Genomic DNA, 44,197 nt, shown 5'->3' with positions numbered 1-44,197 from the left:
CTGGCCTGCCGGCCTTCGCGCGTGGGTTCGAATCCCACCCTCTCCTGCGCTCCTTGTTTTGGGGCCTCGCATAAGCTCGGGCGGCCGTTCGGCCTTGCGCGCCCTGCGGGCTCGAACGGCTTCTCAGGGCTCCGTCACCGCTTCTGGGGGTTGGCTCGCAAAGCCCGGTCTTGCCCGACTCGATGATTCGCGAGCGCTGACTCGAACGATTCTTCGCCGCAATAACGTACCTATTTGCCTAGATTGTCCGCGTTGTCATGTAGTCACTTACCTACAATGTGGCGCTTCGGACACGATTTCGGCCCGGTTCGCGAAATTCGATGGTAGCGCTCACATTTTCCCGTTGCGGTAACCCCTCGATCCACCTTTGCTGAGGATGGCGCGAAGGCAAATGCCCGCGCCACGCAAGAGCGAATGGGGAGGGGATTGTGGTTGCAGGACTGGCAAGTGAGGCGTGGCGGGCGCTGGGAGACATACTCTCGCCCCATGGGCCGGCGGTGAATTCCGTCAACAGCTATGCGCCGGGCGATTACAGCATTCACTTCTTCCTTCAGCTTGCGGTGATTATCCTTGCCTGCCGCGTGGTCGGCTGGCTGGGGCAGAAGCTGCTGGGGCAGCCGCAGGTGGTGGGCGAGATGATCGCGGGCGTGATCCTGGGGCCGTCGCTGTTCGGGCTGTTCTTCCCCGACATCCAGCTCGCCATCTTCCCCAAGGAGACGCGCAACGTGCTCTATGTCGGCGCGCAGCTTGGCGTGGGGCTGTACATGTTCATGGTCGGGCTGACGCTGCGGCTCGATCATTTCCAGTCCAAGGCGAAGAGCGCTGCGGCGGTATCGGCGGCGGGGATCACCGCGCCCTTTATCCTGGCGGCGCTGATCACGCCCTTTCTGCTCACCGTGCCGGGGCTGTTCACGCCTGGGATCAGCCAGGGCAATGCGACGCTCTTCATGGGCGCGTGCATCGCGCTGACCGCTTTCCCGATGCTGGCGCGGATCATCAACGAGCGGGGGCTGGCCAATTCGTCGCTCGGCACGCTTTCGCTGACGGCGGGGGCTTTCGACGACGCGACCTCGTGGTGCGTGCTGGCGATCGTGCTGGCGACGTTCGGCGCAGGGGCCGGCGTGGCGATCATCGCGATCGGCGGAGCGCTGCTCTACGTCGCCTTCATGCTGCTGGTCGGGCGCAAATTGCTCGCGCCGCTGGGCCGTATGGTCGAGGAACGCGGCGAGATGAGCACGACGATGCTCGCGGTCGTCATGATGCTGTTCTGCACATCGGCCTTCATCATGGACGCGATCGGCGTCCATGCGATCTTCGGCGGCTTCCTGATGGGCGCGTGCATGCCGCGCGGGCTGTTCGTCGAGGAGCTGAAGCGGAAGGTGGAGCCGCTCGCGGTGGTGCTGCTGCTGCCGATGTTCTTCACCTATTCGGGGCTGAACACGCGGATGGACATGGTCAATTCGCTGCCGCTGCTGATGATCGCGCTGGGCATCCTTGCGGTCTCGGTGCTCGCAAAGTTCGGCGCATGCTGGGCGGCGGCGCGGCTCTCCGGCGAGGATAACCGCACCGCGCTGGGCATCGGCGCGCTGATGAACTCGCGCGGGCTGATGGAGCTGATCATCATCAATATCGGCCTGCAAAAGGGGATTATCGGACCGACGCTCTTCTCGATGCTGGTGCTTATGGCGATCGTCACCACGGTGATGGCGACCCCGGTGTTCGAGATCGTCTATGGCCGAAAGGCGCGCGAGAGCGGCGAACTGGGCGCGGTGCCGGATTCGGATGGGCGCGTGATGGCGCAGCCGGCCTGAGGCTTCCTCCTGGCGCCCCGCCTGCGCATCGGGCGGGGCGCTTCTTTCTAGAGAGGTTCTAGCAATGCGATACGCGCCGACTTTGCTGGCGGGGCTGCTGGCTGGCGGCGCCGCGCAGGCACAGGAAGTGACCGTGAAGCCCAGCGCCGATGTGCGGCTACGCTACGAGCATGTCGATCAGGATGGACTGGCGGAGCGGGCCGATGCGCTGACGCTGCGGGTGCGGCCGGGCGTGACCCTAACCAGCGGGGAATGGTCCGCGCTGGTGGAGGGCGAGGCGGTGCTCGCGCTGATCGAGGATTATAATAGCGGGACCAACGGGCGCATCGCCTATCCGCTGGTGGTGGACCCGGCCAATCTGGAACTCAACCGCGCGCAGATCCGCTATGCGGGCAAGGGCTTTGGCGTCACTGCAGGGCGGCAGCGGATCGAGCTGGCGGAGCAGCGCTTCGTCGGCTCGGCGGGCTGGCGGCAGAGCGAGCAGACGTTCGACGCGGTGCGCGTGCAGATCGGCAAGCCGATGGGGCTGAGCGCCGATATCAGCTATGCGTGGAGCGACCGTACGGTGAACGGACGCAACGGCACGGGGGGCCGCCCGCAGGCGATCGGCGGGGACAATGTGTTTGCCCTGCTCAGCTATGGCACGAAAGCGGGCACGCTGACCGGCTTCGCCTATCTGGTCGATCAGGACGCGGCGGTGGTGCAGGGCTTCCGTTTGTCCAGCCAGACCTGGGGTGTGCGATTTTCCGGGAGCGCCCCGATCGGCAAGGATGCGAAGCTGGGCTATACCGCGAGCTGGGCGCGGCAGAGCGATTATCACCGCAATCCCAACGATTACTCCGCCGATTACTGGCTCGGCGAACTGAGCCTGAGCGCGCGCGGGTTCACCGCTGCCGCGGGATATGAGGTGCTGGGCGCGGAAAAGGGCGTGGCGCTGACCAGCGTGCAGACGCCACTCGCTTCCTATTTCCGGTTCAACGGCTGGGCGGGCAAGTTTGGCGCCACGCCGCCGAACGGCCTGCGCGACCTGTACACATCCGGGGGCTATGGCTGGAAGAAGGTGCTGGGCGTGGACGCGATCACGCTGACGGCGGTCTATCACCGCTTCGACAGCGACCGATTGGACCAGCATTATGGCGACGAACTGGACCTGCTGGCGGCGGTCAAGCTGGGACGGGCGACGCTTTCGGCCCGCTATGCGCACTACGATGCGGATCGCTTCGCGACCGATACGGACAAGGCCTGGTTACAGCTCGACTGGGCGCTTTAAGCGAGGCGGCTGCCTGCGCGTATCCTAAGCGTCCAGCCAATCGGCGGTGATTTCGCCCCTGTGCCCATCCGGCGCCAGTGCCGAACGCAGGGCTTCCAGCAGCGGCGGCAGCGCCTGCGTGAAGGCATAGGGCGGATTGATGATGAAGAGGCCCGCGCCGTTATAGATGCCGGGCTGATCCTGATCGTACAGCCAATGCTCCACCACCAGGAATTTGGGGATGCCGAGCCTGCCTAGCTGCTGCTTCCACCGCCAATGCGTCTCGCGGTCTTTCAACGGAAACCAGATCACCGTCACGCCATGCGCCCATTTTCGGTGCGCGGTGGCGAGGGTGGCGGTGATGCGGGCGCGTTCGTCCGTCTGCTCATACGGCGGATCGACTACCACCACGCCGCGCGGGGTGCGGGTCGGCACCATGGCCAGCCAGAGTTCGTATGCGTCGCGCTGGTGCACGGCGGCAGGCGTGTCGCGCATCGCGCCGCGCAGGGCATAGACGTCTTCGGGATGCTTTTCGTTGAGGATCAGGAGATCCTGCGGACGCAGAAGCTGCGCGAGGATCCGGGGAGAGCCCGGGTAGAGGTGCGCTTCCGCATCGTCATTCACCGCCTGCACGGCGGCACGATATTCGTCGAGCAAGGGATCCCGATCGACAAGGGCCCGAGCCACGCCCTGCACGGATTCGCCGGTGCGCTGCGCCGCTTCACCGCCCAGATCGTACAGCCCGCAGCCCGCATGGGTGTCGATCAGGGTCAGCGCTCCGTCCTTAAGCTGCAACGCCCGCACAAGCGCGATCAGCAGGCTGTGCTTCACGACATCGGCGCTGTTGCCCGCATGGAAGGAATGGCGATAGTTCATTGCGACTTGAAATCCTCGCGATCCGCCCTTGGACGCGCTGCTGGGACGCCGGGCGCGCGGCGACTGAGGCGATCGATCGGGTGCCCGTACAGAGTCGGGCGGCAAGGTTCAAAATATTCTGCGCGCGAGCTCTAGGGCGAACGTTCACTCTGGCCGGGTTGCGACCGGCTCAAGCGCTGCCAGGGTGCTCCAACTACCTACGCGCCCGCGTTCTCCTCAATCCCCTGCGGGGCCCAGATAGGCATCGCCATAGATCGCGCGCCGAATGTCGCGGTGGAGGGTGGCCTGGAAGGGCTTGGTCTGGACGTAGAACACTGCGGCGAGCTTGTTCGCGGGATCGACCCAGAACAAGGTGGAAGCTGCGCCGTCCCAGAAGAACTCGCCGACCGCGCCGCGATTTTCCTCGGCAGAGAGGGGGCGGCCGATGCGCACGGCGAAATCCATGCCGAAGCCGACATTGCCTTTGCTGGGCAGCCATTGCTTCTCGGTCACGCGCGCGTCGAGCTGATTGGTGGACATCAGCCTGACCGTCGAGGGCTTGAGGATGCGCACATTATCCAACGTGCCGCCGCCGACGAGCATCCGGGCGAAGCGCATATAATCGTCGATCGGCGCGACAAGGCCCGCGCCGCCCATCGTCATCGCGGGCTTGGGGAAATTGAAGGCGCGCATCGTCTTCTCATCTTCACGGATGAGCTTGCCATCCGCACCGAGAATATAGGTGGCAGCGAAGCGCTGGAGATATTCGGCAGGCGGGCTCCAGCCGGTTTGCGCCATGCCGAGCGGCTTCAGCACGTGCGCCTGGACATAATCCTCGAACTTCTCGCCCGAAAGGCGCTCGACCAGCAAAGCCTGGACATCGACGGCGGCGCTGTAGCGCCACTGCGTGCCCGGATCATAGACGAGCGGAACATGCGCGATCCGGCGGCCGAATTCGGTGAGCGTATTGGTGAGCGCCAGCGGCTGGGCGGCGCCAAAGGCCTTCTCCGCTGCCGTTTCGCCCGGCCCATAGGCAAAGCCGGCGGTGTGGCGGAGGATGTCGCGCACGGTGATCGGGCGTGCGGCGGGACGCCAGAGCGGCTGGCCACCAGCATCCACGCCATCCTGTACGAGCATCGCCGCGAATTCAGGCAGATAGCGCGACAACGGATCATCGAGCCCAAACTTGCCCTGCTCCCAAAGCTGCATCAGCGCGACGCCGGTGACGGGCTTGGTCATCGAATAGATCTGGACGAGGGTGTCGCGCGCCATTGCACGCCCGGCTTCGCGATCGGCAAGGCCCGTCGCGCCGAAATAGACTTCGCGGCCATCCTTCCAGATCAGCGCCGAAACGCCGGTGGCGCGCCCGCGGGCGACCATTTCGGCAAGCGCGCGATCGATCCGGGCCTTGTCGATGCGGAGGCTGGTGGCGGCGTCCGTGGTGCGAGTCTGCGCGACCACGGGGGCGGGCGCGCCCGCCAGGATCAGCGCGAGCGCAGCGGCTCCAAGCAGCATTTCTCGCATCCCGCTCTCCCACGATTATCGTGCAGTTGGTAGCGGTATCAGGCGCGCGGGGCCAGTCCCGCGCTTGCAGGGGGCGGGATGGTGCGCCAAAGAAGCGGTAATTGGGGAGCGCCTTCACTTGAATATCAGCCCGACCGACTTCGCCAGCCTGCTTTGCTCACGGCTTTGCCATGATCTGCTCAGCCCGGTTGGGGCGCTGAACAACGGGCTGGAGCTGCTCGCAGACGAGCATGACCCCGAGATGCGCGCACGCTGCCTGGAACTGCTGAGCGAAAGCGCCAAGGCATCGGCGAACAAGCTGAAATTCTTCCGCCTGGCGTTCGGCGCGGCGGGTGGTTTTGGAGAGACCGTCGATACGCGCGAGGCGCAAGCCGCGATCGAGGGGCTGTTTGGCGAGAACCACCGCGTTCGTGTCGCCTGGATGGTCGAAGACCCGGTGCTGCCGAAGCAGGCGATCAAGGTGCTGCTCAACCTGGCGCTGATCGGCGGTGACGCATTGGTGCGCGGCGGCGATCTGGCGATCGGCGCCGAGATCGTGGACGGGCATATCGAAATTGTGGTGCGCGCCGATGGCCCGCGCATCGTGCTGGACCCCGAATTGCGCAGCGCGCTGGCGGGCGGCAAGGACGATCTGCCGATCACGCCGCGCGCGGCGGCCGCCTATCTGGCGCACGCGCTGGTGACGCAAGGCGGCGGCGTGCTGCAGGTGAGCCCGCCGGATGCGGAAGTGCTGCTGTTCGGAGCCAGCTTCCGCGTTTGAAGACGAGCCCCCTCCCGCAAAAGCGGGAAGGGGACGATGTCCTAGCCCTTGATGTTGATGACCTGACGCAGCCGGTGGCGGATCGCCACCAGATCCTGCTGCGCCGCCATCACCGCGCCGATATCCTTATAGGCGGCGGGGCTTTCATCGAGCACCGCTTCGTCCACGCGCGCCTCGATGCCTTGCATCGCCTTGGCGTGGTCCTCCAGCGAGATCAGCTTCTTGGCTGCCGCCCGCGACATCACGCGGCCGGCGCCATGCGAGCAGCTGCAGAAGGACTGTTCGTTGCCCAGTCCCTCGACGATGAAGCTGCCCGTGCCCATCGATCCGGGAATGATCCCGAGATCGCCGGCGCGCGCACGCACGGCACCCTTGCGGGTTACCCAGACATTCTCGCCGAAATGGTTCTCACGCGTTGCATAATTGTGATGGCAGTTGATCGCCCGCTTGTCGGTCTTGAACGCCGGCAGATGCTTGCGCAGGGCTTCGAGCGTACGGTGCATCATGATCTCGCGGTTTGCCATCGCGTAATCCTGCGCAAAGGTCATCGCCTCGATGTAATCGTCGAACAATGCGGTGCCCTCGGCCAGGTAAGCGAGATCCTTGTCCGCGAGGAAGAAGTCCACACGGTTCCGCTCCATCAGCTCCTTGGCGGAATCGATGAAATAGGTCCCGATCCGGTTTCCGGTCCCGCGCGATCCCGAATGCAGCATCACCCAGACGCGGTCCTCCTCGTCGAGGCAGACCTCGATAAAGTGGTTTCCGCCGCCCATCGATCCCAATTGATCACTGGTCTTGCCATCGATCTTCGGGTGCTTGCCCGCGATGATGCGCCAGCGTGCATCGAACTTGTCGTACCAGGCGCGCGCAACCGCATTGGGCGTGATCGCCCATCCGCCCTTGGCGTGGTTGGCGCTCTGGCTCGATTCCATCCCCTTGGGCACGGCGCGTTCGATCTCGGCGCGGATCGCCCCGAGGCTGTCCGGAAGCTGCGAGCCGGTGAGGGAGGTGCGCACCGCCATCATGCCACAGCCGATATCGACGCCCACGGCAGCGGGGACGATCGCCTGCTTGGTTGCGATGACCGAGCCGATCGTGGCACCCTTGCCGAAATGGACATCGGGCATGCCGGCGACGTGCTTGAACACGAAGGGCAGGCTGGCGACATTGCGCAGCTGCTGCATCGCGCCCGCTTCGAACGGGCCGGCGCTGTCCCAGAGCTTGAGCTGCGCTCCGCAGGTTGCGTGGGTGCTGTATTGATCCATTGTTCACTCCCTTGGCATTGCTGCGATTTTTCGGGAGTGCCCGCGGTGGTTCCGCGGTTGGCTTGTGCCGGTTCCAAGCTGCACCCCGAACGGGGCGCAGCACCCGTTCGTCACCCGCGCAGGGCGATCGTACCGTATTCCGGACGTGGGCAGAGGCTGGTCATAGTGGGTGCGCCTTTATCCGAAGATTGCGCACAAGGGAAGATGCACAAATGCGTTGCGGCGAGCGGCGTGCTTCAGTTGAGCCCGCCGGACGCGGAAGTGCTGCTGTTCGGGTCCGGTTTCCGGGACTGACGCCTAGATTCGCGCCACCAGCACATATTTGTTGGTGAAGGTCGTGTATTTCTTCACGGGTGATTTCACGCCGTTCGCCACGGTATAGCCCACCGCGTCGCCCGTATCGGGTTCCCCATCGGGCGTCTGGTAGAGGATCGAGCCATCCGGAACATCGCCGATGGCGAAATCGAGGTCGGCCTTCTTGTCGCAGACATAGATCTTGATGCGCATGCTTATGCTCCCAGACCGCAAGGGACGTTGAGCGCGCCGATCACCTCGGTCTCCGCGTCGGAACCCAGATCGTCGAGCGCAGTGGCGGCAGCATTCGCGGACGCTTTGGCTGCCGTGATGAAAGCATCGGCAGTGGCCTTGATCGACGTGCCGGCCAGGGCCGTCTTGACCTTGCCGGCCAGAGTGGCGTCGTTGTTGGCGAGGCACTGGGCAAGCCGCGGCGCGACGCTGTTCCGTCGGTTGAGCAGGGCGCGGCCGACCTTGAAATCAGCCCCCAGCTTTTCGGCGTCCGACTTCACCTTGGCTTTCAGATATTCGACGCACATGGGGCGAACCTGTTCGAAGTTGGCCCCGGTATTGCTCGCGTCCAGCGCCTGAAGGCAGAACAGCAACGTCTCGTCCTGCGCGAAGGTGAGGGCGACGATATCCTTCACCTTTTCAGCGACTTGCGTCACCTCTTCCTTGCGGGCGATCGCCTCGCCGACATGGTAGCCTGCGGTCGTACCAGCCGCGGAAACGCCCTGTCCACGGCCCGCAGAGATTAGGCCGCCCTTGTAGATCGCGTCCGCCGCCTTGGCCTCTTCCTTGGCCAGATCAAGCTCGTCGCTGGCCTTTATGCACGCGGCTTTCTTGTCCTTCTTGGCCTTCTTGTCGTTGGCGTCCGCTATGGCGTCGATCGCTTCGTCGGTGAGCGCGGTCGCCGCGGCGCACAGATTGGCGGAGGTGTTGACCGTGTCGTACGCGGTTTTCTTGTCCGTGACCTTCTTTGCGGCCTCGACCGTCTTGGTGTGCAGCCCGGTCAGCGTCTCGGAAATCTCGGAGGGATCGAAACCGGTGTTCGCATTCCCGCTCGAATTGATGATGACTGGGGGTGGGGCGATCGATCCGGTGAGCTGCTCGATCGCGAGGATCGAGACCATGACGCGCTGGTCACGCGCGGCGATCGTCTGGAACTGGGCCTTGCTGATCGCGCCGCTGAGATAGCGCTCGCAGGTGCGAAACATCATTTCGCGCAGCATGTTGATCGTCTGTGTCCGGGAAATGGTGCTGCCGCTCTCGTTGCTGGAGAAGGCGGCCTGAAGCGCGGCGTTCAGCGTCTTCGCGTCCGAATCGAGCCCCAGCGTTCCGCTGCCGCTCGCGGCGACGCCCAAGACGGTGAACGCGTCGGGGCTGGGTTCGGCGCAATAGCGGCGGAAGGCGGGCTTCGCCGTTCCGGGCGCGGCCGAAGTCTCGGAGGGATCCCACTGGCTGAGGATCACCCGCTGGCGGGCATCGACAGTGATCGCGACGGGATCATTGCCCTGAAGCCGCGATTGCTTGTGTATCACACCCGAACAGGCGGAAAGCGCGAGCATGCCCGCGACGAGGCCGGTACGCCGGATCATAATCGATTCCCCCGAAAAGCCCGTTATCTTTGCCGCGGCCCGCTAATGCCTTAGTGACGGGAGCAAGATGCCTTCCGCTGCGAATGGAGGGCTGCATAGTTTTGCAGGCGTATGCAACGACGATTAACACCGCTTTGGACGGTGTTCTGCGGGCCATCACTAACCCCGCTTTAACCCTCTATCCTCCACAACGGCCGCGTAAATTTGTTTCGGGGCACCATGGACGACCTGCTTCAGGAATTTATTGCCGAGACGCGCGAGACGCTGGAGGCGCTTTCGGGCGAGATCGTCGCATGGGAAGCGAATCCGGACGACAAGAGCCGGCTCGATGCGATTTTCCGGTTCGTGCACACCGTGAAGGGGAGCTGCGGCTTCCTGGATCTGCCGCGCTTGGCACGGCTGAGCCATGCTGCGGAGGATGCGCTGGCGCAGGTGCGGTGCGGCGAGCGGACGCCCGATACCGGACTGGTCAACGCCGTTCTCGCCGTGGTCGACCGGATCGGCGAGATCGTGGAAGCGATCGATTCGGGCGAGAGCCTGGACGATACCGGCGAGGATCTGCTGATCGCGGCGCTGGCTGAGGGCACCGATATGATCGCGGCGGCGCCGGCGGGCGTTGGCGGACAGCGCGCGCCCGCGCGCAGCGTGCGGCTGAACGTGGACCTGCTCGACCGGATGATGTCCGGCATGTCGGACATGGTGCTGGCGCGCAACGAGCTGGCGCGGCGGATGCGCGAGGGGAATATTGATCCCGCGCTGGAAGCGGCGCTCGAGCGGCTTTCGCTGACCGTGGGCGAGATGCGTGACACGGTGACGCGCACGCGCATGCAGAAGATCGACGCCTTGTTCTCCGCGCTTCCGCGCATGGTGCGCGATACTGCGGCGGGGCTGGGCAAATCGGTGACGCTGCACGTCGAGGGATCGGATGTGGAGCTCGACCGCGAGATGATCGAGATGATGCGCGATCCGCTCGTCCATATCGTGCGCAATTCGATCGATCACGGCATCGAGCTTCCGGCTGCCCGCCGCAATTCGGGCAAGCGCGAGAATGGCCGGCTGAATGTCTCGGCGCGCCAGTCCGGCAACCAGATCATCATCGAAATCTCCGACGACGGGCGCGGCATCGATACCGAAAAGCTGATCGCCAAGATGGTGCAGAATGGCGGCGATGAACGCCAGCTTCGGGCACTGAGCGATCGCGGCAAGCTCGAGCTGGTGTTTGAACCAGGCCTTTCGAGCAAGGACGAAGTCAGCGAGATTTCGGGCCGCGGCGTGGGCATGGACGTGGTTCGCGCCGCGATCGAGCAGATTGGCGGGCGCGTCGAGCTGGACAACAATCCCGGCAAGGGGCTGCGCATCGCAATCCATGTGCCGCTGACGCTGTCGATCATTTCGGCCATCGTGGTGGGGGCGGGAGGACAGCGCTTCGCGATCCCGCGCCAGGCGATCGAGGAAATCGTAACGGACGGCAGCGACGCCATCCGGATCGATACGATCGGCGGCGTGGAAGTGCTGACCGTGAGGGAACGGCGGATGCCGATGCTCAACCTTTGCGATGTGCTGGGCATCGAGCCGGCGCGCTCTGAAAGCCGCCGGATGATCGCGATCGTGAGCGTGCCCGAAGGCAGCTATGCGTTGGGCGCCGATACCGTGCTGGATACCGAAGAACTGGTGATCAAACCCGCGTCGCCCGCCGTGATGTCATGCGGCGTCTATGCCGGGCAGACGCTTCCGGACAGCGGCATGCCGATGCTGCTGCTCGATTGCGCGGGACTGGCCAGCGTGGCCGGGCTCGATTTCAGCAGCGACGGCAGCCGGGAGATGGAAGAGGAAGCGGCGGAAGCGGCGAGCCCGGGCATTCCGGCATTGCTGTTCCAGGATCTGGACGGCGTGCGCCGCGCGGTGCCGCTGGCTGCGGTCGATCGGGTGGAACAGGTCGATGCGGTCAATGTGCGCTTCGCCGCGGGACGCTTCCGCGTGACGATCGACGGACGCATCCTGCCGCTTGCCGCGCAGGGCGAGATCCAGGGGCGCGACCGGCTGAACGTGCTGCGCCTGAAGGACGACGCGAACGAAATCAGCTATGCGATCAACGAGGCGATCGACATCATCGTGCTGCCCGAAGACGTGACCCCCGCGCGCGAGGCGGGCCCGGTTTCGGGCGTGGCGCTGCTCGACGGGGAACAGGTGGAGCTGCTCGACGTGCTTTGGGTGTTCGACACCCATGCCGATCGGGACGGGATGGGTGATGAAGAGCGTCCAGTCTGCCTGATCCAAGGTGATGAAGGGGGCTGGATGGCCTCGTTCGTGCGCCCGCTGCTTGAAACATCCGGTTATCGCGTCGCTTTCGAGCTTGCACCGGGCGAAACCGCATCCGTCGTACTCTCATCCGACGATGCGCCGCCTGCGCTTGCCGAGGCCGCGCCGGTGGTGCGCCTGCGCCGCCGGCGCGTTGCCGCCGGAGCAGGGGACGACAGCGTCTATCGCTACGACCGCGCCGGATTGCTTCGGGCGCTCCAGGCCAAGACGGGGAAACGCTGATGGCGCATCTATATCTTGTCGCGCAGATCGCCGGCCGCGCGGTCGCGATCGATTCCAATCAGGTTGAATCGGTGGTGGATATTGGCGGGGTAACCGCCGTGCCGCTTGCCAGCGCGCATGTTCGCGGGCTCGCCGCGCTGCGCAGCCGCGTGGTGACCGTGGTCGATACCCAATCCGCGCTCGGCATGCCGGGCGTGAGCGACGCACGCCGCGCGGTCATCACCCGCGTCGACGGGCACCATTATGCGATGCTGGTCGATGCGCTGGACGATGTCGCGCCGTTCGAGCTGCTGCCTTTGGCGGGCGGCGTCGCGCTGGGGCCGGCATGGCGTGCGGCGGGACGGGGCGTGGTGGAGCGGGACGGGGAACCGATCCTGGCGATCGATCTGGCCAGCCTCGTGCCCGGCCAGGCCGCACTCAACTAATTTGTACGATTAACGCGAAACTCACGCTTGCGCGGCAGAATGGCGTTTCAAGCACCTGGGTACGGGGAACAGGGAAAAATGAAGACTTGTCTCGTTGTCGACGATTCGAAGGTGATCCGGAAGGTCGCCCGGCACATTCTGGAAACGCTCGACTTCGAAGTGCGTGAAGCAGGCGACGGGCGCGAAGCGCTCGATTCCTGCCTGGATACGCCCCCTGACGTGATCCTGCTCGACTGGAACATGCCGGTAATGAGCGGCATGGATTTCCTCCGTGCGCTCAAGGATTCGGGGCTGCCGACGCGGCCGAAGGTGGTGTTCTGCACCACCGAGAACGGCATGGCCTATATCCGTGCCGCGATCGAAGCGGGGGCGGACGAATATGTGATGAAACCTTTCGATCGCGAGACGCTTGAGAGCAAGCTGCAGATCGTCGGCGTAGCCTGAGCCCAGATCGGGGAGTAGCGGGGATGCCGCATTCCGGTCTGGCGACAAATACCCTGGCAGGTGCTGCGCCATTGCGTGTGCTGATCATCGACGATTCGGTCGTTGCGCGATCGGTGCTGGGACGCATGGTGGAAAGCACGCGGCGCTTTGTGGTGGCAGGTGCCTTCAGCGATGTGAGCGCCGCGCTGCGCTGGCTCGAAACCAATCGCGTCGACGCCATCCTGCTCGACATCGAAATGCCTGGGATCGACGGGCTGACCGCGCTTCCCGACATCATGCTCGCGAGCCACGGCGCGAAGGTGATGGTGGTTTCGTCCGCAGCGGATGAGGGTGCCGCGGTGAGCGTACAGGCGCTGGCGCTTGGCGCGGCGGACACGCTGGTGAAGCCCGGCATCGGCGCATTCGGCGGACGTTTTGCCGAAGTGCTGGAAGAGCGGCTTTCCAAGCTGTTCGATGCGCCAACCGATACCCGGCCCAGAATCCCCGCCTCCAACGCGGTGACCCCACCGCGCGATTTCGACCTGGTCGCGGTCGGCGCATCGACGGGCGGCATCCACGCGCTCAGCCAGTTCCTGCGCGCGATCCCGGCGAGCTTCCAGGTGCCGATCCTCGTCACCCAGCATTTGCCGTCCTCGTTCATGGGATATTTCGCGGCGCAGCTCGCGGTGCTGGGCGGACGCCCTTGCGAGGTTGCCGTCGACCATATGCGCATCCGGCCTGGCCGCATCATCGTCGCCCCCGGCGAGGCGCATATGCGTGTGGCGCGCACCTCTGACGGCGCAGCGATCCGGCTGACTCGCGAGAAGGCGCTGAGCGGTTGCATGCCCTCGGTCGATCCCATGTTTGAAAGTGTGGCCGAAGTATTTGGCCGCCGCGCGCTGGGCGTCGTGCTCAGCGGGATGGGACGCGATGGATGCGAAGGGGCGGGAGACATGATCCGCGCAGGCGCGCGCGTGATCGTGCAGGACCAGACAAGCTCCGTCGTCTGGGGCATGCCCGGCGCGATCGCCAATGCGGGCCGGGCCAGCGCGGTGCTGCCCCCCGACGAGATCGGCCAATTGGTTGCAGGGCGGAGGAGCGCAGCATGATGCCGCCGCCCCAATCCACCGCTTCGGCGATGAACATGATCGCCGCGCTGCTGGAGCAACGCTCTGGCCAGCAGATCGCAGCGAACCGCGCATGGCGGATAGAAACAGCGCTCAAGCCGATCCTGCGCGAGCGCGGGTTGGCGAATCTCGACGAATTGGTCGCGCAATTGGTGGCTGCGCGATCGGGGGAGCTGGGGGATCAGGTGGTCGACGCCTTGCTGAACCAGGAAACCAGCTTTTTCCGCGATGCCGCGGTGCTCGATGCGGTGGGCGACGCCGTGCAGGAGATGCGGCACCAGGTTTCCGACCGGCGGCTGCGCATCTGGTCGGCCGGCTGCTCGACAGGACAGGAGCCGCTGAGCCTTGCCATGCTCTTTGCCGAGCGCGGCATGGGCGACGGGTTGTGCGCGCCCGAGATCGTAGCGACAGACCTCTCCCCCGCAGCGCTCGCCCGCGCGCGATCGGGCAAATTCTCCCAGTTCGAGATCCAGCGCGGCCTGCCCGTGCGGCGGATGATGACCTGGTTTGACAGCCAGGGCGGCGATTGGGTCGCGAAGCACGATCTGGTTCGCCGCGTGCAGTTCCGCCAGCATAACCTCACGGCCGATCCGGCGCCTCCGGGCAAATTCGACATCATCCTGTGCCGCAACGTGCTGCTCTATTTCTCGCCCGCGATGCGGCGCACCGTGTTCGACGTGCTTTCCAGCGCGATCCGGCCGGGCGGGCTGCTGGTGCTGGGCGCGGGAGAGACCGTGATCGGGCAGACCGAGCATTTCACCCCGAGCGAGCGCTTTCGCGGCTTCTATCGCGCGGCGATCCCGTCGCTCCATACTTCGCGCGCCGCCGCTGCGGGTTGATCCCGCGCGCCAAGCGGCCATAACGGCGGGGTGAGCGATCTTCCGATCATCGACGCACCGTCCCCCAATTTCAACGAGCGTAAGCTGCCGGTGAGCATGATCGTGCTCCATTATACCGGCATGGAAACCGGCGAGGCCGCGCTTGAGCGCCTACGCGATCCGGCGGCGGAGGTTTCCGCGCATTATCTGGTTGAGGAAGACGGCCGGATCTTCCGCCTGGTCGATGAGGACAAGCGCGCCTGGCATGCGGGCCGCGCGCACTGGCGGGGGATCAAGGACGTCAATTCGGCTTCCGTCGGCATCGAGATCGTCAATCCCGGCCATGACCATGGCTATCGCAATTTCACCGAGGCACAGATGAGCGCGGTGATTCCTTTGGTGGCGGAAATCAAGGAACGCCACGGCATCACGCGCGGAAACGTCGTCGGCCATTCCGACGTCGCGCCTGCGCGCAAGCAGGATCCGGGCGAATTGTTCAACTGGCATGCGCTGGCACGACTGCGGCTGGCGCTGCCGCGACCGACGCGCAACCTGGTCGATCCCGGCTGGCCGGATGCGGGCTTCATGCTGGCGCTGGAGCGGTTCGGCTATGACGTGGAGGACCGCGTGGCTGCGGTCACGGCTTTCCAGCGGCGCTTCCGGCCCGAGATGATCGACGGCGAGATCGACGCCGAATGCCGCTGCCTGTTGCTCGCGCTGCTGCTGCCGAAGCCGCAGGGGGATGATTGATGCGAAGGTCGACGCTCGGAATTTCGATGCTCGGGATTCCGGTGGTAGTCGGCGCAATCTGGCTCCTGCCGCTTGCTATCTCCATTCGCGCGCTTTGGGGAGGCTACATCAACTGCGGCACTGGCTGCCTGCTACCCGGCGACCTTCTCTGGATGGTCGGTGTGCCGTTCCTTGTCCTGACAACCTTGATCGTTTCCAGCATCCTCTATGCCAAGCGGCAGTTTCCGCTTCTTGCACTGATCGCGGCGTGTGGAGCCGGTGTCTTTGCCTGGCCATTTCATTTCGTTGCGTTGACGGGGGGTGTTTAACGCGGGATGGCCAAGAAGCACTATCTCTCAGCCACCTTCGCCGATGGATATGTGAAGACGATCGGGGCGGTCTCCACGCCGTTCACGCATATGTGGCGGATCGTCGCGATCCTCGCCAACGGCAAGACCGAGGTGTTCTGGGGGCACACCAAATCCCTGGCCGAGGCGAAGCGGAAGCGCGCGCCGGCAGAGGAGGGCGCGAAGATGCGCGGCTGGCAGCGATACGACTTCGAGATCGCCGAACTCGTGGCCGACGATCGATAGGGCTTACATTCGCCGCATTTCCCGCTATCTCCGCCGGGCCAGAGGGTTGGGCGGCCGCGTTGCATTTCGGTGCACCGAGGAAAGTCCGGGCTCCACGGAAATACGGTGCCGGGTAACGCCCGGCGGGGGCGACCCCAGGGAAAGTGCCACAGAGAGCAGACCGCCCACTGGTCCTTCGGGATTGAGGGCAAGGGTGAAAGGGTGCGGCAAGAGCGCACCGCGCGACTGGTAACAGAAGCGGCATGGCAAACCCCACCGGGAGCAAAACCGAATAGGGACGGCGCATGAGGGTTTCCGCCTCGCCGTCCGGGTTGGTTGCTTGAGAGGCGGAGCAATCCGTCTCCTAGAGGAATGGCCGCACAGCGCTTTCCAGGTTTTCCTGGCGAGCGTGGACAGAACCCGGCTTACAGACCCTCTGGCACCTTATCGTCATCCCAGCGCAAGCCGGGGAGTCTGTGCATCGCGTGTGCCCTTGCGGTCTGCGATCCCAGCTTTCGCTGGGATGACGCAAGGGGTGGCCTTCTGCGTCGCTCACACCTATTTGCGCCCCTGATATGGCGCGTTCGACACGATCTTCCGACTGGGGCTTTCCACGCTGGCGCGCTTACGGCGCAGAACGCGAGGCGGTGACCGTGCGCATGTGCGACCGGCATGGCTGCAACGAGCCGGGCGACCGGCCCGCGCCCAAATCGCCGAACAGCCCCGAGCGCTGGTATTTCTGCGAGACGCATGCGGGCGAATACAACCGCAACTGGAACTATTTCGAAGGACTGACTGCCGAGGAAGCCGCCGAGCGCGAGGCGCAGGAGCGGCGCGACGCCAGCGGCTATACGGAGAGCAAAGCGAACAGCTGGGCGGGCCCTGGCGACGGCAGCCGTTCGCGCGACGAGATGCGCGCGCTTGAGGTGCTGGAGCTGGAAGTCGATGCCGATTTCGACACGGTGCGGATGGCGTGGCGGCGGCTGGCCAAATCGAACCACCCGGATATTCGCCCCGGCGACGCCGAGGCGGCAAAGCGCTTCCAGGCGATCCAGGCGGCCTATGATGTGCTCAAGGCCGCCGAAGAAGCGCGGACCTGGAAGCCGGACTGAGCTTTGGGGTTTGATCGCGGTGCCAATGCTGACCTGCGTGAGCGACCGCATCCCCCTCCGTCATCCCGGGCTCCACCCCTCGGCACGCGATGGACGTGCGGCTCAGGCGGCGATCCGTGCGGCCTAGTGGACCCCGGCACAGGGCCGGGGTGACGAGGAGGGGCGCGGCGGCGCTCGCAACGCCGCGTCGGAACTGCTTTGAACGGGGACGGCGTCAGTGCCCATCTGTCATCCCGGGCTTGTCCCGGGATCCACCCCTCGGCGCGCGATGGACGTGCGGTTCTAGCGTCAGACCGTGCTGCTCGTTGGACCCCGGCACAAGGCCAGGGTGACGAAGAACGGGCAAAGAAGCGCGCGCGCCGGTTGCTAGCCCGCGTAACGCTCCGCCGTTGCCCGGATCAGCGCGATCATTCCCGGGATCCCATTTGTGCGCTGCTTTGTCAGGAAGCGTTCAAGACCAAGCGGGGCTAGTTCGCGGTCGATGTCGATCGCAAGTATTTCGTTGGGCGACTTATCCTGAACAAGAGATAAGATCGTTGCCACCACACCCTTAGGAAAAGCAGCTTCCGCATCGGCATAAAAGTGGAGGCGACCATCTGGAAGCACGGTGGGATATGTCCAAACCTTCGACGCGCAGCCGCGGACCAGTGTGGCATCGGTTTTCAGCGCTTCGGGCATCGGCTCGAGAGCCTCGCCGATCTCCTTGAGAGCAATTTTCTGCTCAATGCCGTCAAGGAAGGTTAGTTCTTCGGAAATCTCGGCGAAGGTGCGCATGGGGCGTCTATAACGAGGCTCCCCCATAAACCAAACCGTGATGCCGGACTTGTTCCGGCATCCACCGTTCAGCGCGCGATGAGGTTGGAGCCTCTTGCTTTCCGCCAAGCCGCCCGGTGGCCCCCGGAACAAGTCCGGGGTGACAACGGTGCTGTCAGAGGTCCACGCCCGCGGCGATGGCTTCGAGCTTGCGGATGCGCTCCTTGAGGTCCGCCACTTCGATGCGCGAGGCGACCGAAGGGCCGGACTGGCCGGGTTGCGCCTCCGCGATGGCGTGGCGCTCGGTCAGTTCCTGGCGCTTCAGGGCCAGCCAGCCGCGCCACCCGGCGAGGGTCGCTGCGGTGACCATGCCGAGCCCGGCGAGGCCGGATGCGGCGACGGTGATGTAAAGATTGGGATCGTGGGTCACGTCATTCCTCCCTGGTCAGACGTCAGCTTTTGTCGCGCAGCGATTCGATCTCGCGGTCGAGACGGGCGCTGCTGTCATTGGTGTCGGTCACCACCCGCTCGAGGACCTGAACGCGTTCCTTGATGGCGCGCAGTTCCTCCTTGAGCCGGGCATTCTCCGCGGCGATCGCCGGATCGGCGCCCCGCGGCGTGTAGGTCTCGTTGCCCCACTTGTCCTTGTGAATGCCGTACCGCGCCTTCAGCACGCTGCCGATCGTGACGATCACGATAATCGCGACAACCATTTCGAACGGGTTCATTGCACTAAACTCCCTTTGGCGCGCCTCGCGGCGCTAGTTCTGAGCCGCAGCCTGGGCGCTGCGAAGGGCGCGGCGGCGGGGACGGTCCCGGCTCTCTGCGAGGGCAATACCTCCCCCGCACAGTGCCGTCAGCACTGCGAAAAACACGATCATGAATTTATTCCTTAGTTGAGCGGCGCGTCGCGCAGCTGGTCAATTTCTTCCGCGAGGGCGACCCCGCGATCGGTGATGATCCTTTCCAGGACCTGGACCCGTTGTTCGAGCCGTTCGGTCTGGGCGGCATATTGGGCGGCCTTTTCGGCGACCATCGTCGCTTCGATCTCCATCTTGCGCTGCTGCATCGCGAGCCAGGGCTTGAAGAAGACCCCTCCGAAGATCGCGAGGATCCCGCAGGAGATGCCGAGGATCGGGATGAGGATCGGGGAAATCATTGGTTTGTTCCTCTCGTTTCGTTCTTCAGCGCAGCGCGTCGATTTCGCGGGCGGTGCGCTCGGCCGGATCGGTGGCGATCCGTTCTAGCACTGCGATCCGCTCCTCGAGCCGCGAGATCTGGCCGGTGAGCCGCTCATTCTCGCTTGCGAGCAGGCCGATCTTGCGTTCGGCTTCCGGGTCGTTCTTCGGCGTAGTGCCGCTCCATTCATTCTCGAGCGCATAGCCGTGCTTCGCACGGATCCAGTTGTTCACCACCCAGCCAATCGTCGAAATTGCGACCAAGGCGAGTATGAAGACCATAACTTCGTCGTTCATGTCCTTCCTCCCTCTTTGGCCTGCGCCTTAGCGCAGGCTGTCGATTTCGTCGGCGAGGCGCGTGTTGCGGCTCGTATAGTACATCTCGATGTCGGCAAGCCGGCGATCGATGTCGCGGAACTTCGAGCGGACCTCGCTGGTGGTGCGCTTCGGATTGCTGCGCACGCCCTGCCAGAATTTCTGCTCTTCCGGGCCTTCATAGAGGCCGGCGGGCTTGTTCGGAGCGAGCCAGGCGATCAGCAGATAGCCCAGGATCACCGTGCCGCTGGTCGAGAGGGCGAGTACGACCATGCCGACACGCAGCCAGATCGCTTCGATCCCGGTGTAATCGGCGAGACCCGAGCAGACGCCCATGATCTTGCCATTCTGCTTGTCCAGGTAGAATTTGGTGCGGCTCGACATTTCAGTTCCTCCTCGAAACGTCATATTCGGCTTCGGTGCGCTCGGGGCGCAGCGGGCGGAAATCGGGGTTGTCGGCGGCAATGATGCGTTCGACGGTGATCAGGCGCTCTTCAAGCTGACGGGCGACATAGTGGAGCTCATCCAGGAGCTTCTCGTCTTCCCCGGTGATCGTCCCGATCTGCTTCCACTTGGTGACGTAGTGGAAGACCAGCCAGGGCAACCCGATGAAGATCGATCCGATCGCGATGATCGGGATGAAGATTTCCTCCATCGCTTATTCTCCCTTGCCGACGCGTGCCTTCAGCGCCGCCAGTTCGGCCTCAACCTTGTCGTTCGACTTGAGCTCGGCGATTTCCTCTTCGAGCGTCTTGGGGATCGAGCCCAGGCCGGCTGCTTCGGCACGGCCTTCGGCGAAATCCACCCGGCGTTCGAGGACGTCGAAGCGCGAGAAGGCGTCCTGCATCTTCGAGCCGTTGGTCATCTCGCGGAGCCGCGTCCGATTGTTGGCGCTCTCCAGGCGGGCGACCACCGAATTCTGGCGGGTGCGGGCTTCGCGCAGCTTGGTCTGCAGCTTGGTGATGTCCTCTTCCGAAGCCTTGAGCGCTTCGTCGAGCACCGCGATCTCAGCCGTCAACTGCTCGCACATATCGGCAGCCTTCTGCTTCTCGACCAAAGCGGCCTTGGCCAGGTCCTCGCGGCCCTTGCTCAGCGCCAGCTCGGCCTTTTCCGTCCAGCTCGACTGAAGCCCTTCCAGCTTCGAGATGTGCCGACGCATTTCCTTCTGGTCGGCGATCGTGCGGGCCGCGGAAGCGCGGACTTCGACGAGGGTTTCCTCCATCTCGAGGATGATCATGCGGATCATCTTGGCGGGGTCTTCCGCCTTATCCAGCAGATCGGTGACGTTCGCGGCGATGATGTCGCGGGTTCGAGAGAAGATACCCATAATCAAATACTCCTTCGGGATGGGGGCCGGGAGGGGCTAGGGGGACACCCTCCCGGCGGTGCCGCATGCCGGGGCAGGCAAGCGGCAGACTTCGTTATGCGACCAGCGGCGCCGAGACCGTGCCTGCGACCAGCAGCACGCTGCTGAGCAGGGCGAACGAGACGGCGAGGAAGGCATTGCGGAAGTTGTTGTTGGCATAAGTCATATTGAATTCCCTGAACCTTGGCTTGTTTCGTTGGCCCTTGATCGGGCTTGCCTGATACTCAGCACAAGCCGTGCCAATTTCCAGAAATGGCGGTTTTCAGCCATTTTCGCCATTCATATGGGGTTCAGGCGCATTTTATAACTTGCCAATAGTTAGGAAAATTCGCCAAGGGTTCGGCATGGAGCGCACAACCCACGTTATCGGCCAATCGGCGCCGTTTCTTGACGCGCTGGAGCGCGCCAGCCGCGCGGCGCAACTCGATCGCCCGGTGCTCGTGATCGGAGAGCGCGGGACCGGCAAGGAACTGGTTGCGGAGCGCCTGCATCGCCTCTCGCCGCGCTGGGATCAGCCCCTCGTGGTGATGAACTGCGCTGCTTTGCCCGAGACGCTGATCGAGGCGGAATTGTTCGGGCATGAAGCGGGTGCGTTTACCGGCGCGACAAAGGCGCGGGCAGGGCGCTTCGAAGAGGCGCATCGCGGCACGCTGTTTCTCGACGAACTGGGCACGCTTTCCATGGGCGCGCAGGAAAGGCTGCTGCGCGCGGTGGAATATGGCGAGATCCACCGTATCGGTTCGTCGCGCCCTGTACGGGTGGATGTACGCATCGTGGCGGCGACCAACGAGCATCTGCCCGAGAGGGTGGAGAAGGGCACGTTTCGCGCCGATCTGCTCGACCGGCTGAGCTTCGAGGTGGTCACGCTGCCGCCGCTCCGGCACCGCAAGGGCGATGTGCAGGTGCTTGCGGACTTTTACGGCCGACGCATGGCTTCCGAGATCGGGATGCAGGACTGGCCCGGCTGGGGGCCGAACGCGCTCGACACGCTGGAGAATTACAGCTGGCCGGGCAATGTGCGCGAACTGCGCAACGTGGTGGAGCGCGCCGTGTATCGCTGGGAGCATGACGGACCGGTGGACGCGATCGAGATCGACCCGTTCGATTCACCCTTCCGCCCGCGCGCCGCGGTGGCGGGGAGCGCGGCACCCGCGCCGGCTCCTGCCGCATCCGCTGCGATCGAGCCGACCCCTGCGCCCGCGCCCGGGCTGGACGGCGGTACGGATTTCAAGACGCGGGTAAACCGCTTTGAGCGCGAATTGCTCTCGCGCGCGCTGGCCGAGAACCGGTTCAACCAGCGATCGACCGCCGAGGCGCTGGGCCTGAGCTATGATCAGCTGCGCCACGCGCTCAAGCGCCACGATCTGCTGGGGGCAACTGGCTAGGAATCAGGCTTATAAGCCCGCCTTGAAGCCGGCCGGGCTCTTTAGCCCCGCTCGACCTATCCTTTAGGTCAAGACGACCGCTGCCTATATGGAGCCTGTCGAAAATGGCAGGTCGGTATCTGGTGAGCCCCGGCCACCGTTCCTCGGAACGGTTGTTCCAGCCCTTTGCGGGGTCGCGGACCATGACGGAAGCGAGCGTTTTAGCCCGCCCGTCGTTGCTGCGCCTTTTCGGCTCGATGCATCGCCGTGTCGGCTGAGCGCCTCTGTCAACCACGTGCCTTGGCACGGAGACGAGGAACCCGTCATGTTCACCGACTACCTAAAATATCTCCCCCTGCTCTCGATGTGTGGATGGATCGCGATGTTCGCATCCAAGCACAAAAGCCTGTTTCTGGGCGATTGCATGGGCCTGCTTTACCATCTGGCGCTCATGCCGGCGGTCGTTCTTCTCCCAGGCAGCGCCGAAATAAAGTTCGCCGGATACCTCTGGCTGTTCTGCGATGCGATGATCGACATGGCCTCGATCAACGGTGCCGGGCACGAAAACACCTGGATTGCACGGATGTGCGTCCATCTTCTGGCATCGATCTGGATAGTCGGCGCTTCCCTGGGAATGTCAGGCGCGGCCTGCTTCATCGGGGTTCCGCTGGGCATGGGCCTGTTCCTGCACGCCCTGCTCGGGCCGCGTATCGCCAATACCAAGCAGGTTCTGGGCGCGTTCGTCGTCCCCGGCATGATCGCCTGGTTGCTCTCTGTCGCCTATTGGCTGGGGGCTTTCCCCGCGATGTTGCCCGGCGGGATATGATCGATCTGCCTTTGCTTCGCGGGCGGACGATGGTCGCCCGCGAAGTCTATCGAACAGGCAATGGTGCTCAATGCATGTTGGTCATCGCCAGCAGCATCGGGATCGACAACATCACGTTCAGGCGCGAGGCCATCATCGCGGTTTTGGCCGCCTTCGCCTTGGTCGCGTCGTCCGCTTCGACCAGGCCGAGAGCTTTCTTCTGGTTCGGCCAGATCACGAACCACACATTCGCCGCCATGATGAGCGCGAGCCACATGCCAATGCCGATGAGTTGATAGCCGGGCTGCAGGGCCAGGCCCTGATGCAGTTCGTCATACAGCCAGGCGAGGATCGCCCCCGTGATCACCGTGAGCAACGCGGCCCAGCGGAAGAAGAACAGCGCCTTGGGCGCGATGAACTTGGAAACGCCTGGCTTCAGCTCGGCGGGGATCGACGGCATGGTCGGGATCTGCACAAAGTTGAAATAGTAAAGCAGGCCGATCCAGACGATGCCGAAAAAGACGTGAAGCCACTGGAAGATGTGATTGGCGTCGAGCGTCACATATTCGGAGTAAAACGGCGAGAAGATCATCCCCAGCGCCAGCACGAAGCCGACCGCCAGCACCGCGTGCAGATTGCCGAAAAACTTGTCCATAAACCTCTCCCCTGGATTGCCCCGCCGGCCGCTTGCCCCGCCAGTCTGGATAGCGCGCAGTTTATGATCGGAATTTTCGTTTGTCACACGCAATGAAATTTGTGGGACGGCGGGGCGTTTTAGGGTTTAGGCGCGGAGCGCAAGCCCGGCCGGCGCGTTGGGCTGCCAAATTCAACATCACGGAGTAACCGCCATGGCTTTCGAACTTCCCCCGCTTCCTTATGCCAAGGACGCGCTTGCGCCGCACATCTCGGCCGAGACGCTCGAATTCCATCATGGCAAGCATCACAAGGCCTATGTCGACAAGACCAACGGCTTCGTCACCGAAAAGGGTCTGGAAGGGCGCAAGCTGAGCGAGGTCATCCTCCACGCCAAGGAAACCGGCGACAAGGCGCTGTTCAACAATTCGGCCCAGATCTGGAACCACACTTTCTATTGGCACAGCCTGAGCCCCAAAAAGCAGACCCCTTCGGGCAAGCTGGCCGAGCTGATCGAGGAGAGTTTCGGCACGACCGAGGAGCTGGTGAAGCAGCTGGTCGCGGAATCGGTCGGCCACTTCTCCAATGGCTGGGGCTGGCTGGTGCTCGACGGCGGCAAGCTGAAGGTGACGTCGCTGCACGACGCCGACACGCCGGTCGCCTATGAAGGCATGGTCCCGTTGCTGACGATCGACGTGTGGGAGCACGCTTACTATATCGATTATCGCAATGCGCGCCCCGGCTATCTCGAAGCGGTTACCGCGAACCTGATCAACTGGGATTTCGCCGCCCAGAACCTTGACGGCCAGGGCGTAAGCCGCGCCGATCAGGGCAGCTGATTGCTTTTTCCCTCTCCCATCCGGGAGAGGGAATTACCCTTCCGGCGGAATCGGCGCGTCTTCGGGCTTGTCGAGCTGGAGACCGTGCTTGAGCAGCATCGGGATGTTGAGCATCGCGAACACCAAAGTCATCGGGATCACCGCCCAGGTCTTGAACGTCACCCACTGATCCCAGCTCAGCATCTGGCGCATCACTTCGTTGAGGATCGCCATCGCGGTGAAGAACAGCGCCCAGTTGATCGTCAGCAGCCGCCAGCCCTTGGCCGAAAGGCCGGGATAGGCGGTCTGGAGCAGGGTCTGGAGGAGCGGTTTGTCGGCCACCAAACCGTACCCCAGGATGATCGCGAACATCGCATAGACGATCGTCGGCTTCATCTGGATGAAGGTCTGATCGTGGAAATAGAGCGTAAGCCCGCCGAACACGAGGACGAGCGCGCCCGAGATCCACAGCATCGGCGAGATGTGGCGCGTCTTCCACCAGCTCAGCGCCATCGTGGCACCCATCGCCACCATGAAGGCGGCAGTGGCGGCGAAGATGCGCTCCAACTGCGCGCCTGGGGCGAAGCTGTTGACCGCGAAGAAGACGGCGAGCGGGCCGAAATCGATCAGCATGCGCAGGCCGGGCGAAGCGGCGGGTTTGGTATCAGCGGCCATTGGTAAGCTCTTCCACGCCAGCGATGATCCGCGCAACCTCGTTCGCGTCGAACGGGCGGAGATCGTCGACTTTCTCGCCCACGCCGATCGCATGGATCGGCAGGCCATACTTCTGGGCGGCAGCGACGAGCACGCCGCCGCGCGCGGTGCCGTCTAGCTTGGTCATGGCCAGGCCGGTTACGCCTGCGACTTCCTTGAACACCTCGATCTGCGACAGGGCGTTCTGCCCGGTGGTCGCGTCGAGGACGAGCACCACGTCATGCGGACTGGCGGGATTGAGGCGGCCCAGCACGCGGCGGATCTTGGCCAGCTCGTCCATCAGTTCGCGCTTGTTCTGGAGGCGGCCTGCGGTGTCGACGATCAGAACGTCGATGCCCTTTTCCGTCGCCTGCTTCACCGCTTCGAACACGATTCCTGCAGCGTCGCCGCCCTCGGGGCCGGTGACAATCGGCACGCCAATCCGCTCCGCCCATGTCTTGAGCTGGCCGATCGCTGCGGCGCGGAACGTGTCGCCCGCCGCCAGCATCACGCCATAATCCTGCTCGATCAGCAGATTGGCGAGCTTGGCGATGGTGGTGGTCTTGCCGCTGCCGTTGACGCCGATGACGAGGATCACCTGCGGGCGCGGAAAGGCTTCGATCTCCAGCTTCTTGCTGACGGGTTCGAGAACCTTGGCGATCTCCTCCGCGACTATCAGCCGGATGCCCAATTCCTCAAGATTGCGCTCGACCTGCGCTTCCTCAAGCCGGTTCCGAATGCGCGCGGCGGTCGCGGGGCCGAGATCGGAGGCGATCAGCGCCTCTTCGATATCGTCGAGCTGCTGCGCATCGAGGCGGGCGAGGCCAAGCCCCGCCAGATTGCCGACGATCCGGTCGGTCGTCTTCCTGAAGCCGCCGAGCAGGCGTTCGTGCCAGGAGGGGCCGCTCATGCGATCAGCTTTCCATCGTGCACGGCGTCGATCTTCACGCTCACAATATCTCCGACTTGGGCTTGGGGCAGGCGCACCTCGGCGAAATTGCCGGCGTGGCCGCTGGTTCCGGGCCGCTCTACCAGCACTTGCTGGGTGCTGCCTATCAGGCTTTGCAGCCATGTGCTGCGCGATTGTGCCGCGGCGGTGCGCAGCCGGGCTGCGCGCTCCTTGATCGTCGCCGCGTGCACCTGCGGCATCTTCGCGGCGGGCGTGCCGCTGCGCGGGCTGTAGGGGAAGATATGGCCGTGGACGATCTGCGCGTCGGCGATCAGGGCGAGGGTGTTGGCGAACATTTCATCGGTCTCGGTCGGGAAGCCGGCGATCAGATCCGCGCCGATCGCGATCTCGGGCCGGGCCGCCTTGAGCCGCTCGACAAGTGCCACGCTTTCAGCGCGGCTGTGGCGGCGCTTCATCCGCTTGAGGATCATGTCGTCGCCCGCCTGGAGCGAGAGATGGACATGCGGCTGGATGCGGGGCTCCTCGGTCAGCAGCGCGAAGAGCCGGCCGTCGATTTCGATACCGTCTAGCGAGGAGAGGCGCAGGCGCCTGAGGGCAGGGACGTGCGACAGGATCCGCTCGACCAGCGCGCCAAGGCTCGGCGATCCGGGCAAGTCGGGGCCGTAGCTGGTCAGGTCGACGCCCGTCAGCACCACCTCGGCATGGCTCTCGGCCAGCATCGCGATCCGCTCGATCAGCGCGCCTGCTGGCACCGAGCGGCTGTTTCCCCGGCCGTACGGGATCGTGCAGAAGGTGCAGCGATGGTCGCAGCCATTCTGCACTTCGACGAATGCGCGGGCATGGGTGGAAAAGCTCGCGGCGAGATGCGGCGCGGTTTCGCGCACGCCCATGATGTCCTGCACCTGTACCGGTTCGCTCGATCCCCAGGCGAAGGCGCTGAGCTTTTCGGCGTTGCCGATCACCCGGCTGACTTCGGGCATGGCGGCGAACGATGCGGGGTCGATCTGCGCCGCGCACCCTGTCACCACCAGTTCCGCATCGGGCCGTTCGCGGAGCGCGCGGCGGATCGCCTTGCGCGTTTGCTTGACGGCCTCGTTGGTCACCGCGCAAGAGTTGACCACGATCGTGTCGCGCTCGCCGAGCAGCGCGCGGATCGTTTCGCTCTCGGCGATGTTCAGCCGGCAGCCGAGACTGATGATATGAGGGGACGGCATTGGCCGACGATCTAGGGATGCAGGGAAAGGATGTCCACGCGAAGGCGCGCGAGGTGGTGGGCTTCTGGTATGCGCTGACGCCCGAACAGCATTTCGCCAAGTCCGATCGGCTGGATCAAGAAATCGGCCGACGCTTCGGCGCGCTGCGCGACGAGTTGCTGGCGAGCAAGGCGGAAGGATGGCGCGGCGAGCCCGAGACGATGCTGGCGGCGATCATCGCGCTCGACCAGTTCAGCCGGAATATCCATCGCGGGACGGCGGAGGCCTTTGCTGCCGACGGGCTCGCGCTGGAGTTGACGTTGGAGGCGCTAGACAAGGGCTGGGACGCAGGGATGACCGCCGAGCAAAAGCGGTTTCTCTACATGCCGCTGATGCATGCCGAGGACCCAGCGATGCAGGACCTGTGCATCGACAAGTTCGAAGCGCTCGGTGACAGGCTGTCGCTGGACTTTGCGCACCAGCACGCCGGCGTGATTATCCGGTTCGGGCGTTTCCCGTCGCGAAACGCGGCCCTGGGACGCGAATCGACCGAGCTTGAGAGGGAGTATCTGGCGCTGCCGGATGCGGGGTGGTGAGCGACTTCCGCCCGGCGCGTCGTCCGTAAGCCCTGCGTTCAGCCCGCCTGGCGCTGCGGCTCGGCGGGTGCGGCGGTTTCGCGCTCCAGCGCGGCCTGCGACTGGACCAGCAGACGCCGCTCGGCCAGCAGACGGCGGATGCCCGTGACCGACATCGGACGGCCATAGAGCCAGCCCTGCGACTTGGCGCAGCCGAGCGCGCGCAGGCGCTCCTCGATCTCGGGGGTCTCAACGCCTTCGGCCGTGATCGGCAGGTTCAGGCTTTCGCCCAGGCCGACGATCGCGTTGACGATCGCCGCCGAATCCGGATTCTCGATCAGCGAAATGACGAAGCTCTTGTCGATCTTGATCCGGTCGAACGGCAGCGCGCGGAGGTGCGCGAGCGACGAATAGCCGGTGCCGAAATCGTCGAGTGCGAGGCGTACGCCCTGATTTTTGAGGCTGCCGACGATCGATTGCGCGAGCGCCAGATTGTCGAACAGCGAGCTTTCAGTGATCTCGACTTCCAGGCGGTTGGCCGGGAATCCCGTTTCAGTCAGCACCTTGATGATCTTCTGTGCAAGCCACGCGTCCCGCAGCTGCCAGGGCGAAATGTTGATCGAGAGGCTGAGCGACGGATCCCAATCGCGCGCGGCCAGGAAGGACTGGCGCATGATCGAGAGCGAAAGATCCGCGATCATCCCCGTTTCTTCCGCGATCGGGATGAACGATTCGGGGCTGATCAACCCGCGAACCGGATGCTCCCAGCGCGCCAGAACCTCGAAGCCGTGAAGCCGGCCGGTCGAAAGATCGACCTGCTGCTCGAAATAGGGAACGATCTCGCCGCGCGGAATGGCCGTGCGCAGGCCGCTTTCGAGCTCGTTGCGGACCTGAAGCTCGCGTTCCATCGAATGATCGAACCAGGCGTAGCGATTGCGGCCCGATTTCTTGGCTGCATACATCGCGATATCGGCCGAGCGCATCAGCGCATCGATGCTCCCGCAATCAAAATCTGACCGGGCGACGCCGAGCGAACAGGAGATGTGGAGCCGAAGGCCCTCCGCCTCGAACGGCTGGGCCATGCGGCTGACCAGCTTCTCCGCGATGCGTTCGACAAAACCCGGCTCGGCGGGATCGAACAGGAAACCACATGAGAATTCGTCGCCCCCCAGCCGCGCGGTCAGCGCGATCGGGGGCATGATGGCCGCTATCTCCGCGGCGACGGCGCGAAGCAATGCATCGCCCACTGCGTGGCCATGCATGTCGTTCACCGTCTTGAAGTGGTCGAGATCGAGCATCAGCATCGCCATGGCCTTGCGGCGGCGCGTAGCGCGGACGAACATCGCCGCGCCTTCCTCCGAGATCGAGCGGCGATTGAGGAAACCGGTGAGCGGATCGCGCGCCGCAAGGGCCTGGGCGCGCTCCTCCGCCGCAGCGCGAATCTGGACTTCCTGGCTGAGCGCGGCATGGCGCCGCCAGCCGAAGAGGATCAGCGCGACATTGAGAAGCAGCGCGATGACGAGAGTGCGATCGGCCGGCTCACCACCTTCGAAATAATGCTGGAGGGTCTTGGACAGAACCGAGCTGCCCGTTCCCACGAACAGGAGGATCGCCGCCACGGCGATGGCACCGGACAACAGGCTGGCCTGCGGCTTGCGGTTTTCTGCCCGAGATTCGTCCTCGTGATCCAGCGACATGCCGGGATACACTCCCCCTTGATCGACGGGAGGGCTTGCCACGTCGAGGGTATAGATCAGGTTAAACCCTGACATATTTGGGGGAGGCCGTGCGCGGGGGAGCGAGCGGTTGCGTTTCGCGCCGGCCCCGTCTATGTGGCCAGCCATCCGTTCCAAGGAACGCGAGACGCATCAGCGCCCACGGGTGCAGGCCGGCCGACGAGGTTTCGTCCGCCGGCTCGCTTTGCGTTTGGCGTAACTGGCGCGAAAACTGGAGTGATTTGGGCCCTATGTTCGAGAGTTTGAGCGATCGGTTAGGCGGCGTTTTCGAGCGCCTGCGGGGCCGTGGCGCGCTCTCCGAAACCGATGTGCGCACCGCGATGCGCGAGGTCCGGATCGCGTTGCTGGAGGCCGATGTCGCGCTTCCGGTGGCGCGAGACTTCGTCGAGAAGGTGACGGAGCAGGCGGTCGGCCAGAACGTGCTGCGCTCGGTCACGCCGGGTCAGCAGGTCGTCAAGATCGTCCATGACGCGCTGGTCGAAATGCTTGGCTCGGATACGTCCGAGCTGCAGATCGGCGTTACGCCGCCGGCCGTTATCATGCTCGTCGGTCTTCAGGGCTCGGGCAAGACGACGACGACCGCGAAGCTTGCCAAGCTCCTGAAGAAGGACGGCAAGAAGGTGATGATGGCGTCGCTCGACGTCAATCGCCCCGCCGCGCAGGAGCAGTTGGCGGTTCTCGGCACGCAGACCGAGGTGACCACGCTGCCGATCGTCGCCGGTCAGCAGCCGGTGGAAATCGCGCGGCGCGCGATGAATTCAGCGAAGCTGCAAGGCTTCGATGTGCTGATGCTCGATACTGCGGGCCGCCTGCACGTCGATCAGGCGCTGATGGACGAGATGAAGTCGGTGGCGGAAATCGCCAACCCGGCAGAAATCCTGCTCATCGTCGATAGCCTGACCGGCCAGGACGCGGTCAACGTCGCAAGCAGCTTCTCGGAGCAAGTGCCGCTTACCGGGGTGATCCTCACCCGCATGGACGGCGATGCGCGCGGTGGTGCCGCGCTGTCGATGCGCGCGGTCACCGGCAAGCCGATCAAGTTCGCGGGCATGGGCGAGAAGCTCGACCAGATCGAATCGTTCCACCCGAAGCGTGTCGCGGGCCGCATCCTGGGCATGGGGGACGTGGTCTCGCTGGTCGAGAAGGCCGCCGAGGCGATCGACGCCGAGGAAGCCGAGCGCATGCAGGCGCGGCTCTCCAAGGGCCAGTTCGACATGAACGATCTGCGCGGCCAGCTTGCCCAGATGCGCAAGATGGGCGGCATCGGAGCGCTGGCGGGGATGATCCCCGGCATGAAGAAGGCGCAGGCCGCGATGAATGCGAGCGGGATGGACGATCGTATCCTGATCCGCATGGACGCGATGATCACCTCGATGACGCCCAAGGAGCGTGCCAAGCCCGAGCTGCTCAATGCCAAGCGCAAGATCCGCGTGGCAAAGGGCTCGGGCGTGACGGTTCAGGACGTCAACAAGCTGCTCAAGATGCACCAGGAAATGCAGACCGCGATGAAGCGGCTGAAGAAGATGGGCGGCCTGAAGGGGATGCTGGGCATGCTGGGCAAGGGCGGCCCGGGTGGCGGCATGGCCGGGCTCGGCAACGCGCTGGGCGGCAAGGACATGGGCGAGATGATGGGCAAGATGGGCGGCAATCTGCCCGGCCTGCCCGGTGGGCCGAACCTGCCGCCCGGTTTCGAAGATTTGCTGAAGAAGAAATAGCCCGAACCGTCACCCCGGCGAAAGCAGGGGTCTCATGCGGCAAGGGCGCGGACGACAACCAAAAGCCCCGGCTTTCGCCGGGGTGACGATTTGAAAAGAAGGAATATCAAATGGCTCTCTCTATGCGTCTTTCGCGCGGCGGTTCGAAGAAGCGCCCCTATTACCGGATCGTGATCGCTGATGCCCGCGCGCCCCGCGACGGCAAGTTCATCGAGAAGATCGGCACCTACAACCCGCTCCTCGCCAAGGATTCGGCCGATCGCCTGAAGCTCGACACCGAGCGCGCCGCGCACTGGCTCAAGATGGGCGCGCAGCCGACCGATCGCGTCGCTCGCTTTCTCGACGTGCTTGGCGTCAAGGAGCGCGCTGCCAAGAACAACCCGAAAAAGGGTGAGCCGGGCGACAAGGCCAAGGAGCGTGCAGAAGAGCGCGCCGAGAAGCTGAAGGCAGCCGAGGAAGCCGCCGCCGAAGCAGCAGCCGCACCTGCAGTCGAAGAAGCCCCGGCCGCAGAAGAAGCCCCGGCTGCTGAAGTCGCAGCTGAGGAAGCTCCGGCTGCCGACGCTGCCGAGGAAAAGGCTGAGGGCTGATCCTTTGGCCATTGACCGCCCCGTCACGCTTGCCGTCGTCATTGGTGCGCACGGTGTGACGGGCGAGGTCCGCTTGAAGGTCTTTGCCGAAGACCTGTCCGCGCATCGCTCGTTCAACGGCGGTGCGCTGACGCTCAAATCGGTGCGTCCCGGCAATAATGGCGCGATCGCGCGCTTTGCCGAAGTGACCGACCGCAACGCGGCCGAAGCGATGCGCGGCACCGAACTGACGGTGCCGCGCTCCTCGCTGCCTCCCCTTGGGGACGGCGAATATTATCATGTCGATCTGCTGGGCCTGCCTGCTGTCTCCTCGGAAGGAGAGGCGCTGGGGAAGGTGATCGCGATCGACAATTACGGTGCCGGCGACGTGCTCGAGATCGAGCGTCCGGGCGAAGACGACAAGCCGGGTAAGCGCTTCATGGTGCCGATGAACCCGCATGCCGTCCCCGAATGGGGTGCCGAGAGTCTCGTAATCGCGGCTGATTTCGTCGAATGAGCCGCATCGCGGTTCTTTCTGACATTCACGGCAATCTGGCCGCGCTGAAAGCAGTTGTGGCGGATGCCGAGGGGCAGGGCTGCACGCAGTTTCTGAACCTTGGCGACATCCTTTCGGGCCCGCTCTGGCCTGCCGAAACCGCCGATTTCCTGATGGCTCGGGGATGGCCTACTATCGCGGGCAATCACGAACGCCAGGTGCTGACCCTCCCGCCCGAGCGCACGGGCCCGAGCGACGCCTTTGCGCGGGAGTGTTTGAGCGAAGCGCATATCGCCTGGGTCGCGTCGCTGCCTGAAACGCTGTCATTGCCGGGCATGCTGCTGGTCCACGGCACGCCGCGATCGGATGTCGAGCATTTCCTTGAAACGGTGGATCCCGGGGGCATCCGCCATGCGACCGAGGCCGAGATCGCGGAACGGCTGGGTGACGCCGCGGTGCCGCTAACGCTGTGCGGGCATACCCATGTCGTGCGGCAGGTCCGGCTGGCCGATGGAAGGTTGGTGGCGAATGCGGGCAGTGTCGGCCTCCAGGCGTTCGACGACGATCATCTGCATCCCTATCGCGTGGAGAATGGCGATCCCCGCGCACGCTACCTGATCGTCGAATTTGGCGCGGTGACGATCCACACCGTCGGCTATGACTATGAGGCCGCTGCGGCCAAGGCTGCGCGCGAAGGGCGCGAGGATTGGGCAGTGGCGCTGCGCACCGGGCGAATGACCGCTTGATATAACCACTCGGTTATTATAACTGATTGGTTATGGATGAGTCGCTGGACCTGAAATTCGCCGCTTTGGCCGATCCCACCCGCCGTGCGATCCTGGCGCGGCTGGCCAAGGGGGATGCGCCTGTATCCGAGCTGTCCGCGCCCTTCGCGATGAGCCAGCCGGCGATCTCCAAGCATCTGCGCGTTCTGGAACGTGCCGGATTGATCGAGGCCAGCCGCTCGGCGCAGGCGCGTCCGCGCCGCCTGAAGCGGGAGGCGATCGCCGAGCCCGCCAAATGGCTGGAAATGCTGGGCGGTGACTGGGACGCGAAGTTCGACAGGCTCGACGCCTATCTCGCGAAACTCAATGGAGCGAAGACCGATGACTGACGCCCGCATTACGCCCGTATTCATGATCCAGCGGCACTTTGCCGCGCCGATCGAACGTGTGTTCGATGCCTGGGCCGATCCGGTGCAGATGGAGCAATGGTCGGGGCCAACGGGCTCCAAGGTCACCGTGTTGAGTGGTGGGGTGGGGCCGGGCGAGAACCTGCATTCGCATTTCCGCGCCGCCGATGGCGCCGAAATGCACAATCTCGTGCGCTACCGGGAAGTCAACCGCCCGCACCGGCTGGTGTACGACCAGAGCTTTGCCGATGCCCAGGGCAACATCGTCAAGGCACCGTTCTTCGATGTCTGGCCACATGTAATGCGCACCGATGTGGATTTCGTGGAGGAGGAGGGTGGCACGCGGGTGACGCTGCGCTGGACGCCGGTGGATGCCACGCCCGAGGAAGAAGCGATGTTCGCCAGCATGATGGAATCGATGACCGGCGGCTGGAGCGGCAGCTTCGACAAGCTGGACGAATTCCTGGCGGGCTAGCGCCGCAGGGGCTTTTGCGCGTCGAGCATGTTCCGGATCGCGGTGGCCGCGACGCCAGCCTCGCCCATTGCGTGGCTGATCTGGTCGAGCCCCTTCGCAACGTCTCCCGCCGCGAACAGCCCGGGGATCGAGGTGCGCTGGTGGGCATCGACCTCGAGGCAGCCATCGTCCGCCGCGCGAGCGCCCGCCTGCACCGCGAGTTGCGAGCGGATGCGCGAGCCAAGAGCAGGGTAGATCGTATCGAACGATAGCCTCCCCTCGACGGTGTCGAGTGCGATGCGGTTTCCCTCGATCGCATAATTGCCGCACGGCCCATCGACGCGGCGGATGCCGCCCGCGTCGAGATCGCCGGCATGGGGCTGATCGATGTCGTGCCCGGCATCGGGCGCGATCAGCGTGATGTCCGCGCTGAAGCCGCGCAGGAACAGGGCCTCGCGTGCGCCGTGCGCGCCGGTGCCGATCACGCCGATGCCCTTGTCGGTCACTTCATAGCCGTCGCAGATCGGGCAGTAGCGCAGGAATCCACGCGCCAGTGCTTCATCATGGACCGCGCTGGGCATTTCGGGTCGGTTGTTGACCACGCCGGTCGCGAGCAGAACCGCGCGGGCGCCGATCTCCCGGTCGCCGATGCGCACGCCGAAGCCGTCCTCGATCACGCGCAGGCCCGTCACTTCCGCCTGTTCGCGCGTGGCACCGTATTTCTCCGCTTGTTCCAGCATCCGGGCGAGCAGATCCTTGCCGGAAATGCCGTCGGGATAGCCGGCGTGATTGTGGGTGCGCGGGATCAGTGCCGCTCGACTGTCTCCTGCGTCGAACAGGCGGATCGAGAGATGGAAGCGCGCGAGGTAGATCGCGGCGGTGAGGCCGGCGGGTCCGCCCCCGATGATGATGCAATCGTCCATATCGTGCGCAACTGTGCGGCGCGGGCGCGGGTTCCGTTGGCGGGCAGCTGCGCCTATGGCTGCGCGATGCACGCGGCGGCGCCCCTTTATCTGCTCGATGCCAATATCTGCATCCGCATCCTGCGCGATCCGGACTGCCGCGTCGCGTATCGCGTGCGCAATTCCGGCGATCCCGTCGCCATTTCAACGATCGTGCTGGCCGAGATCGCGCGGGGCGACACCGAAAAGCTGCCCGCTCAGATCGCCATTCTGCCTTTCGATGCCGCCGCTGCCGCCGCCTTTCTGCGGGCGGCAAGGGCGCGCGGCGTGTTCGATCGGCTGATCGCCGCGCATGCACTGGCGCTTGGCGCCACGCTGATTACCCATAATGTCCGCGATTTCCGGGAGGTGCCCGGTCTTCGCATCGAGGATTGGACCGCCTAGCCGTGACTTTCGCCGCCACCATCCTGACGCTCTATCCTGAGATGTTCCCCGGTCCGCTCGGCGTATCGCTGGCCGGGCGGGCGCTGCGCGAGGGCAAGTGGAGCCTTGAGGCCGTGCAGATCCGCGACTTCGCGACGGACAAGCACAAGTCCGTGGACGACACGCCCGCAGGGGGCGGGGCGGGGATGGTGATGCGCGCGGACGTGCTCGCTGCGGCGCTCGACAGCGTGCCTGCGGGGCGCCCCGTGCTGGCGATGACACCGCGTGGCAGCACGCTCAGCCAAGCGCGCGTGCGGGCGCTTTCTGAAGGGCCTGGCGTGACGATATTGTGCGGACGGTTCGAGGGAATTGACGAGCGCCTGCTGGAAGCGCGCGACATCGAGCAGGTGTCGATCGGCGACTATATTCTCTCCGGCGGAGAGATGGCGGCACTCACACTGCTGGATGCTTGCATTCGCCTCCTTCCCGGAGTAATGGGCGCGGCTTCAAGCGGCATGGACGAGAGCTTCGAAACGGGGCTTCTCGAATATCCGCAATATACCCGACCTGCTGAATGGGAAGGGCGCACGATCCCCGAAGTGCTGCGATCGGGGGATCATGCGAAGATCGATGCCTGGCGAAAGCAACAGGCGGAGACCGATACACGGCTAAGGAGGCCGGACCTTTGGGAGCGCCACGAGGGCGCTCGGGTCAAGTCTCCCTCTGGTGCGCGGCAAAAGAAGGAAGAATGACATGAACGTCATCCAGACGCTCGAAGCCGAGCAGATTGCCAAGTTCAACGAATCGAAGAAGATTCCTGATTTCCGCCCGGGCGACACGCTCAAGGTCGGCGTGAAGGTCGTCGAAGGCGAGCGCACCCGCGTGCAGAACTATGAAGGCGTGTGCATCGCCCGCTCGAACAAGGGCATGGGCAGCAACTTCACGGTTCGCAAGATTTCGTTCGGTGAGGGCGTCGAGCGCGTCTTCCCGCTCTACTCGCCGAACATCGACAGCATCGAAGTCGTCCGCAAGGGCATCGTGCGTCGTGCGAAGCTCTATTATCTGCGTGGTCGCACCGGCAAGTCGGCGCGTATCGCCGAGCGCCGCGACGTTCGCCCTGCAAAGGGTGAAGAGGCGACGGCAGCCGAATAGGCTTTTCGGGCGAGAGCCCAGGGGCAACGAAGGGCGCGGAGGCTTTGGCTTCCGCGCCCTTTTCGTTATGTTTGCGGCATGACGCGGACCAACGGGAAGGCCTTCTGGGCATATCTCGCAGCCGACGCGGTCGTGATCGCTTTTCTCCGGTTCTTCAGGGGATTGAACGTCGTTGCGGGCGGGGCCGGCGTGCTGGCCGCGACGCTTGTGGTGTCCGGCTGCATGATTTCGGTCGAAGCGGCCGGTGGACCTTGGCCTCATCCCGGGGCAGCCGGGACGCAATCGCTATGGTGAGCCGACCAGCTGGGGCGTCTGACATTCACGTGTATTACTATTGCAATACACTATGGCTGTGATAACAGCTGACGCGATCAACAGGGAAGATCGCGATGACTGACATGATTGCGCGGGCCGACGAGCCCGATGGCGCGCCGCGCATTGCCGTGCTCGATATCCTGCGGGGCCTCGCGATCCTCGGCATCCTGTTCATGAATATCAACGACATGGGTGCGTCGTTCCGGGCGGGCAGCGATATCCGGCATTTCGGCTGGACGCTGGTCGATCAGCAGGTGTGGTGGGTGCGCGAGGTGTTCGCCAACGGCACCGCGCGCTGCCTGTTGGAGATGCTGTTTGGCGCGGGCATGGTCATTTTAACCGAACGGGGCGCGCAGAAGGCGGGCAAATGGACCGTGATGCGCCGTTATTATGTGCGCAACCTGGTGCTGTTCGCGTTCGGCATGGCGCACATGTTCCTGCTGCTCTGGGGCGGCGACATCCTGCACACCTATGCGATCGCGGCGCTACTGGTGTTCTTCGCGCGCAATTTGCGGCCGCGATGGCTGATCACCATGGGGCTGGTGATGGCGCTGCTCCAGCTCGGCGGTGGCGGCTATATGCTCTACGCGGACGGGCAGAAGCGGGAGCAAATCGCTGCCGTCGAAGCCAAGGTGGCGGCGCATCAGGCGCTGACCAAGGACGAGCAGGCGCTGCTCACCAAGAAGGCCGAGAGCCAGGCGAAGCGCGCCAAGGCCCAGGCCGAGCATAAGGCGGAACTCGCCAGGGAAGATGCCGACCGGTCGTCCACCACCGAACGCTGGGTCGCCGAGCAGACCCGCATGAGCGCCGAACGCTTCTTCGGCCTTGGCGAGGTTTTCGCGATCTGGGAGGCGGCCAGCGTGATGCTGATCGGCGCGGCTCTGTTCAAGCTGGGCATATTGCAGGGGCGGCGATCCTGGTACTTCTATCTGGGGCTCGGCGTGGTCGCCTATGCGATCGGCGGGACAGCGCGGTTCGTCGGCGCGAACGAGATGATGCGCTTCGACGACCTGCCTAAGACGATATGGGCAACGCAGGAGGTGGCGCGGATCGCGATGACGCTGGGGCATGTCGCTTTGGTAAATCTGCTGGTGAAGAGCGCGGCGGGCGCCTGGCTGATGCGGCCCTTCGTGGCGGCGGGGCGCACCGCGCTCACCATCTATGTGCTGCAAACGCTGATCTGCCTGTGGGTGCTCTATCCGCCCTTCGCGCTGGGTCTGTACGGTCAGAGCGGCTGGGCAGCGATGATGGCGACTGCTGTGGGGATCAATCTGGCGCTGCTGCTGCTCGCGAACTGGTGGATCAACCGATTCACGATCGCGCCGATCGAATGGCTCTGGCGCTCCATCGTGGACTGGCGCTTCCTGCCCTGGCGCGCGAAGGGGGTTGCCGCCGCCTAGCGGATATTTGGCGGATCGGACGCGTTAGGCTAGTATGGCACACATGCATACGGCCGGTTCATCAGCGTGGACGATGCGGCAGCTTAGGCTGTTTGCGGTCTCGCTGTGGCTGACGCTGGCCACCGCAGTGTTCTGCGCGGTGGTGCCGACTGGTCTGCCGCAAACCGTGCGGCATGGCTCGGCATTCAATCCGGCGAACAATTTCGTCGCGATACACGCCTCGTCCAGAAACAACCGCGCGATCCTGAAACGCGCGATCGACGGAAAGCCGGCGCCGGCAGCTTCGGCCGGGTCCGATGTCGCCGTGCCGCGCGCGCAATTTGCGTTAGCCGGGCCCGCGATCGTCCAGAGCGTCGCAGTTGCTACGGGGCCCGCGGCTCCAATCCTCTCCAAAGTCCCCGAAGCCCGTTTCCCACGCGGCCCGCCTGGCGCCTGATTTCCGCCGCGGCGATCACGCCGCATTCTGGAAAGGGCGAGCCCATGGGCTCCGCATCCGGGGAAACACAATGGAAGAATATAAGAAGCGCCCTCCCTGGTGGTTCGTGACCGCCGTGTGGTCAGGGATCGCCGGATCGGCAGCCGCGCTCGCCGCCATCATCGGCTTGACGGCGGAATAGCCGAAGCAAAAGCCGCCGGACGGGAGCAATCCCGTCCGGCGCACTAATTCAACAGAACCTAAGCTCGGATCGCTGCGGTGGGTCAGCCAGTCGCCGCAAGCGCATCCTTGAGTTGCTTGGCCCGATCATGGCCGCGCATCACGGAATCAAAGCAGATACGGATCACGCCGTTGGTACCGGACGAGATATGCTCGTCGGCGATGGCGCGCTCAAACTCTTCCTTCAGATAATCCTCGCCGCGTTCGATCTCGCTCAGGATCGCATGGTCGCCGCCGCCCAGCGCAAGGCGGAGATCCTCGATACGGCGATGCACTGTCGCGGCGGTCGAGCCGTAATCGGCCGGCGTGCCGCCCAGTTCGCGGCTGCGGGCGGAGAGGGCGTCGACGACCTGGCGGCGCTCGGCTGCCATGCTCGTGAAGAATTCGGTGTACCGATCGCTTTCGGCGTGCTCGGCGGAATGTTCATAGCCCTTGATGCTGTCGATCGTCGTCACGATCAGGTCGTCCAGTTTGGCGATGTCGGTGTTGGTGGACACGGTGGTTCTCCCAGTGAGTGCTGGAGCTAGAACGAGCTGTGCGTGGCCAGGTTTCTCATGAAAAACAGATAGTTGGTGAAGCGCTATTAACCAGTTGCGCCGGCAGTCTCGCCCGCGCCATAACGCCGCGGCGAGGAGAATATCGGGATGCGTAAATGGGTTTTGGGACTTGCTTCGGCGATGCTGGCGACAACCGCGATGACCGGTGAAGCCATGGCGCAGGATTTGCCGCTGGAGCGCGTTTTCGCCAGCCCCGATCTGGCCGGCCCGGCACCGCGCCTTCCCAAGCTTTCGCCGGATGGTTCGCTGTTGACGCTGTTGCGCAACCGCGAGGATGACAAGAACCGCTTCGATCTGTGGGCGATGGACACGGCAACAGGCCAATGGCGGATGCTGGTCGATTCGCAGAAGGTGGGGTCCGGCGCCGAGCTTTCCGAAGCCGAGAAGATGCAGCGCGAGCGCGCCCGCATCACCAATGCGCGCGGCATCGTCAATTATGCCTGGTCGAGCGACGGCAAGAGCATCATCGTGCCGCTGGACGGTGACGTCTATCTCGCCGGGATCGACGGGAGCGTGCGGCGGCTGACCAACTCGCCGGAGGGCGAACTGAACCCGGCGATCAGCCCCAAGGGCAATTATTTCAGCTTCGCGCGCGACCAGAATCTGTGGGTCCAGCCGCTCGCCGGCGGTGAGGCGCGGCAGATCACCGATGACGGCAAGGGCACCGTCCATTGGGGCGAGGCCGAGTTCGTCGCGCAGGAGGAAATGCACCGCTATGACGGCTATTGGTGGTCGCCGGATGAGCAATATATCGCGGTCGAACGCTTCGATGAGGCACGCGTGGGCGTGGTCAGCCGCGCCGCGATCGGCGCGGAAGGCACGCGCGTCTATTCGCAGCGCTATCCGGCTGCGGGCACGCCCAATGCTGTAGTCGATCTCTATGTGATGAAGCCGGATGGTTCGGCCCGCGTGAAGGTCGATCTGGGCAGCAATGACGACATCTATGTCGCGCGCGTCACCTGGGCACCCGATGGCAAGTCGCTCTATGTCCAGCGCCAGAGCCGAGACCAGAAGACGCTCGACATGCTCCGCGTCGATCCGCTGACCGGCAAGTCCAGCATCCTCTTCACCGAAAAGGCCAATAGCTGGGTCAACATCACCGACGCCTATCGCTTCCTGAGCGACGGAAGCCTGATCTGGGCGTCCGAGCGCGACGGCTATCGCCACCTCTATCACTTCAACAAGGGCAAGTGGCGCCAGTTGACCAAAGGCCCCTGGGTCGTCTCCAGCCTGGCGGGCGTCGATGAAAAGAGCGGCAAGATCTATTTCGTGGCGAACAAGGATACGCCGCTCGAGATGCAGCTCTATGCGATCGACCTGAAAAAGCCCGCTCTGGTGACCCAGTTGACCGAGCCGGGCTATTTCACCTCGGCCGTGATGAACCGCAGTGCGACCCGCTTCATCGTCAGCCGCTCGAACGCCGGCCAGCCGGCCCAGTCCTATCTGGCCGATGCCAGCGGCAAGCGAGTAGCGTGGATTGAAGAGAATGCGCTGAAGGAAGGGCATCCCTATTACGCCTATCTCGCCAGCCATCGCCTGCCGAAATACGGAACGCTGAAGGCGAAGGACGGCTCGACCCTCTATTGGTCGATGATCACGCCCGAGCTGGAACCGGGCAAGAAATACCCCGTCTTCGTCGAATATTATGGCGGGCCGGGCACGGGGCAGCAGGTCGCGCACAAGTGGCAGAGCCCGCTGGTCCAGCACATCGTCGATCGCGGCTATGTCTATTTCCAGATCGACAATCGCGGCTCGAACTTCCGCGGCAAGGCGTTCGAGGATCAGCTCTACAAGAAGCTCGGCACTGTGGAGGTCGAGGATCAGATCGCGGGCATCGACTTCCTCAAGTCGCAGCCCTTCGTCGATGCCGGGCGGATCGCGGGCTATGGCTGGTCCTATGGCGGGTTCATGACGCTCAAGCTGCTGGAAAAGCAGCCCGGCGTGTTCGCCGCCGCTGTCTCGGGGGCACCGGTGGTGAAGTGGGGGCTGTACGACACCCATTATACCGAGCGCTATCTGGGCGATCCGAACAAGGATCCGGAGGCCTATGCGGCGGCCGACACGATCGCCGACGCCGTCAAGATCAGCGACAAGATGATGCTGATCCACGGCATGTCCGACGACAATGTCGTGCTCGACAACGCGACCGCGCTGGCCGCGAAGCTCCAGGCGGCGAACAAGCCGTTCGAGATGATGTTCTACCCCGGCAAGGCGCACAGCGCATCGCGCGACATCCATGTGTGGACCACGGTGCTCAATTTCTTCGAGCGCGAGGTGATGAACAAGAAATAAGCTTCCGTCCTCCCGGCGAAGGCGGGGATCTTGTGCGGCTCCCTTCCCGGTGCCTGCTGCACGAGATCCCGGCTTTCGCGGGGATGACGGGCATATACTTTTTCTTTCGCGAATCGCGCTCGCCACGCAGCTTTCGGTCTGCTAGGGGGCGCCCATGCTTTGCAAACGAACTAGCAAACGAATTACCACCCGCGCCTGAAAAGGGCGCGCAGGTCGTTTCCTGCCGCGAAGCACAGGAATGCACTCGCATTCCGCAACTTTCCAAACCTATAGAGCATCCCGCCGCCGAAGGACTGGCGTGCGGACCTGAAAGGACCGAAAATGGGTTACCGTGTCGTCGTCGCAGGCGCCACCGGCAATGTCGGGCGCGAAATGCTGAACATCCTGGCCGAGCGGGAATTCCCGATCGACGATCTGGCGGTCCTCGCCTCGTCGCGCTCGACCGGCGACATGGTGGATTTCGGCGAGACCGGTAAACAGTATAAAGTCCAGAATATCGAGCATTTCGATCCCACCGGCTGGGATATCGCGCTCTTCGCGATCGGCTCGGATGGGTCGAAGGCATATGCGCCCAAGTTCGCCGCGGCGGGTTGCACGGTGATCGACAATGCTTCGCTCTACCGCATGGACCCGGACGTTCCTCTGATCGTGCCGGAAGTGAACCCCGAGGCGATCGACGGATACAAGGCGCGCAACATCATCGCCAACCCGAACTGCTCGACCGCGCAGATGGTCGTCGCGCTCAAGCCGCTGCACGATGCCGCGAAGATCAAGCGCGTTGTCGTCGCGACCTATCAGTCGGTGTCCGGCGCGGGCAAGGCGGGCATGGACGAGCTGTTCGAGCAGTCGCGCAACATCTTCGTCGGCGACCCCGCCGAGCCGAAGAAGTTCACCAAGCAGATCGCATTCAACGTGATCCCGCACATCGACAGCTTCCTCGAAGACGGCTCGACCAAGGAAGAGTTCAAGATGGTCGCCGAGACCAAGAAGATCCTCGATCCCAAGGTAAAGGTCACCGCAACCTGCGTGCGCGTACCTGTCTTCGTCGGCCATTCGGAAGCTATCAACATCGAGTTCGAGGACGAGATTTCGGCGGAGCAGGCCAAGAACATCCTCCGCGAGGCACCCGGCATCATGCTGGTCGATAAGCATGAGGATGGCGGCTACGTCACCCCGATCGAATGCGTCGGCGAATATGCGACCTATGTCAGCCGCGTGCGCGAGGATTCGACCGTCGAGAACGGGCTGAGCCTGTGGTGCGTCAGCGACAATCTCCGCAAGGGCGCGGCATTGAACGCGGTGCAGATCGCCGAGCTGCTCGGCCGTCGGCATCTGAAGAAGGCCTGATCATGCTGACGGGCGGATGCCTGTGCGGCGCGGTGCGGTACAGCGCGGATCTGCCCGATCCGCCCGTCACTTATGCCTGCCACTGCACAGATTGCCAGACGCAGAGCGGCGCGTCGTTCGCACTGCAGCTACCGGTCGCGCTCGATGCGCTGACCATCTCCGGTGAGATGATCAGCGCGTCGCACGTCACGCCCAGCGGCGGGACCAGCACGCATTTCTATTGCGCGAAATGTCTCGTCCGGATCTACAATATCAACACCCGCCGGCCGGGCTTCGGCGTGCTCCGCGCGGGCACGCTTGACGACAGCGCAGGAATCATCCCGCGCGCGCATATCTACATCAAGTCGAAGCAGCCCTGGGTCGGCCTGCCCGAGGGCGCGATCACCTTTGAGACCGTACCTGCCAGCGACTGGTTCAGGATCCTCGCGGAGCTTTAATGCCCCATCGCGCTGGCGTCGGGCTTCTCCGCCCGGCCCTTGGGCTTGCGCAGGAAGAAGACCAGCGGAACGGTCAGCGCCGTGACGATCGCCATTGCGTAGAAATCGTTGAGATAGCCGATCATCGCTGCCTGGCGGTTGATCTCGGCATCCGCCATCGCCAGCACGGTCTGGCCGGTGCTGCCGAGCATCTGGGCAAGGTTCGGGTCCAGCGTGTCGAGCGTCTCGGCCGAAATGTTGGGAACCAGCGCCGCATGACTCTGCTGGATGCTCCGCGCCAGGATCGTCGTGACGAGCGAGATGCCCACCGACGAGCCGATATTGCGCGCCAGGTTGATCAGCGATGCGCCTTCGGTGCGCTGCTGCGGCGCGAGCGTGGCGAAGGCCATGCCGTTGAGCGGCATGAACACCAGCCCCATGCCAAGCCCCTGGACGAAGCCCGAGAGAATGATCGGCCAGGTCCCCATTTCAAGCGACCAGTGCGTCATCTGCCACAGCGAATAGGCCGCGATCGCCATCCCCAGCCCGACAATGATGCGCGCGTCGAAACCGCGCTGGATCAGCTGCGCGGAGATTGCCATGGTCAGCACCACGCCAAAGCCGCGCGGCATCAGCAACAGGCCGGTGTCGAACACCGAATGTCCATAGAGATTCTGGAGCATCGGCGGCAGCAGCGCCATCGTCGCCATCATCACCACGCCGATCACGATCATGAAGAACAGGCCGGTGACGAGGTTGCCGTTCCTCCAAAGCGCGCGCTCGAACATCGGTTCCTTGCCGGTCGCCATATGGACGACGAACATCCACAGCGCGATTCCGGCGACGAGCATCTCGATCCAGATCTCGATCGATCCGAACCAATCCTCGCCCTGGCCGCGGTCGAGCATGAGCTGGAGCGCGGCGATGCCGATC

General features: G+C 64.2%; 52 protein-coding genes and 1 other RNA gene (1 of these 53 only partly in view). 32 read left to right on the top strand and 21 right to left on the bottom strand.

Features of this window, described 5'->3' with window-relative positions; genetic code table 11:
• Nucleotides 1-425 precede the first annotated feature (425 nt).
• Both SSO01S_RS05390 and SSO01S_RS05385 read left to right on the top strand, forming a co-directional pair.
• Nucleotides 426-1,811 (top strand): cation:proton antiporter, encoded by a 1,386-nt coding sequence (locus tag SSO01S_RS05390; RefSeq protein ID WP_083942852.1) that lies wholly within the window; start codon nucleotides 426-428, stop codon nucleotides 1,809-1,811.
• Between the two features lie 64 nt (nucleotides 1,812-1,875).
• Entirely contained in the window at nucleotides 1,876-3,081 is a 1,206-nt protein-coding gene (locus SSO01S_RS05385) for an alginate export family protein (protein ID WP_066796261.1), read from the top strand.
• A gap of 24 nt (nucleotides 3,082-3,105) precedes the next feature.
• Here the strand turns inward: SSO01S_RS05385 and SSO01S_RS05380 are convergent, their stop codons facing one another.
• Both SSO01S_RS05380 and SSO01S_RS05375 read right to left on the bottom strand, forming a co-directional pair.
• Nucleotides 3,106-3,936, bottom strand: a complete 831-nt coding sequence (locus SSO01S_RS05380) for a 23S rRNA (adenine(2030)-N(6))-methyltransferase RlmJ (protein WP_066796255.1) — start codon at nucleotides 3,934-3,936, stop codon at nucleotides 3,106-3,108.
• Nucleotides 3,937-4,152: 216 nt separating this feature from the next.
• Nucleotides 4,153-5,430, bottom strand: a complete 1,278-nt coding sequence (locus SSO01S_RS05375) for a serine hydrolase domain-containing protein (protein ID WP_218000336.1) — start codon at nucleotides 5,428-5,430, stop codon at nucleotides 4,153-4,155.
• Between the two features lie 127 nt (nucleotides 5,431-5,557).
• Between SSO01S_RS05375 and SSO01S_RS05370 the strand changes: the two genes are divergently transcribed.
• Nucleotides 5,558-6,199, top strand: coding sequence for a histidine phosphotransferase family protein (locus SSO01S_RS05370; RefSeq protein WP_066796248.1), 642 nt, complete (start codon nucleotides 5,558-5,560; stop codon nucleotides 6,197-6,199).
• A 41-nt stretch (nucleotides 6,200-6,240) separates the two neighbouring features.
• On the opposite strand, the gene SSO01S_RS05365 is transcribed toward SSO01S_RS05370, so the two are convergent.
• The 3 genes from SSO01S_RS05365 to SSO01S_RS05355 form a co-directional block, all read right to left on the bottom strand.
• A complete protein-coding gene (locus SSO01S_RS05365; RefSeq protein ID WP_066796245.1) occupies nucleotides 6,241-7,464 on the bottom strand; it encodes an RtcB family protein in 1,224 nt (407 codons plus the stop codon).
• Between the two features lie 297 nt (nucleotides 7,465-7,761).
• Nucleotides 7,762-7,971, bottom strand: coding sequence for a hypothetical protein (locus SSO01S_RS05360; RefSeq protein ID WP_066796242.1), 210 nt, complete (start codon nucleotides 7,969-7,971; stop codon nucleotides 7,762-7,764).
• 2 nt (nucleotides 7,972-7,973) lie between these two features.
• Nucleotides 7,974-9,356: a hypothetical protein gene (locus SSO01S_RS05355; protein WP_066796239.1), complete on the bottom strand. Its 1,383-nt coding sequence runs from the start codon at nucleotides 9,354-9,356 to the stop codon at nucleotides 7,974-7,976.
• Between the two features lie 219 nt (nucleotides 9,357-9,575).
• Here SSO01S_RS05355 and SSO01S_RS05350 point away from each other — a divergent pair, with 219 nt between their 5' ends.
• The 10 genes from SSO01S_RS05350 to SSO01S_RS05305 all read left to right on the top strand — a co-directional run bounded on the left by SSO01S_RS05350 (nucleotide 9,576) and on the right by SSO01S_RS05305 (nucleotide 17,103).
• The gene (locus tag SSO01S_RS05350) at nucleotides 9,576-11,897 is read left to right on the top strand and encodes a chemotaxis protein CheA (protein ID WP_066796376.1); all 2,322 of its coding nucleotides are present in this window, start codon (nucleotides 9,576-9,578) and stop codon (nucleotides 11,895-11,897) included.
• Nucleotides 11,897-12,322: a chemotaxis protein CheW gene (locus SSO01S_RS05345; RefSeq protein WP_066796236.1), complete on the top strand. Its 426-nt coding sequence runs from the start codon at nucleotides 11,897-11,899 to the stop codon at nucleotides 12,320-12,322. The genes SSO01S_RS05350 and SSO01S_RS05345 overlap by 1 nt, the downstream gene beginning before the upstream one ends.
• Nucleotides 12,323-12,400: 78 nt before the next feature.
• The gene (locus SSO01S_RS05340; RefSeq protein WP_066796234.1) at nucleotides 12,401-12,766 is read left to right on the top strand and encodes a response regulator; all 366 of its coding nucleotides are present in this window, start codon (nucleotides 12,401-12,403) and stop codon (nucleotides 12,764-12,766) included.
• A gap of 23 nt (nucleotides 12,767-12,789) precedes the next feature.
• Nucleotides 12,790-13,854, top strand: coding sequence for a chemotaxis-specific protein-glutamate methyltransferase CheB (cheB, locus tag SSO01S_RS05335; RefSeq protein ID WP_066796232.1), 1,065 nt, complete (start codon nucleotides 12,790-12,792; stop codon nucleotides 13,852-13,854).
• Nucleotides 13,851-14,711: a CheR family methyltransferase gene (locus tag SSO01S_RS05330; protein WP_245646592.1), complete on the top strand. Its 861-nt coding sequence runs from the start codon at nucleotides 13,851-13,853 to the stop codon at nucleotides 14,709-14,711. The genes cheB and SSO01S_RS05330 overlap by 4 nt, the downstream gene beginning before the upstream one ends.
• A gap of 30 nt (nucleotides 14,712-14,741) precedes the next feature.
• On the top strand, nucleotides 14,742-15,440 hold the full coding sequence (locus SSO01S_RS05325) for an N-acetylmuramoyl-L-alanine amidase (protein WP_066796229.1): 699 nt from the start codon (nucleotides 14,742-14,744) through the stop codon (nucleotides 15,438-15,440).
• The gene (locus SSO01S_RS05320) at nucleotides 15,440-15,748 is read left to right on the top strand and encodes a hypothetical protein (protein ID WP_157073649.1); all 309 of its coding nucleotides are present in this window, start codon (nucleotides 15,440-15,442) and stop codon (nucleotides 15,746-15,748) included. Before SSO01S_RS05325 ends, SSO01S_RS05320 begins: the two co-directional genes overlap by 1 nt.
• Nucleotides 15,749-15,754: 6 nt before the next feature.
• A complete protein-coding gene (locus SSO01S_RS05315; RefSeq protein ID WP_066796223.1) occupies nucleotides 15,755-16,012 on the top strand; it encodes a hypothetical protein in 258 nt (85 codons plus the stop codon).
• Between the two features lie 38 nt (nucleotides 16,013-16,050).
• Nucleotides 16,051-16,435, top strand: an RNA gene (gene rnpB, locus SSO01S_RS05310) — RNase P RNA component class A.
• 131 nt (nucleotides 16,436-16,566) lie between these two features.
• Entirely contained in the window at nucleotides 16,567-17,103 is a 537-nt protein-coding gene (locus SSO01S_RS05305) for a J domain-containing protein (protein WP_066796221.1), read from the top strand.
• 366 nt (nucleotides 17,104-17,469) lie between these two features.
• On the opposite strand, the gene SSO01S_RS05300 is transcribed toward SSO01S_RS05305, so the two are convergent.
• The 8 genes from SSO01S_RS05300 to pspA all read right to left on the bottom strand — a co-directional run bounded on the left by SSO01S_RS05300 (nucleotide 17,470) and on the right by pspA (nucleotide 20,676).
• The gene (locus tag SSO01S_RS05300; protein WP_066796219.1) at nucleotides 17,470-17,877 is read right to left on the bottom strand and encodes a SufE family protein; all 408 of its coding nucleotides are present in this window, start codon (nucleotides 17,875-17,877) and stop codon (nucleotides 17,470-17,472) included.
• 154 nt (nucleotides 17,878-18,031) lie between these two features.
• A complete protein-coding gene (locus SSO01S_RS05295) occupies nucleotides 18,032-18,226 on the bottom strand; it encodes a hypothetical protein (RefSeq protein WP_066796370.1) in 195 nt (64 codons plus the stop codon).
• Nucleotides 18,227-18,308: 82 nt separating this feature from the next.
• On the bottom strand, nucleotides 18,309-18,584 hold the full coding sequence (locus tag SSO01S_RS05290) for a hypothetical protein (protein WP_066796211.1): 276 nt from the start codon (nucleotides 18,582-18,584) through the stop codon (nucleotides 18,309-18,311).
• Nucleotides 18,585-18,748: 164 nt separating this feature from the next.
• Complete coding sequence (locus tag SSO01S_RS05285) at nucleotides 18,749-19,015, bottom strand: hypothetical protein (protein ID WP_157073648.1); 267 nt, start codon at nucleotides 19,013-19,015, stop codon at nucleotides 18,749-18,751.
• Nucleotides 19,016-19,040: 25 nt separating this feature from the next.
• Nucleotides 19,041-19,331 carry a hypothetical protein gene (locus tag SSO01S_RS05280; RefSeq protein ID WP_066796207.1) on the bottom strand — a complete coding sequence of 97 codons (291 nt, stop codon included), beginning with the start codon at nucleotides 19,329-19,331 and terminating at the stop codon, nucleotides 19,041-19,043.
• 27 nt (nucleotides 19,332-19,358) lie between these two features.
• A complete protein-coding gene (gene pspC, locus SSO01S_RS05275; protein WP_066796204.1) occupies nucleotides 19,359-19,733 on the bottom strand; it encodes an envelope stress response membrane protein PspC in 375 nt (124 codons plus the stop codon).
• Between the two features lies 1 nt (nucleotide 19,734).
• Entirely contained in the window at nucleotides 19,735-20,004 is a 270-nt protein-coding gene (gene pspB / locus SSO01S_RS05270; protein WP_066796201.1) for an envelope stress response membrane protein PspB, read from the bottom strand.
• Between the two features lie 3 nt (nucleotides 20,005-20,007).
• Nucleotides 20,008-20,676 (bottom strand): phage shock protein PspA, encoded by a 669-nt coding sequence (pspA, locus tag SSO01S_RS05265; RefSeq protein WP_066796198.1) that lies wholly within the window; start codon nucleotides 20,674-20,676, stop codon nucleotides 20,008-20,010.
• Nucleotides 20,677-21,059: 383 nt separating this feature from the next.
• On the opposite strand from pspA, the gene pspF reads away from it, so the two are divergent.
• Both pspF and SSO01S_RS05255 read left to right on the top strand, forming a co-directional pair.
• On the top strand, nucleotides 21,060-22,100 hold the full coding sequence (gene pspF, locus SSO01S_RS05260; protein ID WP_066796195.1) for a phage shock protein operon transcriptional activator: 1,041 nt from the start codon (nucleotides 21,060-21,062) through the stop codon (nucleotides 22,098-22,100).
• A 304-nt stretch (nucleotides 22,101-22,404) separates the two neighbouring features.
• Nucleotides 22,405-22,905 (top strand): hypothetical protein, encoded by a 501-nt coding sequence (locus tag SSO01S_RS05255; RefSeq protein ID WP_066796192.1) that lies wholly within the window; start codon nucleotides 22,405-22,407, stop codon nucleotides 22,903-22,905.
• 67 nt (nucleotides 22,906-22,972) lie between these two features.
• On the opposite strand, the gene SSO01S_RS05250 is transcribed toward SSO01S_RS05255, so the two are convergent.
• Entirely contained in the window at nucleotides 22,973-23,539 is a 567-nt protein-coding gene (locus SSO01S_RS05250; RefSeq protein ID WP_066796190.1) for a urate hydroxylase PuuD, read from the bottom strand.
• Nucleotides 23,540-23,732: 193 nt separating this feature from the next.
• Between SSO01S_RS05250 and SSO01S_RS05245 the strand changes: the two genes are divergently transcribed.
• Nucleotides 23,733-24,356, top strand: a complete 624-nt coding sequence (locus SSO01S_RS05245; RefSeq protein WP_066796187.1) for a superoxide dismutase — start codon at nucleotides 23,733-23,735, stop codon at nucleotides 24,354-24,356.
• A 33-nt stretch (nucleotides 24,357-24,389) separates the two neighbouring features.
• Here the strand turns inward: SSO01S_RS05245 and SSO01S_RS05240 are convergent, their stop codons facing one another.
• The 3 genes from SSO01S_RS05240 to mtaB are packed head-to-tail and all read right to left on the bottom strand — an operon-like array spanning nucleotide 24,390 to nucleotide 27,152.
• Complete coding sequence (locus SSO01S_RS05240) at nucleotides 24,390-25,010, bottom strand: septation protein A (RefSeq protein WP_066796184.1); 621 nt, start codon at nucleotides 25,008-25,010, stop codon at nucleotides 24,390-24,392.
• Nucleotides 25,000-25,938 carry a signal recognition particle-docking protein FtsY gene (gene ftsY / locus SSO01S_RS05235; protein WP_066796181.1) on the bottom strand — a complete coding sequence of 313 codons (939 nt, stop codon included), beginning with the start codon at nucleotides 25,936-25,938 and terminating at the stop codon, nucleotides 25,000-25,002. Before ftsY ends, SSO01S_RS05240 begins: the two co-directional genes overlap by 11 nt.
• Nucleotides 25,935-27,152 (bottom strand): tRNA (N(6)-L-threonylcarbamoyladenosine(37)-C(2))-methylthiotransferase MtaB, encoded by a 1,218-nt coding sequence (gene mtaB / locus SSO01S_RS05230; protein ID WP_066796178.1) that lies wholly within the window; start codon nucleotides 27,150-27,152, stop codon nucleotides 25,935-25,937. Before mtaB ends, ftsY begins: the two co-directional genes overlap by 4 nt.
• On the opposite strand from mtaB, the gene SSO01S_RS05225 reads away from it, so the two are divergent.
• Complete coding sequence (locus tag SSO01S_RS05225) at nucleotides 27,152-27,727, top strand: DUF924 family protein (RefSeq protein WP_245646591.1); 576 nt, start codon at nucleotides 27,152-27,154, stop codon at nucleotides 27,725-27,727. The genes mtaB and SSO01S_RS05225 overlap by 1 nt on opposite strands.
• 38 nt (nucleotides 27,728-27,765) lie before the next feature.
• On the opposite strand, the gene SSO01S_RS05220 is transcribed toward SSO01S_RS05225, so the two are convergent.
• Nucleotides 27,766-29,403, bottom strand: coding sequence for a putative bifunctional diguanylate cyclase/phosphodiesterase (locus tag SSO01S_RS05220; protein WP_066796172.1), 1,638 nt, complete (start codon nucleotides 29,401-29,403; stop codon nucleotides 27,766-27,768).
• Between the two features lie 269 nt (nucleotides 29,404-29,672).
• Here SSO01S_RS05220 and ffh point away from each other — a divergent pair, with 269 nt between their 5' ends.
• From ffh to SSO01S_RS05190, 6 genes are all read left to right on the top strand, one after another.
• On the top strand, nucleotides 29,673-31,157 hold the full coding sequence (gene ffh / locus SSO01S_RS05215) for a signal recognition particle protein (RefSeq protein ID WP_066796169.1): 1,485 nt from the start codon (nucleotides 29,673-29,675) through the stop codon (nucleotides 31,155-31,157).
• Nucleotides 31,158-31,267: 110 nt separating this feature from the next.
• Nucleotides 31,268-31,744: a 30S ribosomal protein S16 gene (gene rpsP / locus SSO01S_RS05210; protein WP_066796166.1), complete on the top strand. Its 477-nt coding sequence runs from the start codon at nucleotides 31,268-31,270 to the stop codon at nucleotides 31,742-31,744.
• Nucleotides 31,745-31,748: 4 nt separating this feature from the next.
• Nucleotides 31,749-32,240, top strand: a complete 492-nt coding sequence (rimM, locus tag SSO01S_RS05205) for a ribosome maturation factor RimM (RefSeq protein ID WP_083942851.1) — start codon at nucleotides 31,749-31,751, stop codon at nucleotides 32,238-32,240.
• Entirely contained in the window at nucleotides 32,237-32,965 is a 729-nt protein-coding gene (locus SSO01S_RS05200; RefSeq protein WP_066796163.1) for a metallophosphoesterase family protein, read from the top strand. The genes rimM and SSO01S_RS05200 overlap by 4 nt, the downstream gene beginning before the upstream one ends.
• Before the next feature lie 32 nt (nucleotides 32,966-32,997).
• Nucleotides 32,998-33,333, top strand: a complete 336-nt coding sequence (locus SSO01S_RS05195; RefSeq protein ID WP_066796161.1) for an ArsR/SmtB family transcription factor — start codon at nucleotides 32,998-33,000, stop codon at nucleotides 33,331-33,333.
• Nucleotides 33,326-33,826: an SRPBCC family protein gene (locus tag SSO01S_RS05190; RefSeq protein WP_169798318.1), complete on the top strand. Its 501-nt coding sequence runs from the start codon at nucleotides 33,326-33,328 to the stop codon at nucleotides 33,824-33,826. Before SSO01S_RS05195 ends, SSO01S_RS05190 begins: the two co-directional genes overlap by 8 nt.
• On the opposite strand, the gene SSO01S_RS05185 is transcribed toward SSO01S_RS05190, so the two are convergent.
• Entirely contained in the window at nucleotides 33,823-34,728 is a 906-nt protein-coding gene (locus SSO01S_RS05185; protein WP_066796157.1) for an NAD(P)/FAD-dependent oxidoreductase, read from the bottom strand. The two genes, SSO01S_RS05190 and SSO01S_RS05185, sit on opposite strands and share 4 nt — an antisense overlap.
• Before the next feature lie 36 nt (nucleotides 34,729-34,764).
• Between SSO01S_RS05185 and SSO01S_RS05180 the strand changes: the two genes are divergently transcribed.
• From SSO01S_RS05180 to SSO01S_RS05155, 6 genes are all read left to right on the top strand, one after another.
• Complete coding sequence (locus SSO01S_RS05180; protein ID WP_245646590.1) at nucleotides 34,765-35,151, top strand: PIN domain-containing protein; 387 nt, start codon at nucleotides 34,765-34,767, stop codon at nucleotides 35,149-35,151.
• A 2-nt stretch (nucleotides 35,152-35,153) separates the two neighbouring features.
• Nucleotides 35,154-35,882, top strand: coding sequence for a tRNA (guanosine(37)-N1)-methyltransferase TrmD (trmD, locus tag SSO01S_RS05175; RefSeq protein WP_066796362.1), 729 nt, complete (start codon nucleotides 35,154-35,156; stop codon nucleotides 35,880-35,882).
• A 1-nt stretch (nucleotide 35,883) separates the two neighbouring features.
• Entirely contained in the window at nucleotides 35,884-36,282 is a 399-nt protein-coding gene (gene rplS, locus SSO01S_RS05170) for a 50S ribosomal protein L19 (protein WP_066796154.1), read from the top strand.
• Between the two features lie 78 nt (nucleotides 36,283-36,360).
• Nucleotides 36,361-36,576 carry a hypothetical protein gene (locus SSO01S_RS17825; protein ID WP_066796152.1) on the top strand — a complete coding sequence of 72 codons (216 nt, stop codon included), beginning with the start codon at nucleotides 36,361-36,363 and terminating at the stop codon, nucleotides 36,574-36,576.
• Between the two features lie 95 nt (nucleotides 36,577-36,671).
• The gene (locus tag SSO01S_RS05160) at nucleotides 36,672-37,997 is read left to right on the top strand and encodes a DUF418 domain-containing protein (protein WP_066796150.1); all 1,326 of its coding nucleotides are present in this window, start codon (nucleotides 36,672-36,674) and stop codon (nucleotides 37,995-37,997) included.
• Between the two features lie 34 nt (nucleotides 37,998-38,031).
• Nucleotides 38,032-38,433 carry a hypothetical protein gene (locus SSO01S_RS05155; protein ID WP_066796148.1) on the top strand — a complete coding sequence of 134 codons (402 nt, stop codon included), beginning with the start codon at nucleotides 38,032-38,034 and terminating at the stop codon, nucleotides 38,431-38,433.
• 263 nt (nucleotides 38,434-38,696) lie between these two features.
• Here SSO01S_RS05155 and SSO01S_RS17710 read toward each other — a convergent pair whose 3' ends face one another.
• The gene (locus tag SSO01S_RS17710) at nucleotides 38,697-39,149 is read right to left on the bottom strand and encodes a ferritin-like domain-containing protein (protein ID WP_066796145.1); all 453 of its coding nucleotides are present in this window, start codon (nucleotides 39,147-39,149) and stop codon (nucleotides 38,697-38,699) included.
• Nucleotides 39,150-39,296: 147 nt separating this feature from the next.
• Here SSO01S_RS17710 and SSO01S_RS05145 point away from each other — a divergent pair, with 147 nt between their 5' ends.
• The 3 genes from SSO01S_RS05145 (at nucleotide 39,297) to SSO01S_RS05135 (ending at nucleotide 43,285) form a co-directional block, all read left to right on the top strand.
• Nucleotides 39,297-41,501 (top strand): S9 family peptidase, encoded by a 2,205-nt coding sequence (locus SSO01S_RS05145; protein ID WP_066796143.1) that lies wholly within the window; start codon nucleotides 39,297-39,299, stop codon nucleotides 41,499-41,501.
• Nucleotides 41,502-41,822: 321 nt separating this feature from the next.
• Nucleotides 41,823-42,848 (top strand): aspartate-semialdehyde dehydrogenase, encoded by a 1,026-nt coding sequence (locus SSO01S_RS05140; RefSeq protein WP_066796141.1) that lies wholly within the window; start codon nucleotides 41,823-41,825, stop codon nucleotides 42,846-42,848.
• A 2-nt stretch (nucleotides 42,849-42,850) separates the two neighbouring features.
• The gene (locus tag SSO01S_RS05135) at nucleotides 42,851-43,285 is read left to right on the top strand and encodes a GFA family protein (RefSeq protein WP_066796139.1); all 435 of its coding nucleotides are present in this window, start codon (nucleotides 42,851-42,853) and stop codon (nucleotides 43,283-43,285) included.
• Here the strand turns inward: SSO01S_RS05135 and SSO01S_RS05130 are convergent.
• Nucleotides 43,282-44,197 carry the 3' portion of a DHA2 family efflux MFS transporter permease subunit gene (locus SSO01S_RS05130; RefSeq protein ID WP_066796137.1) on the bottom strand. It continues 671 nt past the right edge of the window, so only the last 916 of its 1,587 coding nucleotides appear in the window; its start codon lies beyond the right edge, outside the window; it ends in the stop codon at nucleotides 43,282-43,284. The genes SSO01S_RS05135 and SSO01S_RS05130 overlap by 4 nt on opposite strands.

The sequence above is a fragment of the Sphingomonas soli NBRC 100801 genome, assembly GCF_001591025.1.
GTDB classification, from domain to species: Bacteria; Pseudomonadota; Alphaproteobacteria; order Sphingomonadales; family Sphingomonadaceae; genus Sphingomonas; species Sphingomonas soli.
This window is presented reverse-complemented; position numbering and strand designations above follow the sequence as displayed.

Bases quoted from the DNA above. Each gene is read 5' to 3' on its own strand.
- SSO01S_RS05135 (WP_066796139.1), top strand. From the start codon at position 42,851: ATGCTGACGGGCGGATGCCTGTGCGGCGCGGTGCGGTACAGCGCGGAT.
- SSO01S_RS05305 (WP_066796221.1), top strand. From the start codon at position 16,567: ATGGCGCGTTCGACACGATCTTCCGACTGGGGCTTTCCACGCTGGCGC.
- SSO01S_RS05290 (WP_066796211.1), bottom strand. From the start codon at position 18,584: ATGAACCCGTTCGAAATGGTTGTCGCGATTATCGTGATCGTCACGATC.
- cheB (WP_066796232.1), top strand. From the start codon at position 12,790: ATGCCGCATTCCGGTCTGGCGACAAATACCCTGGCAGGTGCTGCGCCA.
- SSO01S_RS05155 (WP_066796148.1), top strand. From the start codon at position 38,032: ATGGCACACATGCATACGGCCGGTTCATCAGCGTGGACGATGCGGCAG.
- SSO01S_RS05365 (WP_066796245.1), bottom strand. From the start codon at position 7,464: ATGGATCAATACAGCACCCACGCAACCTGCGGAGCGCAGCTCAAGCTC.
- ffh (WP_066796169.1), top strand. From the start codon at position 29,673: ATGTTCGAGAGTTTGAGCGATCGGTTAGGCGGCGTTTTCGAGCGCCTG.
- SSO01S_RS05255 (WP_066796192.1), top strand. From the start codon at position 22,405: ATGTTCACCGACTACCTAAAATATCTCCCCCTGCTCTCGATGTGTGGA.
- SSO01S_RS05295 (WP_066796370.1), bottom strand. From the start codon at position 18,226: ATGGTCACCGCAGCGACCCTCGCCGGGTGGCGCGGCTGGCTGGCCCTG.
- pspF (WP_066796195.1), top strand. From the start codon at position 21,060: ATGGAGCGCACAACCCACGTTATCGGCCAATCGGCGCCGTTTCTTGAC.
- SSO01S_RS05320 (WP_157073649.1), top strand. From the start codon at position 15,440: ATGCGAAGGTCGACGCTCGGAATTTCGATGCTCGGGATTCCGGTGGTA.
- SSO01S_RS05330 (WP_245646592.1), top strand. From the start codon at position 13,851: ATGATGCCGCCGCCCCAATCCACCGCTTCGGCGATGAACATGATCGCC.
- SSO01S_RS05355 (WP_066796239.1), bottom strand. From the start codon at position 9,356: ATGATCCGGCGTACCGGCCTCGTCGCGGGCATGCTCGCGCTTTCCGCC.
- SSO01S_RS05280 (WP_066796207.1), bottom strand. From the start codon at position 19,331: ATGAACGACGAAGTTATGGTCTTCATACTCGCCTTGGTCGCAATTTCG.
- SSO01S_RS05140 (WP_066796141.1), top strand. From the start codon at position 41,823: ATGGGTTACCGTGTCGTCGTCGCAGGCGCCACCGGCAATGTCGGGCGC.
- SSO01S_RS05195 (WP_066796161.1), top strand. From the start codon at position 32,998: ATGGATGAGTCGCTGGACCTGAAATTCGCCGCTTTGGCCGATCCCACC.
- SSO01S_RS05350 (WP_066796376.1), top strand. From the start codon at position 9,576: ATGGACGACCTGCTTCAGGAATTTATTGCCGAGACGCGCGAGACGCTG.
- SSO01S_RS05315 (WP_066796223.1), top strand. From the start codon at position 15,755: ATGGCCAAGAAGCACTATCTCTCAGCCACCTTCGCCGATGGATATGTG.
- SSO01S_RS05240 (WP_066796184.1), bottom strand. From the start codon at position 25,010: ATGGCCGCTGATACCAAACCCGCCGCTTCGCCCGGCCTGCGCATGCTG.
- SSO01S_RS05285 (WP_157073648.1), bottom strand. From the start codon at position 19,015: ATGATTTCCCCGATCCTCATCCCGATCCTCGGCATCTCCTGCGGGATC.
- SSO01S_RS05190 (WP_169798318.1), top strand. From the start codon at position 33,326: ATGACTGACGCCCGCATTACGCCCGTATTCATGATCCAGCGGCACTTT.
- pspC (WP_066796204.1), bottom strand. From the start codon at position 19,733: ATGTCGAGCCGCACCAAATTCTACCTGGACAAGCAGAATGGCAAGATC.
- pspB (WP_066796201.1), bottom strand. From the start codon at position 20,004: ATGGAGGAAATCTTCATCCCGATCATCGCGATCGGATCGATCTTCATC.
- ftsY (WP_066796181.1), bottom strand. From the start codon at position 25,938: ATGAGCGGCCCCTCCTGGCACGAACGCCTGCTCGGCGGCTTCAGGAAG.
- SSO01S_RS05385 (WP_066796261.1), top strand. From the start codon at position 1,876: ATGCGATACGCGCCGACTTTGCTGGCGGGGCTGCTGGCTGGCGGCGCC.
- SSO01S_RS05360 (WP_066796242.1), bottom strand. From the start codon at position 7,971: ATGCGCATCAAGATCTATGTCTGCGACAAGAAGGCCGACCTCGATTTC.
- mtaB (WP_066796178.1), bottom strand. From the start codon at position 27,152: ATGCCGTCCCCTCATATCATCAGTCTCGGCTGCCGGCTGAACATCGCC.
- SSO01S_RS05145 (WP_066796143.1), top strand. From the start codon at position 39,297: ATGCGTAAATGGGTTTTGGGACTTGCTTCGGCGATGCTGGCGACAACC.
- SSO01S_RS05185 (WP_066796157.1), bottom strand. From the start codon at position 34,728: ATGGACGATTGCATCATCATCGGGGGCGGACCCGCCGGCCTCACCGCC.
- SSO01S_RS05250 (WP_066796190.1), bottom strand. From the start codon at position 23,539: ATGGACAAGTTTTTCGGCAATCTGCACGCGGTGCTGGCGGTCGGCTTC.
- SSO01S_RS05300 (WP_066796219.1), bottom strand. From the start codon at position 17,877: ATGCGCACCTTCGCCGAGATTTCCGAAGAACTAACCTTCCTTGACGGC.
- SSO01S_RS05340 (WP_066796234.1), top strand. From the start codon at position 12,401: ATGAAGACTTGTCTCGTTGTCGACGATTCGAAGGTGATCCGGAAGGTC.
- SSO01S_RS05375 (WP_218000336.1), bottom strand. From the start codon at position 5,430: ATGCTGCTTGGAGCCGCTGCGCTCGCGCTGATCCTGGCGGGCGCGCCC.
- pspA (WP_066796198.1), bottom strand. From the start codon at position 20,676: ATGGGTATCTTCTCTCGAACCCGCGACATCATCGCCGCGAACGTCACC.
- rpsP (WP_066796166.1), top strand. From the start codon at position 31,268: ATGGCTCTCTCTATGCGTCTTTCGCGCGGCGGTTCGAAGAAGCGCCCC.
- SSO01S_RS05220 (WP_066796172.1), bottom strand. From the start codon at position 29,403: ATGTCGCTGGATCACGAGGACGAATCTCGGGCAGAAAACCGCAAGCCG.
- SSO01S_RS05380 (WP_066796255.1), bottom strand. From the start codon at position 3,936: ATGAACTATCGCCATTCCTTCCATGCGGGCAACAGCGCCGATGTCGTG.
- SSO01S_RS17825 (WP_066796152.1), top strand. From the start codon at position 36,361: ATGACGCGGACCAACGGGAAGGCCTTCTGGGCATATCTCGCAGCCGAC.
- rplS (WP_066796154.1), top strand. From the start codon at position 35,884: ATGAACGTCATCCAGACGCTCGAAGCCGAGCAGATTGCCAAGTTCAAC.
- SSO01S_RS05200 (WP_066796163.1), top strand. From the start codon at position 32,237: ATGAGCCGCATCGCGGTTCTTTCTGACATTCACGGCAATCTGGCCGCG.
- SSO01S_RS05245 (WP_066796187.1), top strand. From the start codon at position 23,733: ATGGCTTTCGAACTTCCCCCGCTTCCTTATGCCAAGGACGCGCTTGCG.
- SSO01S_RS05160 (WP_066796150.1), top strand. From the start codon at position 36,672: ATGACTGACATGATTGCGCGGGCCGACGAGCCCGATGGCGCGCCGCGC.
- SSO01S_RS05345 (WP_066796236.1), top strand. From the start codon at position 11,897: ATGGCGCATCTATATCTTGTCGCGCAGATCGCCGGCCGCGCGGTCGCG.